This is a genomic window from Saccharopolyspora sp. NPDC050642, assembly GCF_040654735.1.
GTDB lineage: Bacteria > Actinomycetota > Actinomycetes > Mycobacteriales > Pseudonocardiaceae > Saccharopolyspora > Saccharopolyspora elongata.
The window spans coordinates 113039-169073 of record NZ_JBFAIN010000001.1; the positions used below are offsets into that span (position 1 = coordinate 113039).

General features: G+C 71.8%; 52 protein-coding genes (2 of these 52 cut by a window edge). 19 read left to right on the forward strand and 33 right to left on the reverse strand.

The window, feature by feature from the left end:
- Both AB0H93_RS00520 and AB0H93_RS00525 read right to left on the reverse strand, forming a co-directional pair.
- Nucleotides 1–209: the 5' portion of a hypothetical protein gene (locus AB0H93_RS00520; protein WP_358565140.1), read on the reverse strand. 487 nt of this gene lie to the left of the window's left edge; the window shows 209 of its 696 coding nt (coding positions 1–209); it begins with the start codon at nt 207–209; its stop codon lies beyond the left edge, outside the window.
- Between the two features lie 117 nt (nt 210–326).
- Nucleotides 327–1310 carry a threonine/serine dehydratase gene (locus AB0H93_RS00525; protein ID WP_358565143.1) on the reverse strand — a complete coding sequence of 328 codons (984 nt, stop codon included), beginning with the start codon at nt 1308–1310 and terminating at the stop codon, nt 327–329.
- Between the two features lie 94 nt (nt 1311–1404).
- Here AB0H93_RS00525 and AB0H93_RS00530 point away from each other — a divergent pair, with 94 nt between their 5' ends.
- The 4 genes from AB0H93_RS00530 (at nt 1405) to AB0H93_RS00545 (ending at nt 4655) form a co-directional block, all read left to right on the forward strand.
- The gene (locus tag AB0H93_RS00530; RefSeq protein WP_358565146.1) at nt 1405–1680 is read left to right on the forward strand and encodes a hypothetical protein; all 276 of its coding nucleotides are present in this window, start codon (nt 1405–1407) and stop codon (nt 1678–1680) included.
- Nucleotides 1677–2273: a TetR family transcriptional regulator C-terminal domain-containing protein gene (locus AB0H93_RS00535; protein ID WP_358565149.1), complete on the forward strand. Its 597-nt coding sequence runs from the start codon at nt 1677–1679 to the stop codon at nt 2271–2273. The genes AB0H93_RS00530 and AB0H93_RS00535 overlap by 4 nt, the downstream gene beginning before the upstream one ends.
- A 60-nt stretch (nt 2274–2333) precedes the next feature.
- On the forward strand, nt 2334–3995 hold the full coding sequence (locus tag AB0H93_RS00540; protein ID WP_358565152.1) for an ATP-binding cassette domain-containing protein: 1662 nt from the start codon (nt 2334–2336) through the stop codon (nt 3993–3995).
- A gap of 114 nt (nt 3996–4109) precedes the next feature.
- Nucleotides 4110–4655 (forward strand): type 1 glutamine amidotransferase domain-containing protein, encoded by a 546-nt coding sequence (locus tag AB0H93_RS00545; protein ID WP_358565156.1) that lies wholly within the window; start codon nt 4110–4112, stop codon nt 4653–4655.
- A gap of 48 nt (nt 4656–4703) precedes the next feature.
- Here the strand turns inward: AB0H93_RS00545 and AB0H93_RS00550 are convergent, their stop codons facing one another.
- The 13 genes from AB0H93_RS00550 to AB0H93_RS00610 all read right to left on the reverse strand — a co-directional run bounded on the left by AB0H93_RS00550 (nt 4704) and on the right by AB0H93_RS00610 (nt 21445).
- Nucleotides 4704–5813 (reverse strand): NDMA-dependent alcohol dehydrogenase, encoded by a 1110-nt coding sequence (locus AB0H93_RS00550; protein WP_358565159.1) that lies wholly within the window; start codon nt 5811–5813, stop codon nt 4704–4706.
- Nucleotides 5814–5830: 17 nt separating this feature from the next.
- Entirely contained in the window at nt 5831–7330 is a 1500-nt protein-coding gene (locus AB0H93_RS00555; protein WP_358565162.1) for an aldehyde dehydrogenase family protein, read from the reverse strand.
- Nucleotides 7331–7408: 78 nt separating this feature from the next.
- Entirely contained in the window at nt 7409–9058 is a 1650-nt protein-coding gene (locus AB0H93_RS00560; RefSeq protein ID WP_358565165.1) for a helix-turn-helix domain-containing protein, read from the reverse strand.
- Nucleotides 9059–9327: 269 nt separating this feature from the next.
- The gene (locus AB0H93_RS00565) at nt 9328–10086 is read right to left on the reverse strand and encodes a metallophosphoesterase family protein (RefSeq protein ID WP_358565168.1); all 759 of its coding nucleotides are present in this window, start codon (nt 10084–10086) and stop codon (nt 9328–9330) included.
- Between the two features lie 96 nt (nt 10087–10182).
- The gene (locus AB0H93_RS00570) at nt 10183–10662 is read right to left on the reverse strand and encodes a (2Fe-2S)-binding protein (RefSeq protein ID WP_358565171.1); all 480 of its coding nucleotides are present in this window, start codon (nt 10660–10662) and stop codon (nt 10183–10185) included.
- Nucleotides 10663–10671: 9 nt separating this feature from the next.
- On the reverse strand, nt 10672–13005 hold the full coding sequence (locus AB0H93_RS00575) for a molybdopterin cofactor-binding domain-containing protein (RefSeq protein WP_358565174.1): 2334 nt from the start codon (nt 13003–13005) through the stop codon (nt 10672–10674).
- A gap of 142 nt (nt 13006–13147) precedes the next feature.
- Nucleotides 13148–14269: a zinc-dependent alcohol dehydrogenase family protein gene (locus AB0H93_RS00580; RefSeq protein WP_358566850.1), complete on the reverse strand. Its 1122-nt coding sequence runs from the start codon at nt 14267–14269 to the stop codon at nt 13148–13150.
- A complete protein-coding gene (locus AB0H93_RS00585) occupies nt 14269–14568 on the reverse strand; it encodes an antibiotic biosynthesis monooxygenase family protein (RefSeq protein WP_132480110.1) in 300 nt (99 codons plus the stop codon). Before AB0H93_RS00585 ends, AB0H93_RS00580 begins: the two co-directional genes overlap by 1 nt.
- Nucleotides 14569–14600: 32 nt before the next feature.
- Nucleotides 14601–15224, reverse strand: a complete 624-nt coding sequence (locus tag AB0H93_RS00590) for a glycerol-3-phosphate responsive antiterminator (protein WP_132480107.1) — start codon at nt 15222–15224, stop codon at nt 14601–14603.
- A gap of 27 nt (nt 15225–15251) precedes the next feature.
- Nucleotides 15252–16805 carry an FAD-binding oxidoreductase gene (locus AB0H93_RS00595; RefSeq protein ID WP_132480104.1) on the reverse strand — a complete coding sequence of 518 codons (1554 nt, stop codon included), beginning with the start codon at nt 16803–16805 and terminating at the stop codon, nt 15252–15254.
- Nucleotides 16802–18475: a glycerol-3-phosphate dehydrogenase/oxidase gene (locus tag AB0H93_RS00600; RefSeq protein WP_358565178.1), complete on the reverse strand. Its 1674-nt coding sequence runs from the start codon at nt 18473–18475 to the stop codon at nt 16802–16804. The genes AB0H93_RS00595 and AB0H93_RS00600 overlap by 4 nt, the downstream gene beginning before the upstream one ends.
- A 16-nt stretch (nt 18476–18491) precedes the next feature.
- Entirely contained in the window at nt 18492–19991 is a 1500-nt protein-coding gene (locus tag AB0H93_RS00605; protein ID WP_358565181.1) for an FGGY family carbohydrate kinase, read from the reverse strand.
- A gap of 20 nt (nt 19992–20011) precedes the next feature.
- Entirely contained in the window at nt 20012–21445 is a 1434-nt protein-coding gene (locus AB0H93_RS00610) for an MFS transporter (RefSeq protein ID WP_358565184.1), read from the reverse strand.
- 309 nt (nt 21446–21754) lie between these two features.
- Between AB0H93_RS00610 and AB0H93_RS00615 the strand changes: the two genes are divergently transcribed.
- The 4 genes from AB0H93_RS00615 to AB0H93_RS00630 all read left to right on the forward strand — a co-directional run bounded on the left by AB0H93_RS00615 (nt 21755) and on the right by AB0H93_RS00630 (nt 26400).
- Nucleotides 21755–22453 carry a FadR/GntR family transcriptional regulator gene (locus AB0H93_RS00615; RefSeq protein WP_358565187.1) on the forward strand — a complete coding sequence of 233 codons (699 nt, stop codon included), beginning with the start codon at nt 21755–21757 and terminating at the stop codon, nt 22451–22453.
- 63 nt (nt 22454–22516) lie between these two features.
- Nucleotides 22517–23947, forward strand: a complete 1431-nt coding sequence (locus tag AB0H93_RS00620; RefSeq protein WP_358565190.1) for a four-carbon acid sugar kinase family protein — start codon at nt 22517–22519, stop codon at nt 23945–23947.
- Between the two features lie 150 nt (nt 23948–24097).
- A complete protein-coding gene (locus AB0H93_RS00625; protein ID WP_358565193.1) occupies nt 24098–25000 on the forward strand; it encodes an NAD(P)-dependent oxidoreductase in 903 nt (300 codons plus the stop codon).
- Entirely contained in the window at nt 24997–26400 is a 1404-nt protein-coding gene (locus tag AB0H93_RS00630) for a GntP family transporter (protein WP_358565196.1), read from the forward strand. Before AB0H93_RS00625 ends, AB0H93_RS00630 begins: the two co-directional genes overlap by 4 nt.
- A gap of 58 nt (nt 26401–26458) precedes the next feature.
- On the opposite strand, the gene AB0H93_RS00635 is transcribed toward AB0H93_RS00630, so the two are convergent.
- Nucleotides 26459–27922, reverse strand: coding sequence for a CehA/McbA family metallohydrolase (locus AB0H93_RS00635; protein WP_358565199.1), 1464 nt, complete (start codon nt 27920–27922; stop codon nt 26459–26461).
- 182 nt (nt 27923–28104) lie between these two features.
- On the opposite strand from AB0H93_RS00635, the gene AB0H93_RS00640 reads away from it, so the two are divergent.
- Nucleotides 28105–28710, forward strand: coding sequence for a TIGR03086 family metal-binding protein (locus AB0H93_RS00640; protein ID WP_358565202.1), 606 nt, complete (start codon nt 28105–28107; stop codon nt 28708–28710).
- On the opposite strand, the gene AB0H93_RS00645 is transcribed toward AB0H93_RS00640, so the two are convergent.
- From AB0H93_RS00645 to AB0H93_RS00655, 3 genes are all read right to left on the reverse strand, one after another.
- Complete coding sequence (locus tag AB0H93_RS00645; protein WP_358565205.1) at nt 28694–29068, reverse strand: MmcQ/YjbR family DNA-binding protein; 375 nt, start codon at nt 29066–29068, stop codon at nt 28694–28696. The genes AB0H93_RS00640 and AB0H93_RS00645 overlap by 17 nt on opposite strands.
- Nucleotides 29069–29230: 162 nt before the next feature.
- The gene (gene ahcY / locus AB0H93_RS00650) at nt 29231–30691 is read right to left on the reverse strand and encodes an adenosylhomocysteinase (RefSeq protein ID WP_358565208.1); all 1461 of its coding nucleotides are present in this window, start codon (nt 30689–30691) and stop codon (nt 29231–29233) included.
- Nucleotides 30692–31074: 383 nt separating this feature from the next.
- Nucleotides 31075–31842: a gamma-glutamylcyclotransferase gene (locus AB0H93_RS00655; protein ID WP_358565211.1), complete on the reverse strand. Its 768-nt coding sequence runs from the start codon at nt 31840–31842 to the stop codon at nt 31075–31077.
- Nucleotides 31843–32309: 467 nt separating this feature from the next.
- Here AB0H93_RS00655 and AB0H93_RS00660 point away from each other — a divergent pair, with 467 nt between their 5' ends.
- Complete coding sequence (locus AB0H93_RS00660) at nt 32310–33626, forward strand: amino acid permease (protein WP_358566853.1); 1317 nt, start codon at nt 32310–32312, stop codon at nt 33624–33626.
- A 24-nt stretch (nt 33627–33650) separates the two neighbouring features.
- On the opposite strand, the gene AB0H93_RS00665 is transcribed toward AB0H93_RS00660, so the two are convergent.
- From AB0H93_RS00665 to AB0H93_RS00680, 4 genes are all read right to left on the reverse strand, one after another.
- Complete coding sequence (locus AB0H93_RS00665; protein WP_358565214.1) at nt 33651–34256, reverse strand: DsbA family protein; 606 nt, start codon at nt 34254–34256, stop codon at nt 33651–33653.
- Nucleotides 34257–34287: 31 nt separating this feature from the next.
- Nucleotides 34288–35709, reverse strand: a complete 1422-nt coding sequence (locus tag AB0H93_RS00670; protein WP_358565217.1) for a selenium-binding protein SBP56-related protein — start codon at nt 35707–35709, stop codon at nt 34288–34290.
- Between the two features lie 104 nt (nt 35710–35813).
- Nucleotides 35814–36092, reverse strand: a complete 279-nt coding sequence (locus AB0H93_RS00675; RefSeq protein ID WP_358565220.1) for a DUF1540 domain-containing protein — start codon at nt 36090–36092, stop codon at nt 35814–35816.
- 91 nt (nt 36093–36183) lie between these two features.
- Nucleotides 36184–37845: an AMP-binding protein gene (locus AB0H93_RS00680; protein ID WP_358565223.1), complete on the reverse strand. Its 1662-nt coding sequence runs from the start codon at nt 37843–37845 to the stop codon at nt 36184–36186.
- 104 nt (nt 37846–37949) lie between these two features.
- Here AB0H93_RS00680 and AB0H93_RS00685 point away from each other — a divergent pair, with 104 nt between their 5' ends.
- Entirely contained in the window at nt 37950–38795 is an 846-nt protein-coding gene (locus AB0H93_RS00685) for a LuxR C-terminal-related transcriptional regulator (protein WP_358565226.1), read from the forward strand.
- Between the two features lie 92 nt (nt 38796–38887).
- The gene (locus tag AB0H93_RS00690) at nt 38888–39751 is read left to right on the forward strand and encodes a class II glutamine amidotransferase (RefSeq protein ID WP_358565229.1); all 864 of its coding nucleotides are present in this window, start codon (nt 38888–38890) and stop codon (nt 39749–39751) included.
- Nucleotides 39752–39762: 11 nt separating this feature from the next.
- Here the strand turns inward: AB0H93_RS00690 and AB0H93_RS00695 are convergent, their stop codons facing one another.
- Complete coding sequence (locus AB0H93_RS00695) at nt 39763–40176, reverse strand: STAS domain-containing protein (protein ID WP_358565232.1); 414 nt, start codon at nt 40174–40176, stop codon at nt 39763–39765.
- 186 nt (nt 40177–40362) lie between these two features.
- A complete protein-coding gene (hrpB, locus tag AB0H93_RS00700; RefSeq protein ID WP_358565235.1) occupies nt 40363–42789 on the reverse strand; it encodes an ATP-dependent helicase HrpB in 2427 nt (808 codons plus the stop codon).
- A gap of 102 nt (nt 42790–42891) precedes the next feature.
- Between hrpB and AB0H93_RS00705 the strand changes: the two genes are divergently transcribed.
- Nucleotides 42892–43668, forward strand: coding sequence for an IclR family transcriptional regulator C-terminal domain-containing protein (locus tag AB0H93_RS00705; RefSeq protein ID WP_358565238.1), 777 nt, complete (start codon nt 42892–42894; stop codon nt 43666–43668).
- Nucleotides 43669–43680: 12 nt separating this feature from the next.
- Here AB0H93_RS00705 and AB0H93_RS00710 read toward each other — a convergent pair whose 3' ends face one another.
- The 4 genes from AB0H93_RS00710 to AB0H93_RS00725 form a co-directional block, all read right to left on the reverse strand.
- Nucleotides 43681–45246: a GMC family oxidoreductase N-terminal domain-containing protein gene (locus AB0H93_RS00710; protein ID WP_358565241.1), complete on the reverse strand. Its 1566-nt coding sequence runs from the start codon at nt 45244–45246 to the stop codon at nt 43681–43683.
- 210 nt (nt 45247–45456) lie between these two features.
- Nucleotides 45457–46359: a CPBP family glutamic-type intramembrane protease gene (locus AB0H93_RS00715; protein ID WP_358565244.1), complete on the reverse strand. Its 903-nt coding sequence runs from the start codon at nt 46357–46359 to the stop codon at nt 45457–45459.
- A complete protein-coding gene (locus AB0H93_RS00720; protein WP_358565247.1) occupies nt 46356–46982 on the reverse strand; it encodes a TetR family transcriptional regulator C-terminal domain-containing protein in 627 nt (208 codons plus the stop codon). Before AB0H93_RS00720 ends, AB0H93_RS00715 begins: the two co-directional genes overlap by 4 nt.
- Nucleotides 46979–47212, reverse strand: coding sequence for a DUF5708 family protein (locus AB0H93_RS00725; RefSeq protein WP_358565250.1), 234 nt, complete (start codon nt 47210–47212; stop codon nt 46979–46981). Before AB0H93_RS00725 ends, AB0H93_RS00720 begins: the two co-directional genes overlap by 4 nt.
- A 247-nt stretch (nt 47213–47459) precedes the next feature.
- On the opposite strand from AB0H93_RS00725, the gene AB0H93_RS00730 reads away from it, so the two are divergent.
- The 3 genes from AB0H93_RS00730 to AB0H93_RS00740 are packed head-to-tail and all read left to right on the forward strand — an operon-like array spanning nt 47460 to nt 50103.
- Complete coding sequence (locus tag AB0H93_RS00730; protein WP_358565253.1) at nt 47460–48413, forward strand: MetQ/NlpA family ABC transporter substrate-binding protein; 954 nt, start codon at nt 47460–47462, stop codon at nt 48411–48413.
- Nucleotides 48410–49444 carry a methionine ABC transporter ATP-binding protein gene (locus AB0H93_RS00735; RefSeq protein ID WP_358565256.1) on the forward strand — a complete coding sequence of 345 codons (1035 nt, stop codon included), beginning with the start codon at nt 48410–48412 and terminating at the stop codon, nt 49442–49444. The genes AB0H93_RS00730 and AB0H93_RS00735 overlap by 4 nt, the downstream gene beginning before the upstream one ends.
- On the forward strand, nt 49441–50103 hold the full coding sequence (locus AB0H93_RS00740) for an ABC transporter permease subunit (RefSeq protein ID WP_132480038.1): 663 nt from the start codon (nt 49441–49443) through the stop codon (nt 50101–50103). The genes AB0H93_RS00735 and AB0H93_RS00740 overlap by 4 nt, the downstream gene beginning before the upstream one ends.
- Here the strand turns inward: AB0H93_RS00740 and AB0H93_RS00745 are convergent, their stop codons facing one another.
- Complete coding sequence (locus tag AB0H93_RS00745; protein ID WP_358565259.1) at nt 50104–51081, reverse strand: DivIVA domain-containing protein; 978 nt, start codon at nt 51079–51081, stop codon at nt 50104–50106.
- Between the two features lie 319 nt (nt 51082–51400).
- Between AB0H93_RS00745 and AB0H93_RS00750 the strand changes: the two genes are divergently transcribed.
- Both AB0H93_RS00750 and AB0H93_RS00755 read left to right on the forward strand, forming a co-directional pair.
- Nucleotides 51401–52147, forward strand: coding sequence for a DUF427 domain-containing protein (locus AB0H93_RS00750; RefSeq protein WP_358565262.1), 747 nt, complete (start codon nt 51401–51403; stop codon nt 52145–52147).
- 76 nt (nt 52148–52223) lie between these two features.
- Nucleotides 52224–52745, forward strand: a complete 522-nt coding sequence (locus AB0H93_RS00755; protein ID WP_358565265.1) for a DinB family protein — start codon at nt 52224–52226, stop codon at nt 52743–52745.
- Nucleotides 52746–52754: 9 nt separating this feature from the next.
- On the opposite strand, the gene AB0H93_RS00760 is transcribed toward AB0H93_RS00755, so the two are convergent.
- Nucleotides 52755–53672, reverse strand: coding sequence for an LLM class flavin-dependent oxidoreductase (locus tag AB0H93_RS00760; protein ID WP_358565268.1), 918 nt, complete (start codon nt 53670–53672; stop codon nt 52755–52757).
- Between the two features lie 20 nt (nt 53673–53692).
- The gene (locus AB0H93_RS00765; RefSeq protein ID WP_358565271.1) at nt 53693–54283 is read right to left on the reverse strand and encodes a TetR/AcrR family transcriptional regulator; all 591 of its coding nucleotides are present in this window, start codon (nt 54281–54283) and stop codon (nt 53693–53695) included.
- 82 nt (nt 54284–54365) lie between these two features.
- Between AB0H93_RS00765 and AB0H93_RS00770 the strand changes: the two genes are divergently transcribed.
- On the forward strand, nt 54366–55256 hold the full coding sequence (locus tag AB0H93_RS00770) for an oxidoreductase (protein ID WP_358565274.1): 891 nt from the start codon (nt 54366–54368) through the stop codon (nt 55254–55256).
- Nucleotides 55257–55310: 54 nt separating this feature from the next.
- Here the strand turns inward: AB0H93_RS00770 and AB0H93_RS00775 are convergent, their stop codons facing one another.
- Nucleotides 55311–56035 carry the final stretch of a 3-hydroxyacyl-CoA dehydrogenase NAD-binding domain-containing protein gene (locus tag AB0H93_RS00775; protein WP_358565277.1) on the reverse strand. It continues 1342 nt past the right edge of the window, so only the last 725 of its 2067 coding nucleotides appear in the window; the start codon falls outside the window, past its right edge — the gene reads right to left on this strand; it ends in the stop codon at nt 55311–55313.

The following is a 56035-nucleotide window of genomic DNA, read 5'->3' on the forward strand; positions in this document are numbered from 1 at the left end:
CCCACGAACCACAGGAAGACCACCGCGGCCACCGTCGCCAGCAAGGCGGCCAGCAGCACGGTCGGGCGGTTCTCGGTCACGTAGAAGAAGGTGCGCACCGGCTCGTCGCTGGGCGGCGACAAGGGGTTGAGCAGCAGGCTGACCAGCAACAACACGGCGGCGACCAGGCCGCTGGCCGCGCCCGCCCGCTCCCATGAGCGCTCGTTCATCACAGCCCCCTCTGCAGTAGCGGCACCGGAAGCACCGGTCGACACGCACCGGGTACCCAGAGTCGGGCGGGATCGAGCAGCCGCGATCCGCTCCATTGTGGACGCGGCCGCCGGAGGTCAGCCGAGGCCGAAGCGGCGTGCCCAGGCTGTGACGTCGGCGGTCGTGGCGTTCCCGCCGCACAGCACCAGGCCGAGCTTGGCACCGGGGCCGACCCGGTCGAGCACCCGGCGCGCGGCAGGGAGGAGGCATCCCGCGGCGGGCTCGGCCCAGACCTTCGCGTGGTCGGCCAGGTCCAGGACTCCTCGCACCGCCTCGGCGTCGGGCACCACGAGGACTTCGGTGACCAATGTGGACGCGTGATCGTAGGTCAGCTGGGAGACCGCGGGGGCGCTGAGCGTGGACACGATCGAAGACAGTTCGACGGGCACCGGCCCGCCCGCCGCCAGCGCCTCGGACATGGCCTGCGCTCCCCCGGTCTCCACTCCCCAGATCCGCACGTCGGGGCGTCGCGCACGCAGCGCCGCGGCGACGCCGGCGATCAGCCCGCCGCCACCGATGCTGACCAGCACGTCGGTGAGTTCGTCGGCGTCGTCGGCGAACTCCAGGCCGACCGTGCCCTGACCTGCGATGACGACGGGGTCGTCGAACGGGTGGACCAGGGTGAGCCCGCTCGCCCGCAGCTCGGCGGTCAGCGCGAACGCGCCGGCCATGTCGTCGGTGACGCGGACGACGGCCCCGGCCGCCTCCGCTATCTCGACGGCACGAGCTGGCGCCGAGCTCGGCATGACGACGGTCGCCTTGACGTCCAGCGCACCGGCCATGACGGCGAGGGCGATCCCGTGGTTCCCGCCGCTCACCGCGACGACACCGGCGGCCCGCTCCGCCTCGCTCAGCGACAGCAGTTTCGCCGTCGCCCCGCGCACCTTGAAGGATCCCGTGCGCTGCAACAGCTCCAGCTTCGCGGTGACCGGTGCCCCGAGCAGCTCGGTGAGCCCCGGGCTGGGCACCGTCGGCGTTCGCACGACGTGCCCGGCGATGCTGTCGGCCGCGGCCTCGACGTCCTCGATGCTGATCAAGCCGCTCGGCTCCGTAGCAGTCACATCTGCACGTTAACCGACGCCCCGCAGGCACCGGCTCGGGCGGTGCGGGAAAATCGCTCGTTCCCCGGCCCGTTGGTGATTTACGGTCGCTCGCATGGAATCCGACCCCAGGCACGTGGTGGAGAAGGGGTACGACCGCATCGCGCACCGCTACGCGGAGTGGATCGAGGAGATCCACGGCGATCCGAGGCTGCGCTTCCTCACCGAACTCACGAACCGGTTGCCCGCGGCGGCCTCTGCTGTGGACCTCGGCTGCGGTTCGGGCAAGCCGCGGGAGCCCGAAGGCCCGGCCACCTTCCAGTGGGTGCTGGCCCGGGCGGAACCGGAGCCCGAAAATGACTATCACACGTGTGATAGTTTTACTCCGTGACAGCCCGTGATGCCGCGACCGCGGCCGCCAAGAACCGCATCGTCGACGCCGTTTTCCGGCTCGTCGCGCGCGGCGGGGTCGGCGCGGCCTCGCTGCGGAAGGTCGCCGACGAGTCGGGCATCAACATCGGTTCCGTGCGGCACCACTTCGGCAGCCACGAGGGGCTGATGGTCGCCGCGGCCGAAGAGGTGGGCGCCCGCATGGCGCGGAGGCTCGAACCGGCGCTGCCGGCGATGGGTTCCCCGCTCGACGTGCCGGGCCGCCGCGCGCTGGTCGAGGCGGTGTGCCACGCCGTGCTGCCCGTCGCGGACGACGACCGGGCCGAGCTGATCGTGCTGGCCGAGCTGATCACCGCCGCGCGGCTGCGGCCGGAGTTCCGGCCGCTGGCGACCAGGATGGGCACCGATCTTCGGGCCGTCTTCCGGGAAGCGCTGCAGGCGGCGGGCGTCCGCGACGCGGAGCTGGAGGCGGAGCGCCTGACCGCGGTCGTCGGGGGCTTGACCTTCGAGCTGGTCTACCCGCACGGGTCGACCGATGCCTCGCTCGTCGCCGAGGTGCTGCGCCGCCACATCGCGGACCTGATCCCGGCGTAGCCCTCGCCGAATCCGGCGGCGCGGCAACGAACTTCTGAGCACTGTGAGGAGCCAACAACCGTGGGGCATGTCGAGTTGCAGAAAGCGCACTACGTCCTGCCGGACGGCCGGGTGCTGCTCGATGACGTGTCGTTCCGGGTGGGAGACGGGGTCAAGGCCGCGCTGGTGGGCCCGAACGGCGCCGGGAAGACGACGCTGCTCCGGTTGATCGCGGGCGATCTCGCGCCGCACGAGGGCAGCGTGACCCGGTCCGGCGGGCTCGGGGTGATGCGCCAGTTCGTCGGCCACGCCCGCGACGACTCGACGGTGCGGGACCTGCTGATCTCGCTGGCCCCGCCCCGGCTGCGCGCCGCGGCGAAAGCTCTCGACCTGGCCGAGGAGCGGCTGATCGAGCACGACGACGATGCCGCGCAGATCGCTTACGCCGAGGCGATTTCCGAGTACACCGATGCCGGCGGGTACGCCGCCGAGCTGCACTGGGACCGGTGCTGCACGGCCGCGATCGGCCAGCCGTTCGACCGGATCCGGTACCGGGAGCTGCGCAAGCTCTCGGGCGGCCAGCAGAAGCGGCTCGCCCTCGAATCGCTGCTGCGCGGGCCGGACGAGGTGCTGCTGCTCGACGAGCCGGACAACTACCTCGACGTGCCCGGCAAGCAGTGGCTGGAGGAGCAGATCCGGGAAACGCCGAAGTCCGTCCTGTTCGTCACGCACGACCGCGAGCTGCTGCACCGCACCGCCAACCGCATCGTGACGGTGGAGCTCGGCGCGGCGGGCAACCGAATCTGGGTGCACGGCGGCGGGTTCGCCGGCTACGACGAGGCCCGCGAGGAGCGGATGTCCCGGCTGGACGAGCTCCGCCGCAGGTGGGACGAGGACCGGGCCAAGCTCGTGCGGCTGGTGAACGACCTGAAGCAGAAGGCGAGCTACAACGACGGCATGGCGACGCGCTACCAGGCGGCGCAGACGCGGCTGCGCAAGTTCGAGGAGGCCGGGCCGCCGGAGGCGGTTCCGCGCGAGCAGCGGGTGCAGGTCCGCCTGCCCGGCGGGCGCACCGGCAAACGCGCGGTCATCTGCGAGGACCTCGCCCTGGACGGGCTCACCAAGCCGTTCAACGCGGAGTTCCGCTACGGCGAGCGGATCGCGGTGCTGGGCGCCAACGGGAGCGGCAAGTCGCACTTCCTGCGGCTGCTCGCCCGGGGCGGCAGCGACGACCACTTGTCCGACCTGGACCAGGAGGCGCTGACCCCGGTCCGGCACACCGGCCTCGCGCGCCTGGGCGCGCGGGTGGTGCCGGGGATGTTCGCGCAGACGCACGAGCATCCCGAGTTCGCCGGGCGGACGCTGCTGGAGTTGCTCATGGGCGGCGGCAAGCGCCGGTCGGGCATGACGCGCGAGGAAGCCAGCCGCGCGTTGGCGCGCTACGACATCGTGCAGGCCGCGCAGCGGCCGTTCGACACGCTCTCCGGTGGGCAGCAGGCGAGGTTCCAGATCCTGCTGCTGGAGATGGAAGGCGCCAACCTGCTGCTGCTCGACGAGCCCACGGACAACCTGGACCTGGTCTCGGCGGACGCGTTGCAGTCCGGTTTGGACGACTTCGAGGGCACCGTCGTCGCGGTCACCCACGACCGCTGGTTCGCCAGGTCCTTCGACCGGTTCCTGGTGTTCCGGTCGGACGGGCAGGTCCGCGAGTCACCGCACCCGGTCTGGAACGAGTCCCGCTAGGGGCGGCCGTCCGGTGGGAACGTCCGAGTGCCGCCGAGTTGCATCGGGAACGCGGCGGCGCACCCTGGAACTGTCCGGACGCACCGCAGACCAGATCGGGGAAGGTGATCGGACATGGCGAACGAACTGCGCGGCCGCCGGGTGGCGATCCTCGCCGCGGACGGTGTCGAGCAGGTCGAGCTCGAACAGCCGCGCCGGGCCGTGGAGCAGGCCGGGGCCGAGGCGGAGCTGGTCTCGGTGCACTCAGGTCAGATCCAGGCGATGAACCACGACATCAACCCGGGCGACCGGTTCACCGTGGACCGCGAGATCTCCGATGCGTCGGCCGACGACTACGACGCGTTGATCCTGCCCGGCGGCACGATCAACCCGGACAACCTCCGGCGCGACGCGCGTGCGGTGGAGTTCGTCCGGAGCTTCGTGGACTCGGGCAAGCCGGTCGGGGCGATCTGCCACGGGCCCTGGACGCTCGTGGAGGCCGACGTGGTGCGGGACCGCAAGCTGACCTCGTTCCACAGCATCCGCACCGACATCCGCAACGCCGGCGGCGAGGTCGTCGACGAGGAAGTGGTGGTCGACCGCGGGCTCGTCACCAGCCGCAGCCCCCGCGATCTGCCCGCTTTCAACGCCAAGATCGTCGAGACGTTCGCCTCGGGCTAGCCGGGAGCTCCGGGGTGCGGTGGCACCCCGGAGCCCCCGGCCCGTGGATCAGTCGTACACGATCACGCCGCGGATGTTCTTGCCGTCGCGCAGGTCCTGGTAGCCCTGGTTGACCTCCTCCAGGCTGTAGCGCGTCGTCACCAGCTCGTCGAGCTTGAGCTTGCCCGCGTCGTAGAGGCGCAGCAGCCGCACGATGTCGTACTGCGGGTTGGACGAGCCGAACAGCGTGCCCTTGATGGTCTTCTCGTTGAGCGTCAGGTCCGCGCCGGAGACGTGCACGGTGAGCTTCGCCGGATCGGCGAGCCCGGTGATCACCACGGTGCCGCCCTTGCCGATCGCCGCGGTCGCCTTGGACACCACGGTCTCGTCGACGGTCCCGACCAGGATCAGCGCGGCGTCCGCGCCCTGGCCCCAGGTCAGCTCGGTGATCTTCGCCTGGGCCTCGTCGGCGTCGGCGAAGGCGTGCGTGGCGCCGAATTTCAGCGCCGTTTCCCGCTTGAACTCGAGCGGATCGACGACGACCACGTACTTGGCGCCCGCCTGCAGCGCGCCCTGCACGGCGTTGATGCCGAGGCCACCGATGCCGTAGATGATCACGGTGTCACCGGCCCGGACGTTGCCGGCGTTGACCGCCGTGCCCCACCCGCTGGGCACCCCGCAGCCGACGACGACCGCGGTCTCCAGGGGCAGCCAGTCGTCGACCTTGACCACCGAGTGCTGCGAGATCGTCGCCCGCTCGGAGAAGGTGCCCAGCATGCACATGGCGCCGATGTCTTCGCCCTCGCCGTGGAACCGGAACGTCCCGTCGGGCATGGAGCCGGCCAGGATGGTGGCGCCCATGTCGCACAGGTTCTGCCTGCCGGTCGAGCAGTAGCGGCAGGTCCCGCAGTTGGGGATGAAGCTGCACACCACGTGGTCGCCGGGCTTGACCTTGGTGACGCCGGGCCCGACCTCCTCGATGATCCCGGCGCCCTCGTGCCCGCCGACGATCGGGAAGCGCGGCGGCAGGTCGCCGTCGGTGAGGTGCAGGTCCGAGTGGCACAGCCCGGCCGCGGTGTACTTGATGAGGACTTCTCCCGGGCCCGGGCCGTCCAGGTCGAGTTCGACGATCTCGAACGGCTTGCCCACTTCGCGCAGAACTGCTGCCTTGGTCTTCACGTGCGACTACCTCCGAATCACAGGGCGACGTTGACTGCCTTGGTCTGGGTGTAGAGATCGATCGCGTCCGCGCCCAGCTCCCGTCCCCAGCCCGACTGCTTGTAACCGCCGAAGGGAAGCGCGGTGTCGAAGCCGTTGTACTGGTTGATCCACACCGAACCGGCCTTGAGCTGCTTGGCGACCCGGTGCGCCTTGGAGATGTCGCGGGTCCACACGCCCGCGGCGAGCCCGTACACGCTGTCGTTGGCGGCCGGTGCTACGCCCTGCTCGGCGCTGAACGGCAGCGCGGCCACCACGGGGCCGAAGATCTCCTCGCGCACCACGCTGAACTCCGGCTGCACGTCCACCAGCACGGTCGGCTCCACGAAGAATCCGCTGTCGCCCCAACGCTTCCCGCCGGTCAGCGCCCGCGCGCCGTCCGACAGGCCCGCCGCGACGTAGCCGGTGACGCGGTCGAACTGCTCCTGCGAGACCAGCGGGCCGAGCTGGGTGGCGGGGTCCAGTCCCGGTCCGATCTTGACCTGGCTCGCGGCCTCGGCGACCGCGGCGGTGAACTCGTCGAAGATGGCGTCCTCGACGAACAGCCGGGTGCCCGCGACGCAGCACTGCCCGTGGTTGAATAGCCAGGCGTTCAGCGAGCCGGGCACCGCCGTCTCGAAGTCGGCGTCGGCGAACACCACGTTCGGGCTCTTGCCGCCGAGTTCCAGCGACACCTTCTTGAGGTTGCCCTGCGCCGCGGCGACGATCTTCTTGCCCACCTCGGTGGATCCGGTGAACGCGACCTTGTCCACGTCGTCGTGCGCGGCGATCGCCGCACCGGCGTCGCCGTAGCCGGTGATGATGTTGACCACGCCGGGCGGGAAGCCGGCTTCCTGGAAGACCTCGCCGAGCAGCAGCGCGGTCAGCGGCGTCTGCTCGGCGGGCTTGAGCACCACGGTGTTGCCGGCCGCGAGCGCGGGCGCCAGCTTCCAGGACGCCATCAGCAGCGGGAAGTTCCACGGGATGATCTGGCCGCAGACGCCGACCGGCTCGCGCAGCGTGTAGGCGTGGAACTCGCCGCCGGGCACGAACGGCATGGACACGTTCACCGTGCTGCCGTGGATCTTCGTCGCCCACCCGGCGTAGTAGCGGAACACGTCGGCCGCCCAGCCGGTGTCCACCGCCTGCGCGATCGCCGCGGACTTGCCGTTGTCGAGCGCTTCGAGCTGACCGAATTCCGCCGCCCGCTCGCTGAGGACGTCGCCGACGCGCCAGATCAGCCGCTCGCGCTCGTTGGGCTTCATGCGCGCCCACGGGCCGTCCTCGAACGCACGACGCGCGGCGGCGACCGCCCGGTCCACGTCCTCGGCCTGCCCGTGCGCCACCTCGGTCAGCCGCTCGCCGGTCGCCGGGTCGTGCGTGGCGAAGGTTCGCCCCGACGCCGCGTCCACCCATTCGCCGCCGATCAGCAGCTTCTTCGGGCCGGACAGGAAATCCCGGACCGTCGTCAGCACCGGGAACTCATCCACCGCAGTCACTCGGCCTCCTCACGTCGTTGTGACGGGGACCATGTTCGCGGCCACGCGCGGGCGGTAACTGTTCAAGAACTGAACACCTCAACGGGACACCCCGAGCGCGCGCATCCTGCTGTACAGCGTGGTGCGGCTGATGCCCAGGCGCTGCGCCGCCTGCACCTTGTTGCCGCCGGTGTCGCGCAAGGCCTCGGTGATGGCGTCGCGTTCGGCCCGCTCCCTCCTGCTCAGCCTGGCGGTGCGGCCGGCGTCGCGGTAGCCGGCCGGGAGGTCCGCGACGGTGATGTCGCCGACCGTGCGCCGCTCGGTGACGCCGCGGAGCACCCCGGCCAGTTCCCGGAGGTTCCCGGGCCACTGCTGGGCGATCAGCGCCTCGAATGCGCTCGGCGCGATGCGCAGGTCGGCCCGGAGCTCGGCGAGCATGGTGCGCGCGATCGCCGCGAACTCGTCGGTCCGGTTGCGCAGCGGCGGCAGTTCCACGCGGGACGGGCAGGTCGCCGCGAGGCTCAGCACCCGCGGCGGCAGCTCGGATCGCGGCGCGGAGGTGAGCACGAGGCGCACGCCCGGATCGTCCGCGAGCATTCGCGCCAGACCCGCGCACAGCGCGTCGGACAGCAGCTCGATCCCTTCGACGACGAGGACTTCCGCGCCCGGGTTCGGCGAGCGGAGCCGCTTGGCCCACTCCTGTTCGCCGACGACGACCACGTCCGCGGCGTCGAGCACCTGCACGGTTCGCGGGCCGGCGATGGCGCGTGCCGCGGAGGTGCGCCCGGAGCCGGGTTCGCCGGCGATGAGCACCGGCCCCGCTCGCCTGCTCAGCTCGGCAAGCTGCTGGTCCAGTCCGGTTCGCCGGTTCTCGGCCACCCGGCCGCGCGGCACCGGGACCCGCGTGCGGGCGCGGGGCGTCAGCTCGACCAGGTAGCCGTCGGCCGTGCCGGTGACCTTCTCGGCCCGCAGGTGCACGGCCGCGCCCGAACCCAGCACCAGGTCGCGGGAGGCGGATCCGGTCACGCCGGAGACGAGGTCGCGCAGCACGGCGTGGTCCGGGGGTTCCAGCAGGTCGAGTGCGGCCCGGTTGGTCAGGACGAGCTCGCCGCCGATCGCCACCACGGCCCGGCACGGGCTGCGGGAGGCGTGCTGGAACGCCCGCAGCAGGCGCTTCTCCGATTGCCGCGCACCTTCCCACAGCCGCTGCTCGATGTCTTCGACGGCGCGTTGCAGCAGCGGCGCGAACAGCGGATTGGCCTCGCGGGCCAGGCCGGTGATGTCCAGGACGCCTTCGATCCGGCGGGTCACGGGATGGCGGATCGGGTGGCCGTAGCAGCTGAACGCCTTGAGCGCCTCGACGAAGTGCTCCGCGCCGTGCACCGCGACCCCGCGCATGACCTCGAACGGCGTGCCGAGCGCGTTGGTGCCCGCGTGTTCCTCGGTGAACTGCGCGCCGGGCACGGCGCTGATCCGGTTCAGCGCGAGCTCGGTGCGCAGGTCGGTGAACCGGCGGTCCACGATCCGGCAGGAGCTGTCGGCGAGCGCGATGCAGAAGGTGGTGTCCACCAGGCGCGTGGCGAGTTCGTCCAGCACCGGTCCGGCGGCGCGCATGAGCCGGCTGGCGGTGTCGAACTCGGCGATGTGCAACCGGTCCAGCGCCGACTCCGGGCGGAGCCCGCTCATGCTGGTGCGCCGCCAGGACGAGGCGATCTCGGGACGCACTACCTGGTTCCCGCTCGGATTCACCGCTTCCTCCCGGCCCCGCCCGGTCATGCATCCGGCGCTGCGTTAACGAAAGTTAACGTCGGATTATCTGTGACCCCCGCCACCGAATCAAGCAGCCGCGCGGGTGCAATACCCCCGAACGCACGCACCGCCAGTAGTACGAGGTGGTCAACGAGCCGCCGGGCGGCGGAACAACGCGGCCAGCAGGAAGGGGACGCCGTAGTGCGGCGCGTCCGGCGGCTGCACCAGGAATTTTACCCGCCCAACATCAACGATGTGCCGGTCCGGTGTCAGAGGCTGCGCAGTTTTTCCAGCGCGTACGCGTCGGTCGCGCGGGCGCGGATGTGGAAGTCCGCCCACTCCCCGGCTTCCGGGAACGTCGATCCCCCGGTCACGGCCGCGCACGCTTCGTCGAGGTCGAACATGGTGCGGCGCAACGAAACCACCCCATCGGCCAGCAGCGCCCAGTGCGCGCCCGGGCGGCCGTACGGCATGCCGACGCTGCCGGCGTTCACGATCTGGCGCCCGTGGGCGAGGCGCACGAACTGCATGTGGGTGTGCCCGCACACGACCGTCGAGACGGCGTCCGGCACGGTTGCGAGCACCTCGGCCCAGCGGTCCATCGGCGAGTCGACGAGGACCATTTCGTCGTCATCGCGCGGAGTCGCGTGGCAGAACAGGACGTCGCCGAAACCGTTGACGCGCAGCGTCACGGGATGCGGCAGCGTGTCGAGGAGCGCGACCTGGTCGGAGCGCAGCTGCGCCGCGGCCCACTCCGCGATCGATCCGCGGACGTCGAGGCCGTCGCCGCGGGCGAGCTCCACCAGGGCGCGATCGGCGTTGCCCCGCACCCAGATCGCGCGCTCGCCGAGATCGGCGAGGCGGTCCAGCACCTCGACGGGCTGCGGTCCCGCAGCGATGTCGCCGGTGAGCACCACCCGCTCGGCAGCGGCGACGTCGGGTTCGGCCAGGACGGCTTCCAGCGCGGGCAGGACACCGTGGATGTCGGACAGCACTGCAACGGAGGCGACCATGCGATCAGCGTCCATGGTCAACTCCGCCGCCGGCAACCGATCCAGCTGACAGCGAAACCGCGGCGCGGTGGGCGGGCGGCCTCGGCCGGCCGCCCACCGGCGGTTCCCGGTCTACTCGGTCGCGTCGGCGCCTGCCCTGATCGCCTCGCGGATTCGCTGGTAGGTGCCGCACCGGCAGACGTTGCGGATCTTGTCGAGGTCCTCGTCGCCGATCTCGCGGCCCTCCTCGCGGACCTTGCGGACCGTCGCGACCGCCGTCATGATCTGGCCCGGCTGGCAGTAGCCGCACTGCGGGACGTCCCGGTCCAGCCAGGCCTGCTGCATCGGGTGCAGGTCCTCGCCGACGGTCGCCGGTAAGCCCTCGATCGTGGTGATCTCGTCGTCGGGCCCGATCTCGGAGACGGGGACGGAGCACGGGTTGAAGGCCTTGCCGTTGATGTGGCAGGTGCAGGCCTGGCAGACGCCGAGCCCGCAGCCGTACTTCGGTCCGCGCACGCCGAGGACGTCGCGCAGCACCCACAGCAGCCGCACCTCGCCGGGGACGTCCACGGTGACCTGTTCGCCGTTGAGCTTGAAGGTGTGCTTTGGCATGAGGACTCCTCAGAACGCCTTGTCCAGGCCGTCGGTGGGCGACTGCGGGATGGACGGTTCGCGCGGCAGCGGCTCGAAGCGCAGCGGGTCGTGGTGGTTGATCGGGAAGGTGGTGGGCATCGTGCCGGTCGCCCTGGCGTACGCGCAGGCCACCGCGGCCATCGTGGGCGCGACCGCCAGTTCGCCCGCACCGCCGGGATCGTCGCCGGAATCGGGCATGATGATGATCTCGACCTCCGGCGGGACGTTCCACTGCCGCGTGTAGAAACCGTTGTCCCAGCTGCCTTCCAGCGGCAGGCCGTCCTCGATGTGCAGGCCGAAGGTCAGGGCGGTGGCGATGCCGTCGTTGATCCCGCCGAGCATCTGCGCTTCGAGGCCGCGCGGGTTGATGCACAGGCCCGGATCCACCACGAACGTCACCCGGGTGACGCGCGGCCCGGTCACGCCCTCGTGCACCGGCACCTCCCGGCCGACCGTTTCCGGCCGCGCGTCGATCTCGACCAGCGCGCCGGCGACCGCCTTGTACTCGTGCGCGAGCGCCACGCCCTGCGCCACGCCGGCGGGCAGGGACCGGCCCCACCTCCCCTTCTCCGCCAGGACGTCCAGGACCTTCCGGTAGCGCTCCTCCCTGGCGAATTCCCGGCGGAACGCCAACGGGTCCTTGCCCATCTCGGCGGCCAGCCGGTCGACGACGAGTTCCTGCGCGCACCGCACGTTGGGCGAGTAGACGTTGCGCATGCTGCCGGTGTGGAACTCCAGTGGAACCTCGTTGAGCAGCTGCGTGGTGACGCCGAAGGCGTACGGGCTGTGCTGGGACAGCAGGAAGATCGTCTGCGCAACCGAGTAGTTGCCGAGTTCCGGTTCCGTGACGGTGCCGGTGATGAGTTCGCCGAAACCGTGCCCGAAATCGGTTTTCACGCTGGTGTGGTACTGCTCGAAGGTCAGCACCTCGCCGGCGGCGCAGGTCGCCCGGATCCGGGAGAAGCACATCGGGTGCGCCCGGCCGTGCCGGAAGTCGTCGGTGCGGTGCCACATCAGCCGGACCGGTTTGCCGAACGCCCGGGACGCCTCGGCGGCCTCCATCGCCGCGTCGTGGAAGAGGTGGCGGCCGAAGGATCCGCCGCCTTCCACCACGTGCACGGTGACCGCGGTCTCCGGCAGCCCGAGGCGCTGGGCGATCTGCTGCTTGGCGATGATCGGGACCTTGAGGCTGGACCAGATCTCCGCCCGGTCCTTCCGCACGTCGGCGACCGCGCAGTTGGTCTCCAGCGGCGTGTTGCTGGCGAAGGCGAAGGTGAATTCTGCGTCGACCGCGGTCGTCAGCGGCAGCGCCGGCTTGACCGGCGGCGTCGCGGCCTTGAGCTTGCGCAGCAACGTCTCGTCGGATTCACCGTCCACAGTGCCCGGTGCCCAGGTCACGTCGAGGGCGCGGACGGCGTCGATGCACTGGCCGAAGGTCTCGCCGCGCACCGCGACGCCGGTGGAGATGATCGCGACGTCGGTGATGCCCGGCATGGTCAGCACCTGGTCGGCGTTGCGGATCGAGCGCGCGGTGCCGTTGATCGTCGGCGCCCGGCGGACCATGGTGGGCTTGGCGCCCGGCACGTCGAGGTCCATCGCGAACTGCTTGCGGCCGGTGACGGCGGCGAGCGCGTCGATGCGGTTCTGCGGCCTGCCGATGATCGTGAACTCGGCGGCGGGCTTGAGCTCCGGGGTGAACTCCCGGGTCGTCGGGCTGGCCGCGGTCTTCGCCAGCGAGCCGTAGGTCGCCCGCTTCCCGGACCGGTGCGTGATGACGCCGTCGGAGAGGTCGAGTTCGGCGACCGGGAGGTGCCACTGCTGCGCGGCGGTGAGCTTCATCCGCTCGCGCGCGACGGCCGCCGCGAGGCGCACCGGGGTGTAGATCGCGTGGATGGTGTTGGATCCGCCGGTGAGCTGGTTGAACACCAGCTCGGAGCGCGCGTCGGCCAGCGTGATGCGGACCTTCTCCAGCGGTAGCGACATCTCCTCGGCGATGAGCATCGCGACCGCGGTCGTGATGCCCTGCCCGACTTCGGCGCGGTGCAGCGCGAAGGACACCGTTCCGTCGGGGTTCACCGCCACCGTGATCAGGTTCGAGGTGGGCAGGGCGGCATGCGTCAGCGCGTCGGACAGGTCGTAGGCGTCGGTGAGTCCGGGGCTGGGCACGGCCGCCTCGGCGGCCGGCGGGCCCGCCAGCCTGGCCGCGGCGACCAGCGTGGGTGCGGCCAGCAGGTAGCCGAGGAAGCGCCGGCGCCCGGTGAGCCCGGGGCCGGGTTCGTCCGGTGGCCGCGTGGTGGCGCGGGGTGCGCGGTGCGAAGTCATCGTCGTCCTCTCGACACCGAGTGTGGCGACGATCACCTTAGGTTCGGCGTGCCCGCGCAACTGTTCAGAAATTGAACACCGGCCGCACCGCGCGAACCGCCCGGGACCGGCGGTTCTCGCTGGTCCCGGGCGGCGCCGGCGGTCAGAGGACGACGACTTGGCGGATGGCGGTGCCGTCGGCCAGGCGGTCGAACCCCTCGTTGATCTCGTCGAGGGTGAGCCGGTGGGACAGCAGCGCGTCGACGGGGAGCGCGCCCGACCGGTACAGCTCGATGAAGCGCGGCACGTCCCGCCTCGGCACGCACGATCCGAGGTAACTGCCCCGCAGCGTCTTCTCCTCCGCGACCAGGCTCAGCGCGGGCAGGGAGAGCTGCGCCTCGGGGTCCGGGAGGCCGACGGTGACCGTGGTGCCGCCGCTGCGGGTCGCGTCGTAGGCCTGCCTCAGGACGGGCGCGACGCCGGTCGTGTCGATCACCTTCTCGGCGCCACCGCCGGTGATCTCGCGGATCCGCTCGACGGCCTCCGGGCCGCCCGCCACGGTGTGGGTCGCGCCGAGCCGGGCGGCCAGCTCCCGCTTGTGCTCGACGACGTCGACGGCGACCAATGTGGACGCTCCGGACGCCTTCGCCATCAGCAGCGCCGCGAGGCCGACGCCACCGAGGCCGAACACCGCGACGCTCTCCCCCGCCTGGATCTGCGCCGAGTGCAGGGCCGCGCCCGCACCGGTCAGGACGGCGCAGCCGAACAGGGCGGCGATCTCGAAGGGGAGGTCGGCGTCGACCTTCACCGCCGAGCGGGCCGACACGACGATGTGCTCGGCGAACGCCGACACGCCGAGGTGGTGGTACGGCCGCGAGCCGTCGTCGGCCCGCCACCGCATGCCGCCGCCGAGCAGGGCGCCCTGCCCGTTCGCCGCGGCGCCCGGGCCGCACAGGGCCGGGCGGCCGGCCACGCAGCGCTCGCAGTCGCCGCAGGACGGCACGAAGGCGAGCACCACGTGGTCGCCGGGCTCGAAACCGCTGCCCGCGCCGGCCTCGACGACCTCGCCGGCCGCCTCGTGCCCGAGCGCCATCGGCAGCGGCCTGCGCCGCGAGCCGTTGATCACCGACAGGTCGGAGTGGCACAGCCCGGCGGCCCGGACCCGCACCAGCAGTTCGCCGGGCCCCGGCGGGTCGAGCTCCAGCGTCGTGACGTCGATGGGCCGCGACGCCGCGTAGGGCGCTTCGCGACCGGATTCCCGCAGGACTGCCGCGCGGACCCGCATCACGCGCCCGCCCCGGCGACCGGCACGCAGCGGGTGACCACGCGCTCGGCCAGCAGCGGCACGACCTGGCCGAGCACGATCCGCTTGAAGTGCTCGGATTCGCAGTGCGCGGCGAAGTCCGCCTCGGTGTCGTACTCCTCGACGATGGCGACGACGTCGTCGTCGGTGCCGGCGTGCAGGCCATAGCGGCGGCAGCCCGGCTCGGCCAGCGACGCCGCCGCCATCGGCGCCAGCAGGTCCAGCACCTCGTCCCGCTTGCCGGGGTTGGTGACGTACCGTGCGATCACGACGAAACTCATGGCTCTCCGTTGTTGAAAGTGTTGTGCGCGGGTCATTTCCCGGCCCGCAGCCGATCGCGGGTCAGCGACCAGAGCCCGGGGTCCGAGGTGGCCGCCGCGACCGCGCCCATCGCCAGCGAGTGCGCCACCCCGGCCACATCGGTGACGAAGCCCGCCGCGACGAACGGCGACAGCACGCGGCGGGCCTCCTCGGGCATCCACGGGATGATCGGGGCGGGCATCACCTCGACCAGGTCCGGGTTGCTCCGGCCGACGCCTTCCAGGCTCCGGTTCAGGTTCGACCGGTCGGTGACGAAGACCTTCTGCATCGTCAGCATGTCCAGCGCCCCGGCCCGGTCGATCAGCGCGGCCCGGGTGCTGACCACGCCCTGCGCGCCGATCTCGGTCAGGAAGTCGATCGCGCCGCGGTCCTGGGCGAGGCCGGGACAGGCGTCGATGTTGACGAACACGGTCTTCTTCAGGTGCACCAGCACCCGGACGACCTTCGGCAGCTCTCCCACCGGGATCGACGCCAGGACACCGACCGCGGTCGGTGCGGCGGCGAAGTCCTTGACCCGCGCCGCACCGACCACCGAGGCGCACACCGGGACGTCCGCGAAAGCCGCCTCGATCAGCGGGTTCAGCGGTCGGCGCGGACGCGTGGAAGGTTCACTCATGCCCGTTACTCTTACCCGCCCGGTGGTTCAGTCGAGCGGCCCGGTGCCGAACGACGTGGGCAGGCCCAGCTTGCCCGGGTTGAGCACGCCGCGCGGGTCGAGCGCGTTCTTGACCGCCTCGAACGCCGGGAACCCGGAGCCGAGCGCGTCGGCCAGGTACGGGCCGCGCAGCAGCCCGGACCCGTGGTGGTGGCTCAGCGCCGCGCCGTGCCGGATCAGCACCGCGTTGGCCGCGTCCCACGCCGCGCGGTACCACTGCCGCCGCTGCTCCGGCTCGACCTCGCCGCGCAGCGAGAAGTACAGGCAGGCGCCGTCGGTGTAGGCGTGCGACTGGTGCGCCGAGGACGCCAGCGTGCCGGGCACCGCGCAGATCGCGGCCACCACCTCGTCGTAGATGGCGGGCAGCTTCGCCCACGGCCCGGCCATCTCGAGGGTGTCGGCGACGAACCCGGGGCCGGGGGTGAAGCCGTCCGCGGACTTGCCGACCAGCATCCGCTCGTCCAGCCAGCGCTCGAACACCGCCTGGCCGTCGAGCTCGATCCCGTGCTCCGCGCACACCTCGGCGCTGACCGCGATGCTCGCGTCCACGATCACCGGGTCGCCTTCGTCGGCGATCAGCAGCAGGTTCGTGTCGGGGTGCCCGAAGTGGGTGCCGCTCTCCAGCTTGTCGTAGAGGCGCATCGCGGCCGGGGTCGCGCCGCGCTGCATGATCAGCCGGCAGGCCTCCAGCCCCTCGGCGAAGGTGTCGAAGCCGTAGGCGATGGCCTTGGCGTACTCGGGCAGCGGGTGGGTGCGCAGCCGGACCGAGGTGATGATGCCCAGGGTGCCTTCCGAGCCGACGAACAGCTGCCGCAGGTCGGGGCCGGTCGCGGCGCGCGGGTAGTCGCCGAAGGTCGCCAGCGTGCCGTCGGCGAGGACCACGTCGAGCCCGACGACCATGTCCTCGATCTTGCCGTAGCGGGTGGACAGCTGGCCGGCGCCGCGGCAGGCGACCCAGCCGCCGACGGTGGAGATCGCGAACGCCGACGGCCAGTGCCCGGTGGTGGCGCCGTGGACCTCCTGCAGCTCCTTCTCGAAGACGTCGCCGAACATGCCGGCCCGGACCTCGACGACCTGCGATTCCGCGTCGAAGGAGACGATGCCGGTGAGGCCGCAGACGTCGAGCACGACGCCGCCGAACACCGGCAGGGCCGCGCCGGTGACGTTGCTGCGGCCGGCGGAGACGGTCAGCGGCAGGGTGTGCTCGTTGCACAGCCGGGTCACGGCCTGGATCTGCTCGACGGTGCTGACCTCGACGATCACCGCGTCCGGGGTGGCCGGGCTGTCGGCGGTCTCGCCGATCATCGAACCCGCCCACCAGTCGCGGGTGCGCAGCACGACCTCGTCGCGGTCGGTGTGCACGGCGTCGGCGATGCCGCGCAGCGATTCCACGACCGCGCCCGGGACCTCGACCGCGGTGGTCTGCAGCGACGCCGCGCCCTTGCCGACCGGGGTGCCCGCGCCGTAGCGGGGCGGGGTCGGGGCTCCGACGACGTACTTGCCGCGGTTGAACGGGTGGGTGATGGTCTGGCGGCTGATCATGCCTTCTCTCCCAACAGGATCGACTTCTCGCGGGCGATGTCCGCCCGGTAGCTGCTTACTTGTCCGGCGATGGTGTCGGCGCTGAGCCCGAGCTCGGTGCCGAGGAGTTCACCGACGACCGGCGCGGCTGCCGCGGAGGCGTCGCGGGCGAACAGCCGCAGGCGGGTGCGGCGGGAGAGCACGTCGTCGACCGAGCGCGCCATCTCGGACCGCGCCGCGTAGACGACCTCGGCCTTCAGGTGCGGCTGGCCGTCCACCAGCGGCTCGGCGAGCGCGGGGTCCTCGGTGATCAGCGCGCTCACGAAGCGCGACTCGGTGCCGTAGCGCCCGCCGAGGTGCGCGGCCGTGCCGCCGGAGGCGGTGACCGCCTCGGGGTCGTAGCCGGCGCCGCCGAGCAGCGGGAGCTTCGCGGTGCGGCTGCGGGTCTTCCGCCCGAGCAGCCCGGCGACCTTGTCCACCACGAGCTCGCCCATGTGGCGGCTGGTGGTGAGCTTGCCGCCGGTCACCGTGACCATGCCGCCGCCGCCCACGCTGATGTGGTGGTCGCGCCGCATGTCGAGGGTGGCGCCCTCCTTGCCGCCGACCAGCGGGCGCAGCCCGCCGAAGCTGCCGAGCACGTCGTCGGCGGTGATGCCGCTGTTGAAGGCGACGTTGGCGCCGTCGAGGAGGAACTCCATCTCCTCACGGGTGCAGTGCACGTCGTCGACGGAGCCGTCGTAGTCGGTGTCGGTGGTGCCGAGGACGACGACATCGCCCCAGCGGGTGCAGGTCGCGCGCCGGGCGCGGCCCGGGATCGGCACCGTGACCGTGCAGTCGTTGCGGATCTTCGACCAGGGCACCACGATGTGCACGCCCTTGGCCGGGCGGACCTGCGGGCGGTGCGCGTCGTCGGCCAGCACGTCGAGTTCGTCGGTCCACACGCCGGTCGCGTTCACCACGACTCGGGCGCGCACGTCGATGTCCTCGCCGTCGGCGTGGACGACGGCGCCGCGCACCCGGCCGCCGTCCTTGAGCAGCCGCTCGACCTTCGCGCCGTTGGCGACGACCGCTCCGAGGTGGGCGGCGGTGCGAACGACGGTGAGGGTGAGGCGGGCGTCGTCGGTGCGGCTGTCGTAGTACAGGAAGCCGCCCTTGAGTTGGTCCGCGCGCAGCGTCGGCGCGTGGGAGAGCACCTCGTTGGGGGTGAGCCGCTGGTGCAGGCGCCCGATCCGCCAGCCGCCGACCAGGTCGTAGGTCCACAGCAGACCCTCGAAGGCCTTCGCGATGCGGGGGTCGAAAACGCCTTCCTGCTCCAGGATCGGGAACAGGAACGGCAGGCGCTGCACCAGGTGCGGCGCGTTGCGGCGGAACCGGTGCCGCTCCAGCAGCGAGTGCCGGACCAGGTTCACGTTGCCCTGCTCGATGTAGCGCAGCCCGCCGTGCACCATCTTCGACGACTTCGACGACGTGCCGGAGGCGAAGTCGTCGCGTTCCACCAGCGCCACGGAGAATCCGCGGGAGACCGCGTCGAGCGCGGTGTAGGCGCCGGTGATCCCGCCGCCGATCACCAGCACGTCGAACTCCGCGTCGGCGAGTCGCCGCAGTGCCCGCCGGCGGTCCAGGATCACCGGAGCGCCGGGGGTGGCCTTCGCCGCGGCCGAGTTGGGCCGCCGGGACGGCAGTTTCATCATGATGTTCCTTCTTCGTTCAGGGCAGTGACTTCCGGAGCTCCCGCTGCCATTCGGCGCGCAGCTCCTGCCGTTCGTGGTCGGTGGTCGTGGGTTCGAAGGTGCGGCCGACGGGGCGCGCTCCGACGACCTCGTCGAGCGATCCCCACAGGCCGAGCCGGACGCCGGCGAGGTACGCGACGCCGCGCAGGCTCGCGGTGGCGGAGTCGGCCACCCGCTCGATGGGGATGCCGGAGAGGTCGGCCTGGCTCTGCATCAGCGCGTCGCTGGCCGCCAGCCCGCCGCCGACGCGCAGCCGGGTCAGCGGTCCGTCCATCGTGGACCGGAGCCCGTCGGCGGTGTCGCACACGGAGTGCGCGATGCCTTCCAGGACGGCGCGGGCGATGGCGGCGCGGGTGGTGGCCAGGCTCAGGCCGGTCAGGCAGGCCCGGGCGCCGGGCACCGCCAGCGGCGTCCGCAGCCCGGCGAGCGTGGGCACGAACCACGTGTCCCGGTCGCGCGGGTGCGTGGCGGCGAGTTCGCTGATCCGCTCGGCGGAGTCGAACAGCTGCAGGTCCTCGACCAGCCAGCGCAGCGCCGAACCCGTCGTCGACGTGTAGGCCTCCAGGCTGAAGCGGCTGCGGCCGCCGGAGCGCCAGCCGACCAGCGCGAGCACGCCGTCGACGGCGTTGGCGGCGTCGGCCGGCTCGTCGCCGGTGAGCGCGCCGACGAAGGTGCCGGTGCCGTGCATGCACATGCCCTGGCCGGGTTCCAGCGCGCCCAGGGCGATCAGCGACGCGTGCTGGTCCCCCATCGCCGCGGCGATGGGCACCCGGATGCCGAGCACCTCGGGGTCGGTGCACCCGAAGTCGCCGTCGTCGTCGGACAGCGGCGGCGCCAGTTCCTGCGGGTAGCCGACCGCGGCGAGCCAGTCCGGATCCCACGCGTGCTCGCGCAGCAGGTAGCCGCCGAGCGCCGCCGCGTTGCTGGCGGAGACGGCGTGCGCGGTGCCGCCGTTGAGGTTCCAGCTCAGCCAGGTGTCGATCGAGCCGAACAGCAGCCGTCCGGCGTCCGCGGCGGCCCGTGCCTCCGGGTTCTCCGCGATCTGCCGGGCGGCCCACAGGAACGGCGACCGGCTGCCGACCGGCCGGCCGGTGCGCGGCAGCAGCACCGGGTCCCACTGCTGCGCCAGCGCTTCGAGTTCCGCCGCGTACCGGCGGTCCTGCCAGACCACGGCGGGGGCCAGCGGCTGCCCGGTGACCCGGTCCCACAGGACCGCGGTCGCGCGCTGCGTGCACAGCGCCACCCCGACGATCTCGACGCCGCTGTCCGCGGCCCACGCCACGGCCTGCCGCGCCACTTCCAGGGTGTGCCGCCAGAGCTCGCCGGCGTCCTGCTCGACCCGCAGCGGGTCGGGGTGGACCACGGCGATCGGCCGGTAGAACGACGGCCCGCTCGATCCGTCCGCCGTGACCACGGCCGCGCGCGTGCCGGTCGAGCCTTCATCGATCGACAGCACGCCTCGTTGCGAACTGCTCATGCTGGTGCCTTTCTGCGCCGTCAGCGGGTGGCCGGCACCGGTGCCGGCAGCAGGTCGATGACCTCGTCGTCGGGGTCGAAGCCGCTGCGCGTCGGGTCCCACTTGATGGCAACGCAGGTGATGAGCCCGAGCAGCGGGACGACGGCCAGCGCCGCGATCGTCGGGCCGAGGCCCATCGACTCCTTGATCAGCGGGAACACGTAGAGCCCGACGACGCTGCCGAAGCTGCCGAGCATGCCCGTGATGCCGGTGCCGAGGGTGCGGATGTCGCTGCGGTAGGACAGCGCCGCGATCGACTTGCCGTTGGCGCCGGGGCCCGCGGAGTGGAAGAAGATGAACAGGAACGGCACGGTGAAGGCCAGCACGGTCGGCAGGCTGCCGAACCCGAGTCCCAGCACCAGCAGCAGCACGAACGCCATCGCGTAGCCGACCGCCGAGCTCATCCGCAGGCCCATCCGGCGGCCCGCGTAGGCGGAGACGGCGCCGCCGATGATGCCGGCCGCGTTGAAGATCATCGATCCGACGGTGGCCTTCTCGAACTGCTCGCCGAAGATCGCGAGGCTGATCACCGGCAGGTACCAGCCGATCGCGAAGTACTGCATCGACTGGGTCAGCGAGATGAGCGTCGACAGCATCGTCCGCGGCAGGTAGGGCTTGCGGAACAGCACGCCCGACTGGCGGAAGCCGATCGACTGCTCCGCCTCGGCGGGCGCCTCGGCCCGATCGCCCGGGACGGCGTCGAACCCGTAGATCCGGCGGAGGCTTTGCGCGGCGTCCGCGAGCCGCCCGCGGGATGCCAGCCACGATGGGCTCTCCACCAGGAACGCCAGCTGCAGCACGAACAGCGCCCCGGCGATGACCGCGGCCGAGCCGACCGACCAGCGCCAGATCTCCGCACCGATGCCGAGCTTGTAGCAGATCAGCGTCAGCGCGAGGTTGGAGGTGGTGGCGATGTACCAGACGCACTGCCACAGGTTCAGCCGGCCCTTGAGGCTGGCGGGCGTGTACTCGGCGAGCATCGCCATCGCCACCGCGAAGTCGATGCCGTAGGCGACGCCGACCAGCGCGCGGCCGGCCCACACGGTCTCGAAGCTGCCCGCGTACGCGGTGAGCAGCGCGCCCGCGACGCCGATGAGCTTGGCCAGCAGCAGCGGCTTGACCCGCCCGATCCGGGCGGCCAGCCAACCGCTGGCCGGGTTGAAGAGGATCGCCACGGCCGGCGCCGTGGCGGTGAGCAGCCCGACCTGCCCGGGCGTCAGCGTCAGTTCCTTCACCATCGGCGAAAGCCCGGCGCTCAGCGCGGCGTTGGAGTAGGCGTCGAGGAACAGCCCGCCGAGGATGAGGTACCAGAGGAAGGCGGCCTTCCTCGGCAGCCGTTCCAGCTTGTTGATCAACGCCACCACGTCGGAGGGGCCGGAGACCGTCCCCGCCACCGCGTTCGAAGGTGAGGCCACAGATCGCCACCTTTTCGAGGGAAGGCACTGGCAGCGATCCGGCGAAACGAAAAAAGGCACGACGAAGACCGCTGACAGTGGCTCTTCGTCTATGCCTGTCGTGGCGGAGACATTAACCGCGGCGCAACGCGGGCGTCAAGCGAAACGGGAGCACTCCGGGGAATTCGCCCACCGGACCGCCCTATGTGGACGGGGCCCATGACCTGCATCGATCCAGCGGACGCGGGCCGGTTGACGGGGTTCGGTCCGGGCCTTATCGTCTGCTGCCATCAGACATCTGACGTCTGATCTGGAGGAGGATCCACAGCAATGTCGCTGTCCGACCAACTCGCCGAGCGGCTGCTCAGCGCGATCATCGACGGCACGCACGCCCCCGGCAGCGCGCTGCCGCCAGAAGGCGAGCTCGCCGAGCAGTACGTGGTCAGCCGCCTCACCGTCCGCGAAGCGATCAAGGCGCTGCGCGTGCAGAACATCGTGCGCATCCAGCGCGGCCGCGGCACCTACGTCAACCCGCCCGCGCAGTGGACCGCGCTGGACCCGCTGATCCGGGCCGCCGCGGCCACTCCCCGGTCGAGCGCGGCGATCTCGGAGAGCCTCATCGAGGCCCGGCGGCTGATCGAGGTCGGCGCCGTCGAGCTGGCCGCGGGCAAGCGCACCGACGACGACCTGGCGCAGCTGCGGAGCCTGCTGCAGGACATGCGCGACGCCGTCGACACCGACGACGTCGAGCTGTTCGTGGAGGCCGACATCGCCTTCCACGACGCGATCATGCGCGCCAGCGGCAACGCGTTCATCCCGCTGATGTTCGAGCCCTTCGGCCGGTTGCTGGTCGAAGGGCGCCGCGAGACCTCCGCGGTGCCCGAGATCCGGGCCAACGCCCTCGCGCACCACACCAAGATCCTGCGCGCGCTCGAAGCGGCCGACCCGGCGCTCGCTCGCCAGGCGATGGCCGACCACATGGCACAGACCGCCGACGACCTCCGCACCCACGTGCTCGCCGACAGCTGACCCGGCTCCCACGACTCCCACGCGCCGCGTGGGCACCTCCGCACGCCTACAGGAAGCAGCGCCATGCCCGATCACCGCCCGATCTCCGCGGAAGAACTCCTCGCCGGACTGCCCGCCGTCCGCCCCGTCGCCCCGGCCGAGATCGCCGAGCGCATGGCCGGCGGTCCGCGCCTGGTCGTGCTCGACGACGACCCCACCGGCACCCAGACCGTCGCCGACGTCCCGGTGCTGACCACCTGGGGCGTCGACGACCTGCGCTGGGCGCTGACCCAGCCCAGCAGGACCTTCTTCGTGCTCACCAACACCCGCAGCCTGTCGGCCGCCGACGCCGACGCCCGCAACCGCGAGGTGATCGACGCGCTCGCCCGCGCCGCGGACGCCGAAGGCGCCGACTTCGTGGTGGCCAGCCGGAGCGACTCGACGCTGCGCGGTCACTACCCGCGCGAGACCGATCTGCTGGCCGAAGAGCTGGCGCAGCGCGGCAAACCGATCGACGGCGTCATCATCGTGCCCGCCTTCCCCGACGCGGGCCGGTTCACGATCGACTCGGTGCACTGGACCCGCACCGCCGACGGCATGCTCCCGGCCGGGCGCACGGAGTTCGCCGAGGACGCCACCTTCGGCTACCGCAGCTCGGACCTGCGGGACTGGGTGGCCGAGAAGACCGGCGGCCGGGTGCCGGCCGACCGCGTCCTGGCCATCACCGCCGCCGATCTCCGGGAAGGCGGCCCGGAGCGGGTCGCCCAGCTCCTCGAAACCGTGCAGGACCAGCAGCCGGTCGTCGTGGACGCGGCCTGCGACGACGACATCCGCGTGCTGGCGCTCGCGCTGCTGCACGCCGAGTCCCGGGGCAAGCGGCTGCTCTACCGGGTCGGCCCGGCCTTCGTCCGCTCCCGCGCCGGTCAGGCCGGCGCGCCGCCGCTGGACGGCGACGTGCTGCGCGGCATGGGCACCGGCGACGGGCACGGCCTGATCGCCGTCGGCTCGCACGTCGGCCTGACCACCAGCCAGCTCGACGGGCTGCGCGAGCTCGGCGGCATCACCGAGCTGGAGCTAGACGTGCCGGCGCTGCTCGACCCGGCCACCCGCGACGCCCACGTCGATGCGGTCGCGCAGGCCGCCGCGCGGGCGATGTCCGGCGCCGACGTGGTCATCCGCACCAGCCGCACGCTGGTCACCGGCGCCGACCCGGACGCCAGCCTGGCCATCGCCCGCGCCGTGTCCGCCGGCCTGGTCGACACCGTTCGCGCGGCCGTCCGCGCGCACCGCCCGGCGTTCGTCGTGGCCAAGGGCGGCATCACCTCCAGCGACATCGCCACCGCCAGCCTCGACATCCGCCGCGCGATGGTGCGGGGCACGATGCTGCCGGGCATCGTCTCGCTGTGGGAGCCGGTCTCCGGCGAGTTCGCGGGCATCCCGTACGTCGTGTTCCCCGGCAACGTCGGCGACCGGCGAGCGCTCGCCGACGTCGTCGCCGCGCTGCGCGGCCGCTGATGCCGCGCGTCCAGGCAGAGCGCACATCGTTGATGTTCAACAGGTCTCATCCGTCCACTTCGGACTTCATCGCACCGCCCCGGACGGCCGCGCAACGCTCCTGCGCCGTCCGCACGATCAACCTGCTCACCGCAGAACGGGGAAAGACGAATGCCTGAAACCTCCGCCACCCGCGTCGCCGTGATCGGCCTCGGAGCCATGGGCCTGCCGATGGCCACCCACCTCGCGCCCGCCTTCCCGGTGACCGTGTTCGACATCGACGCCGGGCGCCGCGCCCAGCTCGCCGCCGCGGGCGCATCGGAAGCGACCACTCCCGCGCAAGCCGCCGGGAACGCCGACGTCGTGCTGCTCGCGGTCCGCGACCAGCAGCAGGTCGAAGCCGCGCTGTTCGGCGAGAACGGCGCCGCCGAAGCGCTGAACCCCGGTGCCGTCGTGGTGCTCACCAGCACCGTCGGGCCCGACGCGGCCCGCGAAACCGCCGCCAGGCTCGCCGAATCCGGTGCCCGCCTCGTCGATGCCCCGGTGAGCGGCGGCCCCGCCCGCGCCGGCACCGGCGACCTGCTGATCGTCATCAGCGGCGACGAGGACAGCCTCGACGCGGCCCGCCCGGTGCTCGACCGCCTCGCCTCCACCCTCACCGAGATCGGCCGGGAGCCCGGCGACGCGCAGGCGCTCAAGGCGATCAACCAACTGCTCGCCGGCGTGCACATCGCCGCGGCCGCCGAAGCCGTGGCGATGGCCCGGGCGCTCGGCCTGGACCCGGCCACCGTCATCGACTCGCTGAGCAAGGGCGCCGCCGGATCGTTCATGCTCGCCGACCGCGGGCCCCGCATGATCGAGGCCTACGGCGACGGCGCGGAAGTCCGGTCCCGGCTGGACATCTTCGTCAAGGACATGGGGATCGTCGCCGGCATCGCCAAGCAGGCGCACGTCCCGACGCCGCTGGCCTCGGCCGCCCAGCAGCTCTACCTGCTCGGCGAGCGCGCCGGGCTGGGCGGCTCCGACGACTCCAGCGTCGTCACGCTGCTCTCGCCGAAGGAGGCGCAACGATGAGCCCTGCCGTGCTGCTGGGCATCGGCGCGGTGGGGATGGCGCTGCTGCTCTTCCTGGTGCTGAAGGCGAAGGTGCAGCCCTTCGTCGCCCTGCTGGTGGTCAGCACCGGAGTCGCGCTCGCCGGCGGCGTGCCGCCCGCGGAACTCGTCGACACCATCGAGAAGGGCATGGGCTCCACGCTCGGCCACGTCGCGATCATCATCGCGCTCGGCGCGATGGTCGGCCGCATCATCGAGCTCTCCGGCGGCGCGAACGCGCTGGCGCACACGCTCATCCGGCGCTTCGGCGAACGCCGCACGCCCCTCGCGCTCGCCGTGGCCGGCTTCATCCTGGGCATCCCGGTGTTCTTCGAGGTCGGCCTGATCATCCTGATGCCGCTGGCCTACGGCGTGGCGCGCAGCGCGAAGAAGCCGCTGCTGGTCTACGCGCTGCCGATGGGCGCGGCGATGCTGACCGTGCACGCGTTCCTGCCCCCGCACCCCGGCGCCGTGGCCGCGGCGAAGCAGATCGGCTCGGACCTGGGCTGGATCCTGCTGCTCGGGCTGCCGATCACGGCTGTCGTCGTCGGCATCGGCTACCTCGTGTCAAATCGCTTGACGCGCAAGGAATATCCGATATCGCCGGACGTGCGCGCCGAGGTCTACGGCTCCCCCGACCTCCTGCCGCACGGCTCCGGCGGAGGTGCGGCCGCGGTCGCCACGGCACCGGCCGAGGCGAAGACCGAGCAGGCGCCGTCGTTCGGCATGATCGTGGCGCTCATCCTGACCCCGATCCTGCTGATCCTCGCCGGCACCGTCGGCCAGCTCGCGCTGCCCGAGGGCGCCGTGCTGCGGGAGGCGCTGACCGTCATCGGCGCGCCGATGGTCGCGCTGCTCATCGCGCTCGTGCTGGCCGCCTGGCTGCTGGGCATCCGGCGCGGCTGGTCGCACGCCCACGTGGCGGAGGTGATGGGATCGGCGCTGCCGCCGGTGGCCATGGTCATCCTCGTCGCCGGCGCCGGCGGGGTGTTCGGCAAGGTCCTGGTGACGACCGGCATCGGCGACGCGGTCGCCGACCTGCTGCAATCCACCGGGCTGCCGCTACTGGTCCTGGCCTTCGCCATGACGCTCCTGCTGCGCGGGGCGCAGGGTTCGGCGACCGTCGCGCTGGTGACGACGGCCGGGCTGATCACGCCGCTGATGCAGGGGCTCGACCTGTCGCCGGGGCGGCTGGCGCTGGTCTCGCTGGCCATGGGAGCTGGCGCGCTCGGCCTCTCGCACGTCAACGACGCCGGGTACTGGATGTTCGCGAAGCTCGTCGGCCTGGAGGTCGGCAGCGCGCTGCGCACCTGGACGGTCCTGACGACGGTCATGGGTGTGACGGGATTCGCGCTGACCGCGGCGGTCTGGCCGTTCGTCTGAGATCCGTGAGCGCTTCGGAGTGCTATGGCGCCCCGAAGCGCTCACGGACCAGACGTCGTCACCTGGTCAGGAAGATCGGGTTCGTCATCGCCACCATCCGACCGGCCCGGCGAACCTCCGCGCGCGCCCAGCGCGTGTAGCGCGGGTAGGTCGTCCACCGCGTGGTGAGCGAGCCGGTGGCGGGGACTTCCGCGGTGTGCTCCGGCCCCACCTGGTCCAGCAGCCGCACGGTCGTGCCGGGCACGCCGCTGACGGTCAGCTCGAACGTCACGGGCGTACCCCTGTCGGCGGCGAGCCCCTCCCCGATGCCTGCTGTTCGCCGACCGTCGGTCGCCGTGAAATCCAGCTGCACGGCGGATGATTCGGCTAGCCACGAGCGCCCCGCACGCAGTCCGGCGAGCAGCTCCTCCCGTCGCAGGCCGTTCGCGAGCACCACGGTTTGCGGGCTTCCGACGACGTGTTCCGGGTTGTGCGCGTCGGAGTTGCCGATCAGCGGAATCCAGTGGCCGGTGCGCAGCAGCCCGTCCCAATGGTTGACCGCCGCTTCCTCCTCGTCGGTCCAGCCCTGGTTCCACACCTCGACGAGATCCGCCAGCTCGTAGGCGAACTCGTAGGTGCAGCCGAAGCAACTGGCGAACGGGTGCGCGGCGGTGACCAGACCGCCCGCCTCGTGCACCTGGTCGACGAAGCGCCGGAAGCTGCGCGGGTCGTCGGCGCGGTAGCGCCAGTCGATCCAGGTCCCGGGCGGCAATCCGATCGCCGGCCAGTGCCCGGAGCGCGTCGTGACCTCTTCACCGTTGAGGATCAGCAGGTCGTCGGTCGCGTGCTCGCCCCACTGCAACGACGCCGACGACGTGTTGTGCTCGGTGGAGGTGATGAAGTCCAGGCCGGCGGCGCGGGCGGCCGCGACCAGCTCCGCGGGGGTCCGGCGGCCGTCGGAGTGCACGGTGTGCAGGTGGCAGTCCCCGCGGTACCACGAGCGGCCCCGCTCCCGGGCCGGCGCGGTTTCGGGAGCGGGGTTGGGGCGGGCCGGTGCACCGGCCGGGCCGAACCGCAGCGTGATGTCGACCCGGTAGTTCATCCCCTGCGGCGCCACGGTGTAGGGGCCGAGGACGACGTGCCAGGTGCCCGGTGTGACCGGGCCCGGCAGGTAGCCCGGGGTGGCGCCGGCGGCGCTGATGGTGAAGCGGTCGCGGAACCCGCCCGACCAGCCGCGGAAGCCGCGCGCGTTGCCCAGCTCGTGCCCCTCCGGGCCGAAGATGCCGATGTCGCAAGCGTTTCCGCGGGTCCCGGGCGGGACCGCGGGCTTGTCGTAGGAGTAGACGACCTCGATCTCGGCCACCCCGCGCGGCACCTCGACCGGCAGGTAGAACCAGTCTTCGATGCTCGGCCCGAAGGTGCCGGTGACGGTGCGGGTCTCCGCGCCCGCGGCCTGCTCGGCGAAGGCCACGCCCGGCAGCAGGTTCGCCGCCGCGATGACTCCTCCCGCGGCCAGGAAACCGCGCCTGCTCAGCAGATCCACCCATGCCTCCCATGTTCGAAGTGCTCTGGATCCAACCGCCGCGACCTGACCTGAGCGGACACGGCGGATGAACCCCGCGCGGCGGGCGGCGGAATTCACCGCCACGGGTGTGCGATGAGTTTTCGCCGACCTCCGCGTCTAACCGGGAAGCACCGCAGGCGAACAGCGAGGAGGACCATCCGGTGGACGAGCGAACCGCGATCGAGCCGGAGCTCTTCGGCGATGCCGCAACGCTGTTGGAGCGCGCCACCTGCTACGTCCTCGGCGCCGCGGCCGACATCACCACCGCGACGCTGGCCAACGCGACTCCGTGCGCCGGCTGGGACCTCCGGACGCTCGTCGCCCACGTCAACGATTCGCTGGCCGTTGTCGCCGACACGCTCGCATCCCGAGTCCCGGATGACGGCGAGGATTCCGCCGACCCGGTCGCAACCTTGCGCAACCGCGCCAGGGTGCTGCTGGAAACGTGCCTCGCGCACCCGGACGACGTCCACGTCGACGGGTTGCCCCTGGACGGCCGGATCGCCGCCGCGACCGGTGCGCTGGAAATCGCCGTGCACGGCTGGGACATCGCCCGGGCGTGCGGGCAGGACTCCCCCATTCCGGACGGCCTCGCGACGGCGCTGGTCCGGCTGGCACCGATGGTCGTCACGGAGGCCACCCGCCCGTTCCTGTTCCGGCCGCCCGTCGCGTGGTCCCGGCACGCCGCGCCGGGCGAACGCCTCGTCGCCTACCTCGGGCGCAATCCGGTCGCGGGACCGGGCGGCGGCCTCACTCCTCGCGGCTGAGCGCTTTCCAGTGCAGCTTTTCCCGTTCGCGCTTGGGCAAAGCTGCGACGACGAGGTCGTAGGAGTCCTCGATCATGTCCAGCACGAGCGGATCGGGCACGGAGCCGTCCAGGAAGATCGTGTTCCAGTGCCGCTTGTTGAGGTGGTAGCCGGGCGTGATCGCCGGGTACGTCGCGCGCAGCTGGACCGCCAGCTCCGGCTCGCACTTGAGGCTGACCCGCAGCGGGTCGCCGCCCAGCCTGCTGATGGCGAAGATCTTGCCGGTGACTTTGAAAACGCTGTTGGTGTCGTCGAAGGGGAACTCTTCGCGCGCACCGGTGAGCGCGAGGCATGCGTTCTTGAGCTCCTGCGGCGTCATGCGAGCAGCGTAACGACCGCCGCCTCCCGGCCGGTGCAGATCCGCGCCGGAAGGGTTAATTTCATTCAACACTGAAGCAATAGTGGCCACAATCTTCGATGAGTGCGCAAAGGGCTGGAGCCCGCCGCGGGCGCGTCGCGGCGGGCTCCAGGTCTGGTTCGATCAGTAGCGGTAGTGGTCGGGCTTGTACGGGCCGTTGACGTCGACGCCGATGTAGGCGGCCTGCTCCTTGGTGAGCTTGGTCAGCTTCACACCCAGCGCATCCAGGTGCAGGCGCGCGACCTTCTCGTCCAGGTGCTTCGGCAGCACGTACACCTGCTTGTCGTACTCACCCGGCTTGGTGAACAGCTCGATCTGCGCGATCGTCTGGTTGGTGAAGGAGTTCGACATCACGAAGCTCGGGTGACCGGTGGCGTTGCCCAGGTTCAGCAGACGCCCCTCCGACAGCACGATGATCGAGTGCCCGTCCTCGAAGACGTACTCGTGGACCTGGGGCTTGATCTCCTGCTTGCGGATGCCCGGCACCTTCTCCAGGCCCGCCATGTCGATCTCGTTGTCGAAGTGACCGATGTTGCCCACGATCGCCTGGTGCTTCATCTCCGCCATGTGCTCCGCGGTGATGATGTTGAAGTTGCCCGTCGTGGTGACGAAGATGTCCGCGATCCCGACGACCTCTTCCAGGGTCGTGACCTGGTAGCCGTCCATCGCCGCCTGCAGCGCGCAGATCGGGTCGACCTCGGTGACGATCACCCGCGCACCCTGACCGCGCAACGACTCCGCACAGCCCTTGCCCACGTCCCCGTAACCGCACACCACGGCGACCTTGCCGCCGATGAGCACGTCCGTGGCCCGGTTGATGCCGTCGATCAACGAGTGCCGGCAGCCGTACTTGTTGTCGAACTTCGACTTCGTCACCGAGTCGTTCACGTTGATCGCCGGGAACAGCAACTCCCCGGCCTTCGCCAGCTCGTACAGCCGGTGCACACCCGTGGTGGTCTCCTCGGTGACACCCTTGATGCCCGCGGCGATCCGGGTGAACCGGCCCTTGTCGGCAGCCAGCGACTTCCGCAGGGTCTCCAGGATGACCTTGTACTCCTCCGGGTCGTCCTCGCCCGCGTTCGGCACCACACCGGCCGCCTCGAACTCGACGCCCTTGTGCACCAGCAACGTGGCGTCGCCGCCGTCGTCGAGGATCATGTTCGGGCCCTGACCGTCACCGAACTGGAACAACTGGTCGGTGCACCACCAGTACTCCTCCAGCGACTCGCCCTTCCACGCGAACACCGGCACACCCTCGGGCTTCTCTGGAGTGCCGTTCGGGCCCACCACGATCGCCGCCGCAGCCTCATCCTGCGTCGAGAAGATGTTGCACGACACCCACCGGACCTCCGCACCCAACGCGACCAAGGTCTCGATCAACACAGCCGTCTGCACCGTCATGTGCAACGAACCCGCAACCCGCGCACCCTTCAACGGCTGCGAATCCGCGTACTCCTCGCGAGTCGCCATCAGGCCCGGCATCTCGTGCTCGGCCAACCGGATCTGATGCCGCCCGGCCTCGGCCAACGACAAATCCCGGACAGCGAACTCAAGGCCATTGACCTTCTGCAACTTGACGCTCATCGCTACCTTCCCCTTGCACGACTACTGATTCGGTTCTGTTCATCCAAAGTGGAACGCCGAGATGGCCCGATCTGCTACTGCACTCGGGCGCGCAACCGCGAGATCTCGCCGGTCGGATTCGGTGCGGCGTCAGGCCGCCGTCGACCGCGAGAGATCGGCTCCGGGCCGCAATCTCAAGCCGCGCACAAAAAAAGCACCTCCCGTAGGAGGCGCCCTTACCGTGGTCTTCAAGCGGCTCGGCTGAGCGTGGCGGACGAAAGTCCGTTGCAGCGCCTCTCAGCCAGCGCTCGCGCCGTTGTGGCGCATCGTGTCGGTCAAACCCGGCGTGACCACATTCTGAAACCGGCTCAATGGTTTGTCAAACGACTCCCGCCTCGCCGGACTCACCGATCCGCGCAGCGGGCGGCAGGCGGCTCGCCGGTGATTTCCGCGCACACCAATCCGTCGCCGGCGGCCGGAACACCGGAAAGGCCCAGCGCGGCACGCTGGTCCACTTCGGCGCACCGCACCGGGCTGCCCTCGACCAGCAGCGGCGCGCGCTCGCGGGACGCGCCCGCGTAGGCCAGGACGTGCCGAAGTTCACTGCCGTCCTCCAGCCCGATCCGCTCCGGACCGTGCAGGCACACCAGGCGGTAGCGGGCACCGCGCCCTTCGCACTCGTCGAGCACCCGGCGCTGTTCGGGTGTTGCGAGCCACACCGCGTGGTGTTCGACGATGCCCGGCGCGGCGGCCAGGACCGCCGGGCGCTGGCCGTCTCCCCTGGCTCGCAGCCCCGTCGCCCAGACGGCCGCGAGGCCGGTGCAGCGGGCACGCAGCACGACCGCCGGCCCGGCCAGCCCCAGGTTCTCCCGCAGCCAGGTGATCTTCGAGGGACAGGCGTTCGAGCCGTAGGCCAGCACCGGCCGCCGGTCGCGGAGCGGAGCCGCGCCGCGTTCCGCCAGCCACCGGTCGACGCATGGTTGCGCCGCCGCGGCGGTGTGCACCCGCCAGCCCGACGGCGCGGTGCCGTCCGGGGCGAGCGGATGACCGATGCCGTCGAGCTGGACGAACGAGAAGTCCGGCCGCGCACCGGGATACGGGGCCTCGGGGTAATCGACGTCGGCGAAGCGCGTTCGCGCCGGGGGCTGGGCTCGTTGCTCGGGGAAGCACATAGCCGCAACAGCATCGCGTCGAAGGTACCGCGGCGCTATGACCGCGATCGCAGATCACGCCCGAAGCGCAGTGATTTACGTCGTTCGCGCCGATTCGAACACGCTCGGTGTCCAACGGCGCCCACCGGACAACACGGTCCACATCGGACACGAGGCCGCGGCCTCGCGGTTTTCGGCATGTGAGATCGCTCTACTTCGCGGCCGCGGCTGCGTAACATGCCCAGCCATGGATTCCGGTTCGGTGCTCCTGGTCGCGCGCCGGCACGTCGACACGTGCCGGATCAGCAGCGCCGCCTGTCGCGGCTGACCGCACTCGCCTCCCCCACCGGTGCCGCGCGGGCCGCTGCCGCCTGCGCGCTCAGCGAACTGGAAGAACTCCGATGCCAGCCACAGACGCGACGCGCGACGACTCCGACACGACCACCGAGACCACCGGAGGCCTGACCCAGGGCCTCAAGCGGCGGCACATGAGCCTCATCGCGCTGGGCGGGGTGATCGGCGCCGGCCTGTTCGTCGGCAGCGGCGTGGTGATCGGCTCCACCGGGCCGGCCGCGGTGATCTCCTTCCTGATCGCGGGCGTGCTGACGATCCTCATCATGCGGATGCTCGCCGAGATGACCGTCGCGCGGCCCGCGCTCGGGTCGTTCTACGCCTACGCCAGGGAGGCGCTGGGCGAGCGCGCCGGGTTCGTGGTCGGCTGGCTGTACTGGTACTTCTTCGTCATCGTCGTCGCCATCGAGGCGGTGGCCGGCGGCAAGCTCGTCCAGCTGTGGCTGCCGGAGGTCCCGCTGTGGGCGGTGAGCCTCGTGCTGCTCACGACGCTCGCCCTGACCAACCTGGTTTCGGCCCGCTCCTACGGCGAGTTCGAGTACTGGTTCTCCTCCATCAAGGTCGCCGCCATCGTCGTCTTCCTGTTCCTGGGCGCGATCGCCATCCTCGGCTGGTGGCCGGATTCGCCCGGCGGGCTGGGCAATCTCACCGCGCACGGCGGGTTCGCCCCGCACGGCGTCGCCGCCGTGCTCGTGGCCGTGGTGCCCTGCGTCGGTTTCTACACCGGCGCCGAGATCGTCACCATCGCGGCGGCGGAGTCCGCCGAACCGCGCCGCGCCGTGGCGAACGCGATGAAGTCGATCATCTTGCGCGTGGTGGCGTTCTACGTGCTGTCGGTGCTCGTCGTCGTGGCCGTGCTGCCCTGGAACTCCCCGGCCATCGAGGTGAGCCCCTACGCCGCGGTGCTGCAGGCGCTGAAGATCCCGGGCGCCGGCACGATCATGAACGTCATCGTGCTCACGGCGGTGCTGTCCTGCCTGAACTCCGCGCTTTACACGTCGTCGCGGATGCTATTCGCGCTGACGCGCCGGGGCGATGCTCCGCGCGGCCTGACCAAGCTCAGCCGCAGCGGGGTGCCCCGCCGGGCGCTGCTCGCCGGCACCGTCGTCGGCTACCTGTCGGTGATCGCCGCGTACGTCTCGCCCGACCTGATCTTCGCCTTCCTGGTCAACTCCTACGGCGCGGTGGCGCTGTTCGTCTACCTGATCATCGCGGTCTCGCAGGTGCGCCTGCGCAAGCGCCTCGGCCCGGACGGCGAATCGCAGCTGGCGCTGCGGATGTGGCTGTTCCCGTGGCTGAGCTACCTGACCATCGCGCTGATGGTCGTGGTGATCGCGGCGATGGCGGTGCTGCCCGACACCCGGTCGCAGTTCTGGCTCAGCCTCGTCACGCTCGCGGTCGTGCTCGTCGGCTACGAGGCCCGCCGCCGGAAGGGCGCCCCGCAGCAGGGCTGACGAGGCGCCTCTCCACTGTGGACGTCAGCGCGGGATGGCGGTGTGCTTGAACTCGTTGAGGTCGGTCCAGCCCAGCAGGTCCACCACGCGTTCGACGGTCGTGATGGACGCCGCCGGGTCGGCGCCCTTCGGAGCTCGGTTCATCAGCCGGACGAACACGGCCTGCTCGTCGACGATGAAGGTCGGTACACCCCAAACGCTGTGCGAGGAAACGAAGTCCTCGTGCTCGGTGCGCACCTTCTCGAGCGCGGAACCGTCGTCGATGCGCGCGAACACCGCGTCGGCGGGAACGCCGTGGTCGGCGAGGACGCGTTGGACCACCGCGCGGTCCTCGAGGTGCAGTCCCTCGTCGTGCCGCGCCTCGAACAAGGCGCGGTGCACGGCCGGGAACCGGTCCGGGAACTCGTCCCGGACCACGGCACCGGCCTGCAGGGCGAGGATCCCGCTGTCCTGCTCGGGTTTCTCCCAGACGCTGGGCTGGCCCTCCTCGACGTGCGCCTGGCCGAGGGAGAACGGCAGGTAGCGGACCTGCCAGTCGGCGCCGGCGGCCAGGCCGGTGAGCAGGTGCTCGTGCGCGTTGCGGGCGAACGGGCAGCGGTAGTCCCAGGTGACGGCGAAAGCGGAGGTCATCTTCGGGTCAACATCCTTGTCCGGTATCGGGTCATGGGTAGCAGTAGGAATCGGAGGAGGCGTCGCCGCCCTGCAGGCGCACCTGGTGGACCCGCCGGCCGCGGAATTCCGCGCCGTGCGGGAAGAAGCTCTCGTCGACCGCGAGTCCGCCGCCCGCGTCCGGATCGGTGTCGATCTTGGCGAACCACGAGCCCACGCCGTCGGGGTAGAACTGGTCGTCCCACGACCCGTACAGCGAGTTCGTCAGGTAGATGCGCCGGCCGTCGCGGCTGACCTCCACCATCTGCGGCCCGCCGGCCAGCGGCCGGTCCGGCTCGGCCGGGTGCGGCACGCGGCCGGTGATCCCGCCGAGGCGGACCGAGCCGGTCTCGCGGGGCCGCGCCGGATCGCTGACGTCGTACTGCTTCAGCTCGCCGGTGCCCCAGCACGAGACGTACAGGAACCGGTCGTCGACGGACAGGTTGATGTCGGTGACCAGCGGCGGCACCGCGCCGAACGGCTGCAGCGCGGGCGGGAGCTCCTCGGCCGGCGCCGGCTCGGCGGGGATGGTGATCACCTTGTCGGCCTGCCAGTCGCCGTTCTCGCGGTGCCAGCGCCAGACCGACGCCGACAGGTCCTCGGTGCTGACCACCACGCCGGCGAAGCCCCAGGTCGCGCCGGGGTCGTGCGACGGCCGCAGCTCCAGCACCATCTGGTGCTGCGCGCCGAGGTCCACGCGCTGCCGGTGGCGGCCCTCCGCCAGGTCCCAGAAGTGCAGGGCGTGGCCGTACTCGTTGTTCAGCAGCAGCTCCGGGACGACCCCGTCCTCGATCATCGAGGGCGTGCCCCACTCGCTGGTGATCAGGGTGTTCTGGTTGAGGTGCCACCAGGCGTCGTAGGCCAGGCGCTGCGGCCCGCGGTCGGTCTCCCACGCGCGCACGACGTCGAACGTGTCGTGGTCGAGCACCGCGATGCCGCCGGGTCCGTCGTCCCCGTTCGCGCCGCCGAGGCAGGAGAGGTAGATCCCGTCCGGGCCGCAGTGCAGCGTGTGCGGCCGGGAGTAGCCGGCCCCGGTCGCGAGCTCCTCGGCCGTCACGGTCCGCACCAGCCTCGGCTGCCGCGGGTCGGGATGGGTGTCGTAGATGTGCACGTTCGACGACCGCAACCCGGGTAGCAGCAGGTAGCGGCGCTGCAGGCCGTCGGTGTGGTGTCCGGCGTGGGCGAACGCGCTGCTGCACGCGTTCCAGCCGAAGTGGTGCAGTTCGTCGCCCCGGGTCGGCAGGTCGGCCCAGCCGACCACCCGGCCGAAGCTCGCCGACCCCGGATCGGTGTCGACGACCGTGAGCGCGTCCGGCTGCTGTCCGGACCGGTCGAACGCGACGACGTAGGCCAGGCGTTCGGCAGGCGCGGCGATGGCGTCGCCCGGGCTGCGGTAGAAGGTGGGATCGAGCTCGTGTCCGGTTGGAGAACTCATCGCGTCTCCTCAGACTGCAACGGCTTCGTCACCCAGCGTCTCGCCAACCGCACTGAGCGTCGAGGCCGTCCACATCGTAGGATCCGCGCGCCCGCCGGCCCCCGCTAAGCGGGTTGGTAGGTCAGGCAGTCGACGATGTCCCGCTGGTATCCGACGGAGATGCCCGGCGCCTGGCATTCGAGGTGGTCGTTGTACCGGCAGTCGGCCATCTTGCACGCCCCGACGTGGCCGATGGCGTTCGGATCGCCGCCGTCGAACTCGCCGCCGACGAAGGTGTCGCACTGCGCGTGGGCGGGTTCGCCGATGGTGATGGCCAGGGCGTGGCAGTTGTGGTCGTGGTTGAACGCGCAGTTCTCGGCCGTGCAGTTGTTCACCAGTGGCATTTCCATGTTTCCCCCCGGATTCGCTCGGTTGCCGAAGCGGTTTCCCATGATGGACCGCGTGCGGCCGCCCGGCAGCGGATCCGGGGGCCCGTCAGCGGGCGGTGCGGTGCCGCTCGCGGAGCAGGAAGCGCTGGATCTTGCCGCTCGGCGTCTTCGGGAGCTGCTCGACGAAGTGCACCGAGCGCGGATAGGCGTGCGCGGCGAACCTGCGCTTCACCAGCTGCTGGAGGTCCGCGACCAGCTCCTCGTCGCCGGTCCGTCCCGCGCGGAGGACGACGTAGGCCTCCAGGACCTCGCCGCGCAGCTCGTCGGGCACGCCGATGACGGCCGCTTCGGCCACCGCGTCGTGGCGCACCAGGACGCTTTCGACGTCGAACGGCCCGATGCGGTAACCGGCCATGATGATCACGTCGTCGTCGCGGGAGGAGAAGAAGAAGGAGCCGTCGACGTCCCGCGACCCGGCGTCGCCGGTGAGGTACCAGCGGCCATCGGCGGAGAAGCGCTCGGCGGTCTTCTCCTGCGCGGCGACGTAGCCGGTGAACCACATCAACGGGCTGTCGGCGACGTGGAACGCGATGCGCCCCGCGGTGCCCGCGGGCGCGGGCTCGTCCCGGTCGTCGTGCAGCACCGCGGCGGACCAGCCCGGCAGGACGCCGCCCATCGAGCCCGGCTTGACCGGCTCGCGAACGCCGTCGGCCCAGGCGTTGACGATGACCATGCCGTGCTCGGTCTGCCCGTAGTGGTCGCGCACCGCCACGCCCAGCCGCTCCTCGGACCAGGACACGACCTCCGGCGTCAGCGGTTCGCCCGCCGAGGACGCGCGGCGGAGCCGGATTCCCTCGGGCACGCCCGCCGGATCGGTGCGCAGGCTGCGGTAAACCGTTGGCGCGGCGGCGAAGTTGGTGACGCCGAACTCGCGGATGACCTGCCAGGTCAGCGCGGCCGAGAACCCCGCGTGCAGCAGGATGCTCCGGCGACCGGCCGCCAGCGGCCCGAGGATCGCGTAGTACAGGCCGTACGCCCAGCCCGGGTCGGCGGCGTTCCAGAACACGTCGTCGGCCCGGACGTCGAGCCCGAGCTCCAGGTACGCCTGGAACGAGGCGAGGGCCTTGATCGGCACCGGAACGGCCTTCGGGGTTCCGGTGGTGCCCGAGGTGAACAGCTGGACCAGGATGCCGTCCCCGCCCCGGCGGACGGGTTGCGCGGTCGGCTCGTCGCCGCTGTACCGGCCGAGCAGCCCGGCGACGGTCGGCTCGTCGGTGGCGTCCCCGGCGACGACGATCCGCCACGGCGCGTCGGCGGGGATGTCGTCGCCCGGCTCCAGCTTGGCGCGCTGGTCCTGGTCGACCACGACGACCTTCGCGCCGCTGGCGTTGAGCCGCAGGGCGATGGCGGGCGGCGCGAAGGCGGTGAACAACGGCACGTGCACGGCGCCGCGGCGCCAGATGCCCAGCAGCGCCACGACCAGGTCGGCGGACTTGCCCATGAGCACCGCGACCGCGTCGCCCGGCTCGACGCCCAGGTCGGCGAGCGCGGCGGCGAAGCGCGCCGAGTCGCGGCGCAGCTCGCCGTAGGTGAGGTCCCGGCTGGTCAGGTCGGCCTCGACGACGGTGCAGGCCACGGCGCCCGCGGGGTGGTCGTCGCACAGCAGGTCCGCCGCGCACGCGTCCGGCGAGCCGAACCTGGCGAGCAGCTCGGCGACCCGTTGCGGCGGCGGTGTCGTCCCTGGTGCGGCGGTCGGCTCGATGCTCACGAATGCCCCTTCCCGCCGCATGCTCCTTTGCCGCGGCGTAGCCGGGCGTTATGCTCCGCGCCACACATCAGTCCGCGATACCCCCGGAAAGGGGTGAAGGGGTCGTGTACTTGCGTCCGGATGACGGGAACGCCTTCCGGCAGGCCGTGCGGGTGGTGCGGCAGCGGGCCGACGTGCCGGTCGCCTTCGGCGGGCAGGTCGCGGCGGGTTCCCTGCACCTCTCGGAGTTCGCCGGCGTGCGCACGGCCGCGCTGAAGGGCCTCCAGGTGCGCGCCGCGGCGGGTCTCGGCGGGCAGGTCATGACCTCCCGGCGCCCGGGCGCGGTGAGCGACTACGGGTCCGCGGTGACGATCAGCCACGACTACGACGTGCCCGTGCTCGCCGAGGGCATCTGCTCGGTGGCCGCCGCGCCGGTGACGGTGCACGGTTCCGTTCGCGGGGTGCTCTACTGCGCCGCGCGGGGCGTGGTCCCGCTCGGCGACCGGGTGCTCGACACCATGGTCGACGCGACCCGCCGGCTGGCCGGGGAACTCGCCGTCCGCGACGAGGTGGACCGGCGGCTGCAACTGCTGGACGTGGCGGACACCGACCGCACGGCACTTCGCGACAGCGTGGCGATCGAGGAGGTTCGCGAGCTGCACGCCGAGTTCCGCGCCATCGCCCAGGGACTCGACGACGCGGTCCTGCGCGACCGGCTGCACCGGGCGTGCGAGCGGCTGGCGCACCTCACCGACGCCCCGGACACCGCCGATCCGCCCGCGTTGTCGCCGCGCGAGCTGGACGTGCTCTCGCAGATCGCGCTCGGCTGCAGCAACGCGGAAACGGCGCGGAGGCTCTCGCTGAAACCCGAGACCGTCAAGGCGTATCTGCGCAGCGCCATGCGCAAGCTGGACGTGCACACCCGGCACGAGGCGGTCGTCGCCGCCCGGAAACGCGGCGCGCTGCCCTGATTCCCCTGCACGGCCGGGAAACGGTTGCGCCACCGCCGTTGCGGGTACGTCGCGTGTGGTGCGTGTTCCTGCGTGCGGCGAGGGGAATTGCGATGTGCCGGTTGTTCGGGTTGTCGGCCGCGCCGCGGCGCGTGCAAGCCACGTTCTGGTTGCTGGAGGCGCCGGACAGCCTGGCGCAGCAGAGCCGCCGGGAACCCGATGGCACGGGGCTCGGCATCTTCAGCGCCGATGGTGAACCGGAGGTCGACAAGCGCCCGCTGGCCGCCTACGAAGACCGGGCCTTCGCCGAAGAGGCCAAGCACTGCCGCTCGGTCACCTTCGTCGCGCACATCCGCTACGCCTCGACCGGCGCGCTGGAGCAGCGCAACACCCACCCCTTCCAACAGCACGGCCGGTTGTTCGCGCACAACGGCGTGATCGGCGACCTCCCGGCGCTGGACGCCGAACTCGGCGACCACCGCGGGCTGGTCGCGGGCGAGACGGACTCGGAGCGCTTCTTCGCGCTGATCACCAAGCACATCGACGCCAACGGCGGCGCAGTCGAGGCCGGAATCGCGGCCGCGGCGCGGTGGGTCGCGGACTCGCTCCCGGTGTACGCGCTCAACCTGGTGCTCACCACGCCGAGCGAGCTGTGGGCGCTGCGCTACCCCGACACCCACGAGCTGCACGTGCTGCAGCGCGCGGCGGGCGGGCAGCACGGCGACCGGTACCTGGACCACGCCAGTTCCGCCGGGCGCATCCGCACCCGCAGCGGGCAGCTGGCCAAGGCCCCGGCGGTGGTGGTGGCCAGCGAGCGGATGGACGAAGATCCCGGCTGGCAGGAGATGCGGGCCGGGGAGCTGCTGCACGTCGGCCGCGATCTCTCGGTCACCCGGCGGATCGTCCTGGAACACCCACCTCGCCGCCCGCTGTCGCTCGCCGATCTCGATGCGCACGCGGCGGCGTCGCAGGCCTGACCCGACTCGGGCTAACGCAGGACGGTCGCGCCCGAGGGGCCGACGGCCTCCCCGACCGTGGTCGCGTAGGTGAACCGGTCGGCGACGTCGAGCATCTCCAGCAGGCGGTCCACGACCCTGTTCTGGGAGAGCAGAACCAGGTGCACCCCGCGCATCAGGGCGCGGTGCGCGGCCTCCAGCAGCACGACCGCGCCGTGGGTGGACAGGAAGGAAAGCCTGGACAGGTCCAGGACGGCGGTGCCGGTGGCGGCCGAGAGGTGCGCACGCACCGCGTCGGCGAAGTTCGTGGCGCTGTTCATGTCCAGGATTCCGGCCGTTTCGAGGACGACGACGCCGGGAGCGGGGCTCGTGGTGCGCAGTCGCAGCACTCCGGGCGCGTGGTCGTCGGTGCCGCGTTCGGTGCGCGGGGCGGGGATGAAGGACATGTGCGGCCTCCCCAATGTTCGGGATTCGGGCTGTCGGCCACGTCGCGGAGAACCCCGGCGGGCCGCCCTCCACGCTACGGACAAACCCTAGATCACCAGGCAAAAGGACCCTTCGAGCGCATCACAGCACGAAGGGTGTTCACCCCTCGGCCGTGCCCCACGATCGGGCGACGGCGGCCGTCACGGTCAGCTCTCGGGGCTGCGCCGGGTGCGGCGGGTCGGCGTCGCCGTGGCCGGGTCCTCCGGCCACGGGTGCTTCGGGTAGCGCCCGCGCAGTTCCGCGCGGACCTGCCGGTAACCGTTGCGCCAGAACGAATCGAGATCGGCCGTGACCGCCGCCGGGCGCCCGGCCGGCGAGAGCAGGTGCAGCACCACCGGCACCCGGCCGTCGGCGATGCGCGGCACGTCCTGCCAGCCGAAGACCTCCTGCAGCTTCACCGGCAGGGCGGGCCGGCCGCCCTGGTAGTCCACCTTGATCCGGGAGCCGGAGGGGACCTCGATCCGGTCCGGCGCGAGCTCGTCCAGGCGTCCCGCCGCAGACCACGGGATCAGCCGCCGCAGCGCGGCGCCCGCCGGGATCCGCAGGTCGGCCCGCCGCCGCGCGGCCGAGAGCTCCGGCTCCAACCACTGGTCCACTATGGACAGCAGTGTTCCGTCGTCGGTGGCGGGCCAGGGATCGCCGAGGGCGGTGTGCAGGAACCCGAGCCGCTGCCGCAGCCGTCGCGCGTCGTCGCTCCAGGACAGCAGTTCCAGCCCCTCGGCGCGCAGGCCGGCCAGCAGCGCCTGCCGGACCTCGGCAGCATCCGGGTCGCGGATCTGCCTGCTGCTCAAGGTGATCGCGCCGAGCCGCTCGACGCGGACCGCCCGCACATCGCCGTCCGCCCAGCCGATCTCGTCGCTGGTCGTCACCAGCGCGGGCGCCGCGCTGCGGGCCAGCGCCTCGTCCGCGGGCGCGGCCAGCCGGACGACCCCGGAGGCACTTCCCGGCGCCCGGTCCGCGACGGCCACGGCGAGCCATTCCGATTCGCGCAACCCGGAGTTGCCCGGCAACTCCACCGCTGTCCCGGACGCCATCAGGTACACCGCGGAACCGGAACCCCGGCGCCGCGCCAACCTCTCGGGCTGCGCCAGCGCGACGACGAGCGCCGCATCGTCGCGCGCGGAGGTTCCGGGATGCGGCTGCACAGAACCGCGCAGCCTGCGGACCTCGCGCCGCCACCGATCGCTGCCCGGCGCACCCCGGCGCAGCCGGGAAAGCGCAGTGGTGACGTCGATTTCGCTGGTCAGCGCATCGTTGTCGAGCAGGGCCACGACCTCGGTGGTGATGTCGGTGCCGGCCAGTTCGCGGCCGTCGAGCAGGGCCCGGGCCAGCCTCGGGTGCAGACCGAGCTCCGCCATCCGGCGGCCCCGGGCCGTGACCGCGTCGTCGTCCAGCGCACCGAGCCCGCGCAGCACGTCGCGGCCCGCGGCCAGCGCACCGGCGGGCGGCTCGTCCCACCACGTCAGCGCCGACCCGTCCGGCGTTCCCCAGCACGCCAGTTCCAGGGCGAGCCGGGTCAGATCGGCCGTCCGGATCTCCGGTTCCGGATACGCGGGCAGCGTGCTGTGCTCGTGCTCCGGCCAGCACCGGTACACCACACCGGGCCCCTGCCGGCCCGCGCGGCCCGCCCGCTGGTCGGCGACCGCCGCCGACACCCGGACCGTGGCCAGCCCGGCCAAGCCGCGCCGGTTGTCCACCCGCGACACCCGGGACAGCCCCGAGTCGACGACGGCGCGCACCCCGGGCACGGTCAGGCTCGACTCGGCGACCGCCGTGGCCAGCACCACGCGGCGCCGCTTCCCCACCCGCAGAGCCGAATCCTGCTGCGCGTGCGGAAGCCGGCCGTGCAGCGGCAGAACGTCCACATCGGACTCGCCCAGCTGGTTCGCGACGCGGCGGATCTCACCGGCACCGGGCAGGAACGCCAGCACGTCGCCGTCCTGCTCGGCGAGCGCGGTGCGCACCGCCCGCGCCACGCACGCCTCGATCCGCTCCCCGCGCGTCGGCGGCAGGTACGAGGTCCGGACCGGATGGGTCCGCGCGTGCGCCTCCAGCACCGGTGCGTCGCCGAGCAGCTCCGCGGCCCGACCGGCCGCCACCGTGGCCGACGTCGCCAGCACCCGCAGGTCCGGGCGCAGCCCGTCCCGCGCGTCCAGCAGCAGCGCCAGCAGGAGGTCCGCGTCCAGGTGCCGCTCGTGGCATTCGTCGAGCATCACGACGTCGACGCCGCTCAGCTCGGGATCCGATTGCAGCCGCCGCACCAGCAGGCCGGAGGTCACCACCTCGACGACCGTCGCCGCGCCGCGACGGCGCTCGCCCCGCACCGAGTAGCCCACGCGCTGCCCGACCTCCTCGCCGAGGAGGCTCGCCATGCGCTCCGCCGCGGCCCGGGTGGCCAGCCGCCGGGGCTCCGCCACCACGACGCGAAACCCCTGCTCCGCCAACGCCAACGGCACGAGCGTCGTCTTCCCGGTGCCGGGCGGCGCCACCAGCACCGCCGTGCCGTGCTCCGCGAGAGCACGGGTGACGTCGTCGAGCACGGCACGCACGGGAAGATCGGGGAAGTCGAGCATAACGGCCCCATCTTGCCATCCCTGCCGCGCAGTTCGATTGACGCACAGGAGTTCGGCGGATACGTTGCCGGAAAACCACCGCCGCCGAACGGGAATGGCACCTTGGGACGACTCGCGGACGCCGACAGCGCCGCCCGGAAGCAACGCCAGCTCGCCGGCGCACCGAACGCGGCGGACTTCTCCGAGGCGCTGGCCCGGGGCCTGGCCGTGCTCGCGGCCTTCGACGGCGAGAACCGGCGGCTGACGCAGGCCGACCTGGCGCGCAAGCTCGACCTGTCCCGCGCGACCGTGCGGCGCGCCGTGCTGACCCTCGAGCACCTCGGCTACGTCCGCGCCGAAGGCCGCGCGTACGAACTCAGCCCGCGAATCCTGCGGCTCGCGGCCGGATACCTGACCTCGAACGTCACCGGCGCGGTCATGCAGCCGGTGTGCGACCGGATCTGCGCGCGGCTGCAGGAGGCGTGCTCCGTCGCCGTGCTCGACGGAGCGGACGCCGTCGTGATCGCCCGCGCGGTGCCGAACCAGCTGATCCAGGTGGGCAGCGGCATCGGTTTCCGGACTCCGGCGAACATCTCCTCCCTCGGCAAGGTCCTCCTCGCGCACCTGCCGGAGCAGGAGCGCCCCGGCGCGCTCGACGCGGCCGGGGCCCGGGCCGATGCCCTCGACGGGATCGAGCGCGCCGGGTACTGCTACGTCGCGAACGACGTGGAGCCGGGCGCCCATTCGATCGCCGTGCCCCTGCGCCGGTGGGACGGGCGGGTGATCGCGGCCCTGCACGTCGGGTGCAACATCGAGCGGATCTCGCCCGACGCCATGCACGGCGACGTCCTGGCACTGCTGCGGGAGGCGGCCGACGAGCTCCACGCCCAGCTCATCTGAGCCGCCGCACCGTCAGCCGAGGCGGTCGGCCATGAGCTCGCCCGCCATGATCGCTGCGAGGTTGGTGTTCGCGCGGGGAACCGTCGGGAAGATCGACGCGTCGACCACGCGGAGCCCCTCCACGCCCAGCACCCGGCAGTCGGGATCGACCACCGTCGCCGGGTCCGACGGGCTTCCCATCCGGCACGTGCTGGTCGCGTGCTGCGCGTCGGCCGCCGTCGCGAGCAGGTAGCCGTCCAGCTCCGCGTCGTCGTCGACGGCCGCGAGCAGCGTCTCGTTGAGCCGGTCCGGCGAGAACGCCGTGATCGCCGCGACCTCGTCGCCGCGCACCAGCTCGACCAGGTGGCGGATGCCGCTGCGCAGCCGCGCGAGATCCCGCTCGTCGGAGAGCATGCGTTCGCGCACCTCCGGCTGCGCCGTCGGGTCAGTCGAGGTCAGGCCGACCGATCCGCGCGAGTAGACCTGGTTGTTCCACACGCCGAAGGAGCCCGCGCCGAAGCGGACGTCGGCGATCTCCATCGCGAGCACGCTCTGGTTGGCCGCGATGACCATCATGTCGTCGGCCTGGGCCGCCGGGTGGTCGCTGGTGTAGCGGATGCAGACGTTCGTGTGCCGGTCGTCGGGCGTGCGCACCGCCGACTCCTCGTTCAGCGGGATGCCGACGAAGACCACCGGGTGGTCCTGCAGGCCCTGGCCGACCGGCAGGTCCCGCAGCACGTCGATGCCCAGCGAGCGCAGGTGGGCGGCCGGGCCGATGCCGGATCGCAGCAGGATCGCCGGCGTGTGGATCGCACCGGCGCTCAGCACGACCTGGTCCGCGTGCTCGCGGCGCATCGTCCCGTCGACGAGGACTTCCACGCCGACCGCTCGCCCGCCGGACACGATGACCCGGTCCACGACGGCGTCGCCGCGGATCGCGAGGCCGGGCAGCGCCCTGGCCGGTTCGAGGTAGGCGTCGTTGGTGGACACCCGGCGGCCGAGCCGCGAGTTGATCGGGTACGGCGAAATCCCCGTCGCACCAGGGGCGTTCACATCGGCGGCCCACCCGTGCCCCGCCGCCAGCGCGGCCCGGTGCAGCGCCGCGTCCACCGCGCCCCACTCCGCCTGGGGCGTCCGGTAGACCGGGATCGGGCCGCCGCGCCCGTGGTACGGGGCGTCGCCGAACTCCTCGTCGTCCTCCAGCTTCGCGAAGTACGGCAGCACGTCCCGGGGTGCCCAGCCCTCGCATCCCGCACGGGCCCAGTCCTCGAAGTCCGCCATCGGCGGGCGGATCGCGATCTGCCCGTTGATCGCCGAACTGCCGCCGACCCCGCGGCCGCGCCAGAACGGCTCCGGAGCCTGCTTCTCGGTCCGCGCGGCGGTGAGCCCCTGCCACACGAGGTGCCGCCCGGCGTCGGGATCCAGCAGCGCGCGCATCGGGTTCGGCGACCGCCACACCTCCGGCATCTCGGCGGAGCGGTAGTCCGGGCCGGCCTCCAGGAGCAGCACCCGCCTCCCCTGCTCCGCGGCCCGGACCGCCAGGGCGGACCCCGCGGAACCGGCCCCGACCACGATCAGATCCCAGCCACCCTCAGCCACCACGCCTCCAGAAGTTCGATTACCGCACATATGTGCGCTGTTTCGGAGACGCAACGGTACGACCACCCGGCCGGGAGCCGCAACGGATTTCCTCGCCGATGCCCGCTGGTCACGCTGCCCGTGCGTGTTTTGTGTTGCTATGGCAGCACAAAACACGCACGAGCCACCCACTTGCGGAAGTGTTCCTCCTGAGCCGACCCTGCCCGCTCGCTACACCGTCTCGGGGCCGGCTTGGAGGGAAGCCGGGTCGCGGCGAGCGGCCGTGCGGGCCAGCCGGCGGACGCCGAGGAAGACGACGGCCGCGAGCAGCAGGTAGGCGGGCACGAGCAGCAGGGCGTCGGGCGTGGTCATCTCGGCCGACCACCCCGCGTCCCGGCGTTCGCCGTCCAGGACGATGCGCTGCACGGTGAGGAACGTGAGGTGGGTCGCGATGCTCGTCCACAGTGAACCGGTGGCGCCGCGCGCGGCGATCAGCGCGATGCCGAAAACGGTGAGCAGGATCAGGTAGGACACCGGATCCTCGCCCGCGGGCGCCCAACCGATGGCGCCGGGCGATCCGCCGCCCAGCACCGCGACCCCTGCCGCGACGAGGGCAGCCCCCGCCGGGACGACCAGGAAGATCGCCGTGGTGCCGACGGCCGCCGCCCATCGCCCGAACCGCGATCGCAGGGTGCACCAAGCGTGCCCGCGCAGCGTCAGCTCCTCCGGCAGCGCCTCGAGCAGGAACGCGACGATCGCGTTGGTGACGAGGAAGACCGCCAGGCTTCCCAGATCCAGGTCAGTCCACCGCAGCCAGCCCGCTGCGGTCCCGGCGCCGAACACGAGGGCGGCGCTGCCCGCGGTCACGACGCACCCGAGCAGGAAGCCCCGCAGCCCGCGCAGGTCCGCCGTCAGCCCCAGCCCGCGCAGCCCGCCACGGCGCCGCCACAGCAGGACGACGACAGGCACCGCGATCAAGCTGGTCAGCACCGCAGGCAGGAGGCGCACGGCGAATCCGTCGTCGCCGGTCGCCGGCGCTACCGCCGTCGCGACACCCAACGCGAAAGCCATCGCGATCGGGCCGAGCACGGCGCGCCCGAGCACCGCGAGCGCGCCAGGACGGTGCACGATCATGTTCCCTTGCTCCTTTTCGCTTTCCGTTGCGCCTTCGGGAAGAGCAGGTCCAGGTGGGCCTCGACGCGCGGACCGAGGAATCCCGCGCGCTCGGACTCGTCGAGGACCAGCGACTGCACGACGAGCCCGTCGATGACCGCGAGCAGCCCGGCCGCCGCCGTCACCGGGTCGGCGGCCGGGTTGAGCTCACCGCTCTCGCTCGCACGCCGGAGGATCTGCGCGAACGCCTCGCGGAGCCCTTCGTCCACCTCCGCGGCGAAGCTCATGAGCGACGGCCGCGTGGTCGCCTCGGCGGAGAACGCCAACCACACGCGGGCGTCGCGGCTGAGGCGCTCGTCGACCGGCAGCCAGAGGTCGATCAGCGCGCGCAGCACCGAGCGGGCGGGCCCGTCGAAGCCCACCGCCGCCGCGCGCTCCTCCACATCGCGGCAGATGTGGCGGAACGCCTCGACGATGAGCTGCTCCTTGCTCCGGAAGTAGTACTGGACCTGTGCGAGGGACACGCCCGCCGCGGCGGCCACCGCGCGCATGCTGACGGCCGGGATCCCGCCCCCGTCGATCAGGTCGAGCACCGCGCCGATCAGGTGCGCTCGCCGCTCGGCGGCGCGGCCCCCGACCGTCACCCCTGCCGGCCGCGTGCCGACCGGCCGATCATCATCGCGAGACCCACCACGATCTCGATGGCGCCCACCACGAGCAGGACGACCCCGACCTTGCTCGGCGAGACGACCGGCAGCTCGACCCCGCCCGTCGTCGCCCACAGCACGGCACCGATCAGCGCCAGAACCACGCCGCTGACGAGGGTCCTGCGCGCGGCACGAGCGCCGCTTTCGATCTTCTCAACGTTACCCATACGATCGTATGGTACAGACGTACCGTACGACCGTATAGGACACCCCGAGCAGGCCTTTCGATCGATTGCGGGATGCGGGTCACGACGAGGCGGACGCCTAGCACGGCGCAGGCTCCAACGGCAAATCGCGCCCCGAAAATCCAGATCATGAAACGATGTCTGGTTCCTCGGCCGGCTGTTGCATCGTGGCGTCCGAAGGGCGCGCACGCATCGGATTCCCGCGCGCCGACACCGCGAAAGGCAAGACATGTCCGAGAACGACAACGCCCCCGAGAACAACGACCTCGGGCTGCCGGAGAAGCCCAAGCAGAAGCGACGGGGCGTCCTGCTGGGCCTGGCCGCGCTGGTGGTGATCGCCGTCGTCGCGGTGATCGTCGTGGTGCAGGGCGGCTCGACCGACACCGCGGCCGGCCGCACCAAGGTGCGCATCGGCGTGACCGACGCCGGCAAGTCGTACTGGAAGACCTACAAGGACCTCGCCGCCGCCCAGGGCATCGACCTCGAGACGGTCAACTTCAGCGACTACCACCAGGCCAACCCGGCGCTGTCGCAGAAGCAGATCGACGTGAACCTCTTCCAGCACCTGCTCTTCCTCGCCAACTACAACGCGTCCAATTCGGACACCCTCACCCCGATCGGCTCGACCTACGTCGTGCCGCTGAGCCTGTACTCCCGCAAGCACACCAACGTCGCCGACGTCCCGCAGGGCGGCACCGTCGCGATCCCGAACGACCCCACCAACCAGGCGCGGGCGCTGCTGGTCCTCCAGCAGGCCGGGCTGATCAAGCTCAGGGACGGCGGGACCGTGCTCGCCACCCCGGCCGACATCGACGCCGCGGCCTCGAAGGTGACCGTCACCCCGGTCGACGCCGCGCAGACCGTCGCGTCGCTGCCGTCGGTGGACGCGGCGATCATCAACAACAACTTCGCCCTCGACGCCGACCTCGACCCGAGCAAGGCGCTGTTCGGCGACGACCCCGACAGCCCGGCCGCCGCGCCCTACATCAACGCGTTCGTCGTCCGCGCCGAGGACCGGGACAACCCGACCTACCACAAGCTCGTCGAGATCTACCGGGACAAGCGCGTCTCCGGGCAGGCCGAGGCCGACTCGAAGGGCACGTCGGTGCTCGTCGACCGCCCGCAGGCCGAACTGGAGGGCATCCTGGCCGACCTCACGCAGACCGTGAAGGCCGCCAAGTGAGCACGGGGTCCCCGCTCATCGAGTTCCGCGGCGTCGGCAAGACCTTCGGCTCCGGCGACCGCGCGGTCACCGCGCTGGCGGACGTCGACCTGACCATCCACGCCGGCGAGGTGTTCGCGATCATCGGCTACTCCGGGGCGGGCAAGAGCACCCTGGTCCGGTTGATCAACGCGCTGGAGCCGGTCAGCACCGGGCAGGTCGTCGTCGGCGGCACCGACATCACCGGCCTGCCCGAGCGGCGGCTGCGCGAGGTCCGGCTCGGCATCGGCATGATCTTCCAGCAGTTCAACCTGCTCCGCTCGCGCACCGTGTTCGGCAACGTCGCCTACCCACTGAAGATCGCGGGCTGGGACAAGCGGCGGCGCGAGGAGCGGGTCGCGGAGCTGCTGCGGTTCGTCGGCATCGCCGACAAGGCCTGGCACTACCCCGACCAGCTCTCCGGCGGGCAGAAACAGCGGGTCGGCATCGCCCGGGCGCTGGCGACCAACCCGAAGATCCTGCTCGCCGACGAGTCCACCAGCGCGCTCGACCCGGAGACCACCGGCGAGGTGCTGCGGCTGCTCAAGCGGGTCAACACCGAGCTCGGGGTGACCATCGTGGTGATCACCCACGAGATGGAGGTGGTCCGGGAGATCGCCGACCGGGTGGCGGTGCTCGACGCCGGGCGCGTCGTCGAGCAGGGCAGCGTGGTGGACGTGTTCTCCGCGCCCAAGACCGCGATCACCCGCCGGTTCGTGGAAACCGTGCTGCACGACCAGCCCGACGGCGAGAACCTCGCCAGGCTGCGCGCCCGGCACGACGGCCGGCTGGTGACCGCGAGCATCCGCGACGACCGGCGGATCGGCGCCGTGCTGTCCAACGCGCTGGGCAGGCACGGCGTCCGGTTCGAGATCGTCTACGGCGGGATCAAGGAGCTCGGCGGCGAGTCGCTGGGCAGGCTGACGCTGGAGCTCAACGGCGCGACCGACGGCGTCGACGCGCTGATCGCCGAGCTCCGCGAGATCACCGAGGTGCAGGAGCTGGTGGCGTGAACATCGACTGGGCGACGATCGGGCCGGTGCTGCTCACCTCGATCGGCCAGACCATCTGGATGGTGCTGGCCACGATGCTGATCGGCGGTTTCCTCGGCCTGGTGCTCGGCATCCTGCTCTACACCACGCGGGCGGGCGGGATCCTCGCCAACCGCTTCGTGTTCGTGGTGCTGAACGTGCTGGTGAACATCATCAGGCCGATCCCGTTCATCATCTTCATCACGGCGATCGGCCCGCTGACGATCCAGGTGGTCGGCACCACGCTGGGCACCACCGCGGCCACGTTCGCGCTGACCGTGGCGGCCACGTTCGGCATCTCGCGGATCGTCGAGCAGAACCTGGTGACCATCGACCCCGGGGTCATCGAGGCGGCCCGCGCGATGGGGGCGAGCCCGCTGCGGATCATCGTGGGCCTGCTGGTGCCGGAGGCGCTCGGGCCGCTGATCCTCGGCTACACCTTCGTGTTCGTCGCGGTCGTCGACATGACGGCCGTCGCGGGCGCGGTCGGCGGCGGCGGGCTCGGGGACTTCGCCATCACCTACGGCTACCAGCGCTTCGAGTGGGGCATCACCGCGATCGCGGTGCTGATCATCATCGTGCTGGTGCAGGCGGCCCAGTACCTGGGCAACCTGCTGTCCCGCAAGGCGCTGCGCGGCTGATCAACCCGGTGAGCGCTCGTTCCGGCGGGCGCTCACCGGCGCGTCGGCGTCCAGGCGCTCCGCGATGAGGTCCAGCAGCGAGTCGACCTCGGCCCGGTCGTAGCCGGTGCCCGGCTCGGGCTGCGCGCGGAACGCGACGGATTGCACGTCGCGCGAGGTCAGCGTGTCGGCGCCGCGCAGGGTGTCGGCGACGCGGTCCAGGAAGTCATCGACCTCGTCCTCGTCGTAGCCGTGCTCGTTGCCGGCGGAACCGTGCAGCACCACGCTGCCGATCGCCTCCGGGGTGAGCTGGGGCGTCCCGGCCACCAGCGCGCGCGGGAAGGCGCGGGCGATCGGCATCCGCTGCGCCGGGACGGCCTGCGGCCGCTGCCGCGGGGTCATGTTCTTGATCATCGTGGAGACCATGACGAGGAAGGCGAAGACGCTGGCCTCCTGGTAGCCCGGCCGGCCCGGCCCGGGCGGGTTGAACCGGGCGCCCAGCACGTCCTGCGCGGTCAGCGTGTCGGCACCGCGGAGGGTGGCCTCGACGCGGTCCATGAACGCATCGACCTCGGCCTTGTCCAGCACGTTCTGCTGCGCCGCCGAACTGCTGAACACCTCGACGCGCCCCGGTTGCACGACCTCGCCGCGCCGGGGCGCCGGCTCCACGACCGGGGTCGCGCGCCGGACCACGGTCTTCTCCTCGCTCACCGCGCCGCCCCGCTTCTCGCGGCGCTCGGACTCCCGCACCTCGCGCTTCATCAGGGTCAGCGCGATCTGGTCCAGGAACTCGGCGACCTGGGACTTCTTGTAGGACCGTCCGGGCCTGCCCGGGCTGAACCGCGCCGTGAGCACGTCGCGCGCGGTCACCAGCCGCTTCCCGCGCAGCGTCGCCTCGACGCGTTCGAGGAGTTCGTCCACCTCGCGCTCGTCGTAGCCGCGGTTGCGTCGCCAGCTCCTGGCGAAAGCAACGTTGCGCACGTCGTCGGGGGTGAGCATCCTCGAGCCTCCAGGGCATGTGCCGCCAACTTTCGGACGCATGCCCGGCGTTGACCGCCCGAGCCCCCGACCCGCCCGTTCTGCGCGAACAGCTTGCCCGGGGCGGCGCCCGAGATCAACCCTTCCGGGCATCCTCGAAATGGGGCGTTCGTCGCACGCTGCGCCGAGCACCCGGCCGACTGCGGACAGTGGCCCCGGCGGCTGCGCCCGAACGGCCCAACACACTTGATCGTCCACTGAGGACCAGGCGCGTGGTGGCCCGCGCCGTGCCCGCGCGCCAGGATGGGAGGTACCAGACGCGCGAACAGCGGAGGACGCCATGACCGACAACCCGGGCGAGCCGCCGAAGATCCAGCAATCGCCCAAGCGGGTGCGCACCTACCTCGGCGGGCGGCTCGTCGCCGACTCCAGGCGCCCGATGCTCGTGTGGGAGCACCCCTACTACCCGACCTACTACCTGCCGGCCGAGGACGTCCAGGCGCGGCTGCGCCCGACCGGCGGCACGCGCCGCGTCGACCTGCTGGGCGACGGCGACGTCCACGACGTGCTGGTCGACGGAGCTTCCGCCGAGGGCGCCGCCGTCCGGTTCCCGGACTCCTCCCCCGCCCAGGGCCTGGTGCGGATCGACTGGGACGCGATGGACGAGTGGTTCGAGGAGGACGAGCCCGTCTACGTGCACCCGCGCGACCCGTACAAGCGGGTCGACATCCTGGCCGGCTCGCGGCACGTCGTCGTGCGCGTCGGCGGCTTCGTGGTGGCCGACTCGCGCCGCCCGCAGATCCTCTTCGAGACCGGCCTGCCGCCGCGCTACTACCTCCCGCTGGCCGATGTCCGGATGGAACTGCTGCGGCCGTCGGACCGGCGGACCCAGTGCCCCTACAAGGGGACCGCGACGTACTGGCACGTGGTGGTCGACGGCACCGAACACCCCGACATCGTCTGGGCCTACCGCACGCCGCTGCCGGAGAGCCAGAAGATCGCCGGCCTCGCCTGCTTCTACGACGAGCGGGTGGAGGTCACCATCGACGGCGAGGTCCAGGAGAAGCCGCACACGCCGTTCTCCTGACCACCGGCGACCGTCCACCGTGGATGATCGGGAAAATCGCTTTCGCCCCGGCCGAGCGGAATGCGAAGATCATCCCATGATCGCATCCCGCCGCGAACTGCTGCGCTGGCAGTTCGACCTGACCTGGTCGCTGTTCGAGTTCCACCTGGAACGGCTGAGCCCCGAGGACTTCCACTGGGAGCCCGCGAAGCTCTGCTGGACGATGCGCCGGGGCGAGGACGGGGCGTGGGTGCCGGACTGGGCCGACGCCGAGCCCGATCCCATCCCGGTGCCCACCATCGGCTGGATCACCTGGCACATCGGCTGGTGGTGGAGCGTGACCATCGACCACGCGCGGGGCGTGCCGCCGCGCGACCGGACCGAGGTCGAGTGGCCCGGCGCCGGGCAGCCGGCCATCGACTGGCTGCGCGGGCTGCGCGCGGACTGGCTCGCCGTCCTGGACGAGTTCACCGACGCCGACCTGGACGCCGTCGCGTTCCCCTGGCCGAACGACGACCCCGGGATGACCGTGGCGCACACGGTCGGCTGGGTCAACGCGGAACTGATGAAGAACGCCGCCGAGATCGGCCAGCTCCGCCTGGTGCGCGCCGCGTCGTGACCGGGAACGTCAGCGGAGCCGGGGCAGGACCTCGGCCGCCAGGCGCTCGGTCTGCTCGGCATGGTCGAACATCGGGCTGAGCAGGGTGCGCTGCGCACCGGCGGCCGCGACCGCGCGTAGCTCCCGCTCGCAATCCTCCGGTGTGCCGACGACTGCGGCGGCCTCGATGGTTTCGGAACGGCGGCCGTAGAGGCGCTCCAGCTCGGTGTTCATCCGCTCCCGACCGCGCTCCGGCGAGTCGTCGACCGCGATGTAGACGCGCTTGGCGATCGGGAAGTCGGCCGGGTCCCGCTCCTGCTCGGCGAGCGCGTCCGCCACGGTCCGGACCTGGTCGGCGAACCGCTCGGTGGGCGACGATCCGGCGCCGAAGAAGCCGTTGCCGTGGCGGACCGCGCGCCGCAGCGCCGCCGGGCTGTTGCCGCCGAACCAGATCGGCGGATGCGGCTTCTGGAACGGCTTGGGCTCCATCGCGGCGTCTTCGAGCTGCCAGAACCGGCCGTCGAAGGTCACCCGCGGCCGCGTCCACAGCTGCTTCATCAGTTCCAGGCCCTCGGTGAACCGGCCGACGAAACGCTCCGGCTCGACGCCGAACGCGGCGAACATCCGGCCGCGGCCGCCCGTGCCGACACCGATCTCCAGCCGCCCCCGGGACATCTGGTCCAGCGTGCTCAGGCTCTTCGCGAGGTGCACCGGGTTGTGCAGGGTGGTCACCAGCACGGCGCAGCCCAGCCGCAGCCGGTCGGTGCAGGCCGCAGCGAAGGTCATCGTCTCGATCGGGCTCAGCTGCGGCATGGTGCCCAGCACCTGCTCCTGGGTCCACGCGCTTTCGAAGCCGAGTTCCTCGACCCGCCTCAGGTAACCGGCGAAGCCGGCGGCGTCGAACTCGCCGTCTGCGAAGAACTGCGGGATCGAGATCGCGAACCTCATGCGGTGATCGTAGCCCCCGTTCAGCGGGGCGCGATGCCGTTGAGGAGCTCGCCGAGGAGGACGTCGAGCGCGGCGTCCGAGCCCTCTTCCGGGACCATGCCGCTGGCCGCCAGGCTGGCGAAGCCGTGCAGCCCGGCGAACACCGACAGGCCGATGCCATCGGTCCCGCCAGCGTGCACGTCGCCGCTGCGCTGGCCGTCCACGATGACCGCGAGCATCGACGTGCCCAGCCGGTGGCCCGCCGCGACCAGCTCCTCGGAGGCGTCCGGCGCGTGCTTCCGGACGAACATCAGCTCGAGCAGTTCCGCGTCGTGCACTGCGAAGCGGACGTAGGCCCGGGCCAGCGCGGTCAGCCTGCGGCGGAACGGGCCCTCGGTGGCCGCGGCCGCGTCGAGCTCGGCGGTCAGGCGCTCGAACCCGCGCAGGGCGAGCGCGTTCAGCAGCGCCCGCTTGTCCTTGAAGTGCCGTCGCGGCGCGGCGTGGCTGACGCCGATGTCCCGCGCGAGTTCCCGCAGGGACAGGGCGTCGACCCCGCGCGTGCGCAGCGCGGTGGTGGCGGAGTCCAGCAACGCGGCGCGAAGGTCCCCGTGGTGATAACGACCTCCAGCCATGACCAGCAGCCTACCGTGGATGTTGACACCGGCAGCATTGTTGCCATTGTCAACTTTGTTGTCGGTGACTACATTGGCGCCCATGCCTGCTTGGAGCATCGATCGGATCCCCGACCTGACCGGCCGCACCGCGATCATCACCGGCGCCAACAGCGGCCTGGGCGTCCACACGGCCCGCGCACTGACCAGGGCCGGCGCGCACGTGGTGCTCGCCGTCCGGGACGTCACCAAGGGCGCGGAGGCGGCGGCCGCGCTCCCCGGCAGCCACGAGGTCCGCCGCCTCGACCTCGCCGACCTCGCCTCGGTGCGGGAGTTCGCCGGTTCCTGGGACGGCGACGTCGACCTGCTGATCAACAACGCTGGGGTGATGATCCCGCCGGAGGGACGCACCAAGGACGGCTTCGAGACGCAGTTCGGCACCAACCACCTCGGCCACTTCGCGCTCACGAACCTGCTGCTCCCGCGCGTCACCGACCGCGTGGTGACCGTGGCCTCCACGGCGCACCGGTACGTCCGGGGCATCAACTTCGACAACCCGAACTTCACCGGCGCCTACGACTCGCGGCGCGCCTACGGCCAGTCGAAGCTGGCGAACTTGCTGTTCGTGCTGGAGCTGCAGCGGCGGCTCACCGAGGCCGGTTCGCCCGTGCGGGCATTCGCCGCGCACCCCGGCTACGCGGCCACGAACCTGCAGAGCCATTCCCCGAGCGCCGCGCTGCGCCTGCTCATGCGCGTCGGCAACCGGATCGTGGCGCAGGACGCGAAGGCCGGCGCGCTGCCGACGCTCTACGCCGCGACCCAGGACCTGCCCGGCGCGAGCTACCTCGGCCCGGACGGCCTGTTCGAGGTGCGCGGCGGTCCGACGCTGGTGAGCCGGTCGGCCGCGGCCAGCGACTCGGCGGCGGCGAAGAAGCTGTGGACGCTGTCCGAGGAACTGACCGGAACCGGCTTCCCCCTCGCCAAGGCGAGCTGAAAGCAGCTGGGCCACTGTGGACGAGTCCACAGTGGCCCAGCTGGTCATCTGCCGTCAGCCGAAGTTCGCGGACTCATCGGCCAGGCGGACCAGCAGCGGCGCCGGCTCCCAGCCGTCCTCGTGGAACTTCCACAGTGCGGCCAGCACGTTCGCCGTGCCCACGGTGTTCGCGTAGTGCATCGGGCCGCCACGGTGCCGGGGGAATCCGTAGCCCGCCAGGTACACCACGTCGATGTCCGAGGCGCGCAGCGCGATTCCCTCGTCGAGGATCCGCGCGCCCTCGTCCACCAGCGCGAAGACCAGGCGCTGCACGATCTCCTCCGCCTCGAAGGTGCGGCGCTGGGTGCCGTGCTTCTCGTGGTACGACGTCAGCAGCTCGTCGACGACCGGACTCGGGATCGCCTCCCGGCTGCCGGACTTGTAGTCATACCAACCCGCCCCGGTCTTCTGGCCGAACCGTCCCAGCTCGCACAGCGCGTCGGAGATCTCGTCGCGCGGCGAGTCGGGGTGCTCCGCGTAGCGGCGCTTGCGGATCGCCCAGCTGATGTCGTTGCCCGCCAGGTCGCCCATCCGGAACGGGCCCATCGCGAAGCCGAAGCCCTCGATCGCCGAGTCGACCTCGGCCGGCGACGCCCCGGCGCGCAGCAGCGCCATCGCGGCGTCCCGGTACTCGGCCAGCATCCGGTTGCCGATGAAGCCGTCGCACACCCCGGACACCACTGCGGTCTTGCCGACCCGCTGCCCCACCGACATCGCCGTGACCAGCACGTCGTCGGCGG

Bases quoted from the DNA above. Each gene is read 5' to 3' on its own strand.
- AB0H93_RS00760 (WP_358565268.1), bottom strand. From the start codon at position 53,672: ATGAGGTTCGCGATCTCGATCCCGCAGTTCTTCGCAGACGGCGAGTTC.
- AB0H93_RS00715 (WP_358565244.1), bottom strand. From the start codon at position 46,359: ATGATCGTGCACCGTCCTGGCGCGCTCGCGGTGCTCGGGCGCGCCGTG.
- AB0H93_RS00695 (WP_358565232.1), bottom strand. From the start codon at position 40,176: ATGTCCTTCATCCCCGCCCCGCGCACCGAACGCGGCACCGACGACCAC.
- AB0H93_RS00565 (WP_358565168.1), bottom strand. From the start codon at position 10,086: ATGGACGCTGATCGCATGGTCGCCTCCGTTGCAGTGCTGTCCGACATC.
- AB0H93_RS00660 (WP_358566853.1), top strand. From the start codon at position 32,310: ATGAGCCTCATCGCGCTGGGCGGGGTGATCGGCGCCGGCCTGTTCGTC.
- AB0H93_RS00590 (WP_132480107.1), bottom strand. From the start codon at position 15,224: ATGAGTGAACCTTCCACGCGTCCGCGCCGACCGCTGAACCCGCTGATC.
- AB0H93_RS00665 (WP_358565214.1), bottom strand. From the start codon at position 34,256: ATGACCTCCGCTTTCGCCGTCACCTGGGACTACCGCTGCCCGTTCGCC.
- AB0H93_RS00585 (WP_132480110.1), bottom strand. From the start codon at position 14,568: ATGAGTTTCGTCGTGATCGCACGGTACGTCACCAACCCCGGCAAGCGG.
- AB0H93_RS00620 (WP_358565190.1), top strand. From the start codon at position 22,517: ATGCCCGATCACCGCCCGATCTCCGCGGAAGAACTCCTCGCCGGACTG.
- AB0H93_RS00545 (WP_358565156.1), top strand. From the start codon at position 4,110: ATGGCGAACGAACTGCGCGGCCGCCGGGTGGCGATCCTCGCCGCGGAC.
- AB0H93_RS00605 (WP_358565181.1), bottom strand. From the start codon at position 19,991: ATGAGCAGTTCGCAACGAGGCGTGCTGTCGATCGATGAAGGCTCGACC.
- AB0H93_RS00630 (WP_358565196.1), top strand. From the start codon at position 24,997: ATGAGCCCTGCCGTGCTGCTGGGCATCGGCGCGGTGGGGATGGCGCTG.
- hrpB (WP_358565235.1), bottom strand. From the start codon at position 42,789: ATGCTCGACTTCCCCGATCTTCCCGTGCGTGCCGTGCTCGACGACGTC.
- AB0H93_RS00755 (WP_358565265.1), top strand. From the start codon at position 52,224: ATGATCGCATCCCGCCGCGAACTGCTGCGCTGGCAGTTCGACCTGACC.
- AB0H93_RS00670 (WP_358565217.1), bottom strand. From the start codon at position 35,709: ATGAGTTCTCCAACCGGACACGAGCTCGATCCCACCTTCTACCGCAGC.
- AB0H93_RS00655 (WP_358565211.1), bottom strand. From the start codon at position 31,842: ATGTGCTTCCCCGAGCAACGAGCCCAGCCCCCGGCGCGAACGCGCTTC.
- AB0H93_RS00625 (WP_358565193.1), top strand. From the start codon at position 24,098: ATGCCTGAAACCTCCGCCACCCGCGTCGCCGTGATCGGCCTCGGAGCC.
- AB0H93_RS00730 (WP_358565253.1), top strand. From the start codon at position 47,460: ATGTCCGAGAACGACAACGCCCCCGAGAACAACGACCTCGGGCTGCCG.
- AB0H93_RS00600 (WP_358565178.1), bottom strand. From the start codon at position 18,475: ATGATGAAACTGCCGTCCCGGCGGCCCAACTCGGCCGCGGCGAAGGCC.
- AB0H93_RS00615 (WP_358565187.1), top strand. From the start codon at position 21,755: ATGTCGCTGTCCGACCAACTCGCCGAGCGGCTGCTCAGCGCGATCATC.
- AB0H93_RS00570 (WP_358565171.1), bottom strand. From the start codon at position 10,662: ATGCCAAAGCACACCTTCAAGCTCAACGGCGAACAGGTCACCGTGGAC.
- AB0H93_RS00725 (WP_358565250.1), bottom strand. From the start codon at position 47,212: ATGGGTAACGTTGAGAAGATCGAAAGCGGCGCTCGTGCCGCGCGCAGG.
- AB0H93_RS00530 (WP_358565146.1), top strand. From the start codon at position 1,405: ATGGAATCCGACCCCAGGCACGTGGTGGAGAAGGGGTACGACCGCATC.
- AB0H93_RS00575 (WP_358565174.1), bottom strand. From the start codon at position 13,005: ATGACTTCGCACCGCGCACCCCGCGCCACCACGCGGCCACCGGACGAA.
- AB0H93_RS00595 (WP_132480104.1), bottom strand. From the start codon at position 16,805: ATGATCAGCCGCCAGACCATCACCCACCCGTTCAACCGCGGCAAGTAC.
- AB0H93_RS00645 (WP_358565205.1), bottom strand. From the start codon at position 29,068: ATGACGCCGCAGGAGCTCAAGAACGCATGCCTCGCGCTCACCGGTGCG.
- AB0H93_RS00770 (WP_358565274.1), top strand. From the start codon at position 54,366: ATGCCTGCTTGGAGCATCGATCGGATCCCCGACCTGACCGGCCGCACC.
- AB0H93_RS00765 (WP_358565271.1), bottom strand. From the start codon at position 54,283: ATGGCTGGAGGTCGTTATCACCACGGGGACCTTCGCGCCGCGTTGCTG.
- AB0H93_RS00690 (WP_358565229.1), top strand. From the start codon at position 38,888: ATGTGCCGGTTGTTCGGGTTGTCGGCCGCGCCGCGGCGCGTGCAAGCC.
- ahcY (WP_358565208.1), bottom strand. From the start codon at position 30,691: ATGAGCGTCAAGTTGCAGAAGGTCAATGGCCTTGAGTTCGCTGTCCGG.
- AB0H93_RS00745 (WP_358565259.1), bottom strand. From the start codon at position 51,081: ATGCTCACCCCCGACGACGTGCGCAACGTTGCTTTCGCCAGGAGCTGG.
- AB0H93_RS00580 (WP_358566850.1), bottom strand. From the start codon at position 14,269: ATGCGGGTCCGCGCGGCAGTCCTGCGGGAATCCGGTCGCGAAGCGCCC.
- AB0H93_RS00675 (WP_358565220.1), bottom strand. From the start codon at position 36,092: ATGCCACTGGTGAACAACTGCACGGCCGAGAACTGCGCGTTCAACCAC.
- AB0H93_RS00750 (WP_358565262.1), top strand. From the start codon at position 51,401: ATGACCGACAACCCGGGCGAGCCGCCGAAGATCCAGCAATCGCCCAAG.